We start from the raw sequence: 55,675 nt of genomic DNA, 5'->3' as shown, positions 1-55,675 counted from the left end.
CACGGGTCCGGCCAGTCCCGCCTCCCAGCCGAGGATCGCCCGCTTGCGGGTCAGGCCCCAGTGATAGCCGCAAAGGTCGCCGCTGCTTCCAAGCACCCGGTGGCAGGGTACGACGAAGGAAATCGGATTGCGGCCGACGGCGCGACCGACGGCACGCGCCGCCTTCGGCTTGCCCAGCTTCTCCGCGACCGCCGAGTAGGTCGTCGCCCGGCCGAGGGGAATGCCGAGCAGGGTTTCCCATACACGGATTTCGAAATCGGTGCCGATGAGAACGACACGCAGCGGCGTTTCCGGCGTCCAGGCACCGGGGTTGAAGATGCGGCGCGCCAGCGGCACGGTCACCGCCATGTCCTCGACATAGGTCGCCTTCGGCCAGCGTTCCATCATGTCGTCGAGCGCCGCGCGCTCCTCTCCCGGATCGGCGAAGGCAAGCCCGGCAAGCCCGTTTTCCGTCGCCATCACCAGCGCCTTGCCGAAAGGCGAGGGGTGGAAACCCCACCGGATCGTCACGCCTTCGCCCCGGGCGCGGTAGACGCCGGGCGTCATCGCCTCATGGGTGACGAAAAGATCGTGCAACCGGGCCGGGCCGGACAGGCCCAACTCGTAGGTTGTTTCCAGCACCGTCGCCGAGCGGCGCAGCAGGTCGCGGGCGTGGTCGAGGGTAATCGCCTGCAGAAACTGCTTCGGCGTGATGCCGGCCCAGCGCGAGAACACGCGCTGCAACTGGATCGGCTGCACGCCGGCCTCGCGGGCCAGCACGTCGAGACCGGGCTGCGACCGCCAGCTCTCCGTGATCGCCCTGAGTGTCCTGCGCACGATCTCATAATCGCGGCAGGCCTGTTCCGGCGCGAGATCGCTCACCTCGGCACTGTCGGGAAAGAGGGGGGAAAGGGTCTGCTCAAGGGTCATGGCACTACGCTCCTGTCGGCAGAACACTAGCGCCGGCGCGGGCGGGCAACCACCCGATTTGCGAGGTCCAACGGACATGCCGCGTCTTGCTTCGGTCAAAAAGAGGCGACACTCTGCCCCGGTTCCCCGCAAGGGTGCCGGCCGCCGACAGCGGCAGCAACGCCCGCCCCGCATTTCCGACGGATACGCCCATGTCTCTTTTTCCACGTTCGTTCACGCCGCGACGGTCGGGCCGGGCGCTTGCCCTTGGTCTTGCCACCGCCTCCCTGCTCGTTCCCGCGCTGGCGCAGGCGCAGGACAGCGGCCAGAAGCGGATCGAACGCAAGCTGGTGATGATCGAGACCAGCGACGAGGCACCGATCCGCGAGGTGTCCGTCGACGGTAGCCCGGTCCAGGTGCGCCGGCGCTCAAAGGCGCGCGTCTTCATCGAGGTGGACGGAAACCCCAAGAACGACGGCCAGATCGATTGCCGGCGCGACATGCGCCTGGTGCTTTCGGACGGGCGTATCCTGCAGGACAAGGTCGATATCTGCGGCGACTGGAAGGTGACCATGAACGCCGAGGCGACGCTGAAGCGTCAGGCCGACGCCGGGCGGTCGGTGCGTCAGGCGGTTCCCTCGACCGCCGCGCCCAGCGCACCGCCGCGCGCCGGAGGTGTGCGACGGCCGGCCGCCGGAGAGGGATCCGGCGACCTGCGCGGCAGCCGGGGGGACGAGGAAAAGACAACGGCACCAGCGACCACCGCCCCGGACCGGCAGGAGGCCGCCGGCAACCGCCCGCAAGCCGCCGATCAGCTGCAAGCAGATCGCAGGGCGGACGAGCGGGACCAAGGCACCTCGGCCGACACCTTCGTCGCCGGCCCGCGCGGCGGTCTTCCCAACGACAGTTCGCTTCCCTCCGACGGCCTCGCGCTGCCGGTTCAGTCGGGCAAGACCTGGTATGTGGAGGACGACGGCGCGGAGGGATGGCGCCTCGTCTACGGCGTTCGCGAGACCGATGATACCGCGCTTCTGGCCACCTGCCGCAGTCGCTCCAACGCGGTGTCGCTCCGGCTCGCGCCGAGCGGACAGCCGGCGGCGGACGGCGCTCCCCTTGGAGTGACCCTTGCGGCCCGCGACGTGACCCGCCGCTACGATGCCCGCGCGGTGATGGATGCGCAGGCCGGCGTTGCGGTTCCCGTGGTCCAGCTCGCCGCCAGCGACCCGATCTTCGAGGGGCTTGCCCGGGGCAACACGCTCACCGTCGGCATCGGCGGGCATTGGGCCTACCGGATCTCGCTGTCGGGCAGCGCCGGAGCGGTGCGCCGCTTCCAGCAGGCCTGCGCCCCGCAGGCCCCGCGCGAGCAGGACGTCGCCGGCGTCGACACCACCTATCGCCAACCCTCGCGGCCCGCACCCACCGACAGCTATCCCGACCCGTCCTGCGCCGAGGAAGGCTTCGTCGGTTCCGTGGCGAGCGACCGGCCGTCACGGCTCGTCATCCTCAACGAGCGCCGCCGTCCGGTCGTCGTCCATTGGCTCGATTTCGATGGATACCGGCGCAGCCAGGCCGAAGTGCCTCCCGGCGGTCGCATGGTGCAGGACACGCTGCAGGGGCATCGCTGGCTGGTGTCGAACCTCGGCGGACGCTGCCTCGGCATCTACATGGCGCGCGGCGCATCCCGCACGGTGACGCTGCGACCCGGCGGAGGTGGCGGAGGCGGACGCCTGCCCGAGGCGCCGCTGCCGCCAGAGCCCGTCGCGCCCCGCCTTTCCTATCCGGCCCCCGACGGCGACACGCTTCAGCTTTCCTATGATTGCGACAGCGGCAGCTATCTGGACGTCACCATCGACAACGCCCGCAATGTCGCCATCGTGCGCGAGCGCGGCCTGTCCCCGGTGACCCTGCCTGACCGCTCGCGCGACGTCGACTTCGACTATGCCGCGCGCGGCTACCGGTTGTCGGGCGGCGGCAACAGCGTCATGTGGGTGCGCCCGGGCGCGGCCCCGCAGTCCTGTCGGATTTTCTGAAGAGGAAACAGGCCTATCCGACCGGTTGCGGCCCACCCGTCGGCGGGCCGCCGGCCCGCGCGGTGGCGAGCGCCGCGCGCAGGGCGCCGGCGAAACTGGTGCGATCGTCAGGATTGAGAAAGCCGCCGATGTCGACCGCCTGTCCCCGGGCGACAAGCGTGATCCGCACGACGCCCTCGTCGGCGATTTCGTTCAACTGCAGCCGCGCCCAGAACGGATTGAAGCGGAAGAGCTGCTCGCGGCCGGCGCTGCTGACCTTGCGCACGATTACCTCGGTGCGCGAGACCGCCACCTCCTCGAAGGCCCGCGCGGCGCGGTAGTTCCAGCGAAAGGCGAGAAAGACAACGAGCACGTCTAGCCCGAGAAAGCCGAAGACCGGCCAGGCTCCCATCGACAGGAAGATCAGGCCGGAGACGAGCGATGTGCCGCCCAGGATCGCCATGAGCAGGCGGAAGCCGCCCTGGCCAAGCGACCGGTAGGGCGTCAGCAGCGCCGAGAAGAAGGGCGCGTCCGGATCGGTTTTCGGATTGCCGCTGGTCATGGGGCGACAGTATAGAGGGACGATGAGCGAGAACCAGACGGAAACCGGCAAAACCCGCCGGGCGGTAGCGCCGAAAAAACGTGCATCGGCCACCGCCGCGCCCGCTCGAAAGGCGGCTGCGAAGAGCCCGGCCGCGGCACGGCCGCGCGGCGCACCGCGCTACAGCAAGGACGAGATCCACGCGATCTTTGCCCGCTTCCGCGCCGCAAACCCCGAGCCGCAGGGCGAGTTGTTCCACACCAATCCCTACACGCTGCTCGTCGCCGTGGCGCTGTCCGCGCAGGCGACGGACGTTGGTGTCAACAAGGCGACGCGACCGCTTTTCGCCGAGGTCGACACCCCGGAAAAGATGGTCGCGCTCGGCGAGGAGCGACTGCGCGAGGCGATCAAGACCATCGGCCTCTACCGCAACAAGGCGAAGAACGTCATTGCCCTGTCGCAGATCCTGATCGAACGCTTCGACGGCGCCGTCCCGCAGGATCGCGAGGCGCTGGAGACGCTGCCGGGCGTCGGCCGCAAGACCGCGAATGTGGTGTTGAACATCGCCTTCGGCCAGCCGACGATCGCCGTCGACACCCACCTCTTCCGGCTGGGAAACCGCATCGGCCTCGCGCCCGGGAAAACACCGCTGGCCGTCGAACTGGCGCTGGAGAAGATCGTGCCGCCGGAGTTTCTCAGGCACGCCCACCACTGGCTCATCCTGCATGGCCGCTACATCTGCAAGGCGCGCCGGCCGGAGTGCGAGAAGTGCCTCATCTGGGATTTGTGCAAGAGCCCGGAGAACACCCGACGCGACGAGCAGAAAGCGCTCGCGCGCTGAAAACCCGGGCGTTTCCGGCAATTCGCGACACAGATTTTCGAAGAAATGTCGTTTTTTGGGAGAAACGTCGGCGGCTGCGTGACGGGCGACCGCCGTGCGTCAGTCCTTGCGACGCAGGCGCACAACCACGTCGACGCGGACGATTTCCATGCCCTCGGGCGCCTCGGGCAGCTTCGCCATGCTGACGCCGGAGCCGGGGATATCGACCACCTTGTTCTCTCCCTCGATGAAGAAGTGGTGGTGGTCGTCGGTGTTGGTGTCGAAATAGGTCTTGGTGCCCTCGACCGCGACCTCGCGCAGCAGGCCCGCCTCGGTGAACTGGTGCAGCGTGTTGTAGACGGTGGCAAGAGACACCGGGACGTTGGCGGCCTCCGCCTCCTCGTGCAAAAGCTCGGCGGAGACATGACGGTTGCCGCGCGAATAGAGAATTTCGGCAAGCGCGACCCGTTGCCGCGTCGGGCGAAGCCCCGCGATCCGCAACATGTCCTGAACCCTGCGCTGTTCCTGCCGTTCCTTCACGTCGCCTTGCCGCCTTTCGCCGTCGTTCCCGCGATGGCCGCGACCCCCTGTCGTCGCCACCGCACCGATTGTTCGTCTCCGCCGCCACATCCCGCGAAACCGCGGATGGGCCGGGCGCGGCGTTCGAAACCCCGCCGATGGCGGTTTTCTGCCACGAACCGCCTTGCTTGCGCAAGGGCAGGCGGAGCGCACGCTTCCCGGCGGTCAAATGGCACCTCCCCAGGGAGATCCCCGCCGCCCGTCGACAAGGCCGTTCCTTCCCCTGATATGGGGAGGCCTTCCCGCGCCGCCAGTCGTGTTTCACAGTACACGAAAGCATTTGCCCCGCGAAGTGCGGATTTCCCCGGCCCCGGAACGGGGAGCACGGGGCCGCCGGCGCTCACCCCGCCCGGAGCCGCTTGCGGCAATTTTCGCCGCCCCGGCGGGGTCCCACGGGCTTTCGGAGCGCGGGACCCTATGTTAGTAAGCGCGTCGGCAACAGACTTCGGCGTCATCTGTCAGGCACTGGCGGAGAGCGAACCGGAGCAACACGAACATGCGGGATTGGATCAACGTGCGGCAATCGAGCTATTCCTACGAAGACCTGCTGACCTGTGGACGCGGCGAGCTTTTCGGCGCCGGCAACGCGCAGCTGCCGCTGCCGCCGATGCTCATGTTCGACCGGATCACCGAGATCTCGGAAGACGGTGGCGAGCACGGCCTCGGCCATGTCCGCGCCGAACTCGATATCAAGTCGGACCTGTGGTTCTTTCCCTGCCATTTCCAGGGCGACCCGGTGATGCCGGGCTGCCTCGGTCTCGACGCCCTGTGGCAGATGACCGGCTTCTTCCTCGGCTGGCTCGGCGAGCCGGGCAAGGGCCGCGCCCTGTCGACCGGCGAGATCAAGTTTTCCAAGATGGTGACGCCGGACGTCAAGCTGGTCGAATACGGCGTCGACATCAAGAAGCTGCGGCGCGGACGGCTGGTGCTCGGCATCGCCGACGGCTGGCTGAAGGCGGACGGCGAAAAGATCTACCAGGCGACCGATCTGCGCGTCGGGCTTTTCCGCACCGCCTGATTACGCAGCGCCGGACGTTACTTGCTGCATCGCCGCAAGACGGACGATTGATCCGCGCCGCCATGCCGCCTATCTGGTTGTTCGGGAGACGACGCGCAGATGCGGGTCGCAAGCCCGGCGGACCGGACACTGGCGGCCGCGGCGCGGTACGCGCGCATGTCCTCACGCCCCGCTTGGCGTGAGCGATCCAGACAAGGCAGATTTCGAGGGCCGCACGCAGCGCGCACGGCCGGAAGATACGGGAGACCGCAATGAGGCGGGTGGTTATTACCGGGATGGGGATCGTGTCGTCGCTTGGCGGCAACACCCAGGAAGTCACGGCGAGCCTTCGCGAAGGCAAGTCGGGTATCGTCCCCGCGGAAGACTACGTTCGGCTGGGCTTCCGATGCCACGTCCATGGCGCGCCGACCGTCGACCCCTTCGAGGCGCTCGACCGCCGCACCACGCGCTTCATGGGTCCGGGCTCGGCCTGGGCCTATATGTCGATGCAGCAGGCAATCGCCGACGCGGGCCTTGAGGACAACGAGGTCTCGAACGAGCGCACCGGCATCATCGTCGGTTCGGGCGGTCCGTCCACCCGCACCATCGTCGAGGCCGCCGATATCACCCGCGAGAAGGGCCCGCGCCGCATCGGCCCGACGGCCGTCCCCAAGGCGATGAGCTCGACCAATTCCGCGACGCTCGCCACGCCGTTCAAGATCCACGGCGTCAACTATTCGATCTCCGCGGCCTGCGCGACCACCAACATCTGCATCGGCAACGCGGCCGAGCTGATCCAGTGGGGCAAGCAGGACGTGGTCTTCGCCGGCGGCGGCGAGGATCTCGACTGGACGCTGTCGAACCTGTTCGACGCCATGGGCGCCATGTCGAGCAAGTACAATGACACCGCCTTCAACGCCTCGCGCGCCTTCGACAAGAACCGCGACGGCTTCGTCATCGCCGGTGGCGGCGGCATCGTCGTGCTCGAGGAGCTGGAGCACGCTAAGGCGCGCGGCGCGAAGATCTACGCCGAGGTCGTCGGCTATGGCGCGACGTCGGACGGATACGACATGGTCGCTCCCTCGGGCGAGGGTTCGGCGCGCTGCATGAAGCTGGCGCTGCAGGACGTCAAGGACCCGATCGACTACGTCAATCCGCATGCGACCTCGACCCCGGTCGGCGACGAGCGCGAAGTCGAGGCGATGCGCACGGTGTTCGGCAAGAACATGCCGCGCATCTCCGCGACCAAGTCCCTGTCCGGTCATTCCCTCGGCGCGGCCGGCGTGCATGAGGCGATCTATTCGCTGCTGATGATGCAGGGCGATTTCATCGCCGCCTCGGCGCATATCGAAGAACTCGATCCCGTCTTCGAGGACGTGCCGATCGTGCGCGAACGCATCGACAACGCCGGCCTCACCACGATCATGTCCAACGGCTTCGGCTTTGGCGGCACCAACGCAACCGTTGTGCTTCGCCGATACGGCGCCTGACGGACAACACGATACCACCGGCGTGCGCGGGTCTTGCACCCGCCGGCCGGTTCTCTTGCAGGAGTAGGGAATGAGCGGGCTTATGAAGGGCAAACGCGGTCTCGTCATGGGCGTCGCGAACGATCACTCCATCGCATGGGGCATCGCACGCACGCTCGCCGAGCACGGCGCGGAACTTGCCTTCACCTATCAGGGCGAAGCATTCGGACGCCGTGTGAAGCCGCTCGCCGAAAGCGTCGGCGCGAAGCTACTGCTGCCGTGCGACGTCGAGGACGTCTCCACGGTCGACAGCGTCTTCGATACGCTGCGCGAAGAGTGGGGCTCCATCGATTTCCTCGTCCATGCCATCGCCTTTTCCGACAAGTCGGAACTGCGCGGCCGCTATGCCGACACGACGCGCGAGAATTTCGTGCGTACCATGGTGATTTCCTGCTTCTCCTTCACGGAAATCGCCAAGCGGGCGGCGGCGCTGATGACCGATGGCGGGTCGATGGTGACGCTGACCTACGGCGGATCGAACCGGGTGATGCCGAACTACAACGTCATGGGCGTGGCCAAGGCGGCGCTTGAATCCTCCGTGCGCTACCTGGCGATGGACTTCGGCGAGAAGAACGTGCGCGTCAACGCCGTCTCCGCCGGCCCCGTGCGCACGCTCGCCGGCTCCGGCGTGTCCGACGCGCGGGTGATGTTCAACTACCAGAAGCAGCATTCGCCGCTTGGCCGCACCGTCACCATCGACGAGGTCGGCGGCTCGGCGCTCTACCTGCTGTCCGACCTGTCATCCGGCGTCACCGGCGAGGTTCATTTCGTCGACAGCGGCTACAACACCGTGTCGATGCCGCGCCTCGGCGCACTGAAGACGCAGGAAGCCCAGGCTCTCGAGAGCGAGGAAGCCTGAACGGGCAACCGCTCGCGACACGCGCGAACGTTTCCACGGCCCCGCCGGCGCAAGCCCGCGGGGCCGTTTGCGTTTGACACCCGCCGGAGCGATCCGGCGAGACGGGTTCAGTTGAAGGTTTCGTCCGGGTAGACGCCGAAGAGCCGCGTCTGGTCAACCCAGCCGGAAAAGCCACGGCCGGAAATGCTGCACCAGCCTTTCGCGCAGCTTTCGACATTGGCAAGCACATTGGGCTCAAGCTCGGCGACAACGCCGGCGTCCGAACGCGGATCGGCGCGCAGGGGCGTCACCCCCGTCTGCTCCCAGGGGGTGACCAGCGCCGTGCGCCGGCCGGTCAGCAGCGAATGGAACACCCATCCCTCGTCGCCCTCCCAGTCGCGGATGCGACGCCAGTTCTCGAACTCCTGGACGATCTCCACCGGAAGACCGGAGCGCACGAAGGTCCAGCCGATGCGGTGCTCGCGGCTCGGGCCGACGCGCACGTTGACGCGGTCCGATTTGAGACTGACGAAGCGGGGCACCGGGAAGCCGCTCGGGCCGGTGGTGGTGGCCTGCGCCGCGGCCTCGCGCGCGGGCCAGCAGGCGAGGATGGCAAGCGCCAGGGCGAGCGTCACGGCGAGAACCGGGGTCGCGAACGCCTGGACACCGTTTCTGCCTGAGGGACGACGCAACATCTCTGGACAATCCTTCTTCTTCGCCGGGCAATCGGCGGGCGGACCCGCGCGGGGAGGGCGCGCATCCAGCCTTGCACTTTCGTCGGGAACGTGTCGCCACCCTGACCGCGCGAATCGCGCGATTTCAAGGCAGTTTCGCCGATCCCCCCCGGCATCCGGGAGGGGTGCGGGCGGAATCAATCGAAGCCGATCCCTTGTTTTGACCCGGTCATCTGGTAATGAGGACGGGTCTGTTGCATCGTCGGGATCAGGAGACGACGCAGTTTGGATCAGGCAGGGTTAACGAGCCCTCAATAGAGTGCGGAAGGCGAGGAGCATGCCGAAGAAGAAGCCGCTGGTCGTCGTGACCCGGAAACTGCCGGATGTCGTCGAAACGCGCATGCGCGAACTTTTCGAGACACGATTGAACGAGACCGACCATCCGCTGAGCCAGGCGGAACTCGTCGAGGCAGTGAAGACCGCCGATGTGGTGGTGCCGACCGTCACCGACCGTATCGATTCCGCCGTTCTTTCCCAGGCGGGGCCCAACCTCAAGCTGATCGCGAACTTCGGCAATGGCGTCGACAACATCGACGTCATCACCGCCAACAACCGCGGCATCACCGTCACCAACACGCCGGGGGTCCTGACCGAGGACACCGCCGACATGACCATGGCGCTGATCCTCAGCGTGCCGCGGCGCATGTCGGAAGGCATCAAGGTGCTGGAGCAGGGCGCGTGGACCGGCTGGTCCCCGACCTGGATGCTCGGTCACCGGATCTGGGGCAAGCGGCTCGGCATCATCGGCATGGGCCGCATCGGCCGCGCGGTGGCGCGCCGGGCCAAGGCCTTTGGCATGTCGATCCATTATCACAACCGCCGCCGCGTTCCGGACGCGGTGGAGGAGGAGCTCGAGGCGACCTACTGGGAAAGCCTCGACCAGATGCTCGCCCGCATGGACGTCGTCTCGGTGCACTGCCCGCACACGCCGGCGACCTATCACCTGCTCTCCGCACGCCGGCTGAAGCTGATGAAGCCCAATGCCTATCTGGTCAACACCGCGCGCGGCGAGGTGATCGACGAGGCGGCCCTGATCCGTCAGCTCGAAAGTGGCCATCTGGCCGGCGCCGGGCTCGACGTGTTCGAACACGAGCCGGCGGTCAACCCGAAGCTCGTCGCCTCCGACAAGGTGGTGCTGCTGCCGCACATGGGATCGGCCACCGTCGAGGGTCGCGTCGACATGGGCGAGAAGGTGATCATCAACATCAAGACCTTCATGGACGGCCACCGTCCGCCCGACCGGGTGCTGCCGTCGATGCTGTGAGGCACCGCCGCCTCCCTACTTTCATGAAAACGCCCCGGCCGAGACCGGGGCGTTTTTCGTTTCCGCCAGGAAATCGAGCGGCGCGCGCTCAGGTCTCGCCGTCGTAGGCCCGCCACAGGGCGTTGTCGCCCATGCCGGCGACAAACGCGCGGTGACGGGCAAGGGCCGCCTCGTCGAGGCGGGAGGGCAGCGGCACCGGGCGCTGGCGGGCGGGCTTGCGGGTGGCACCCAGGCCGCCGGCGTCGCGCAGGCTCTGCTCCTCCTCCTCGGCCGAGGCGAAGGACAGGCCGGCCTGCTTGCCGCCGATCAGCTCGATATAGACCTCGGCGAGGATCTCGCTGTCGAGAAGCGCGCCGTGCCGGGTGCGTCGCGAATTGTCGATGCCATAGCGCGAGCAGAGCGCATCGAGCGAGGCCGGGGAGCCTGGATGCTTGCGCCGGGCGATGGCGAGCGTGTCGAGCACCTGTTCGTTCGGGATGGGACCGCGGCCGATGCGGGCAAGCTCCATGTTGATGAAGCCCATGTCGAAGCTGGCGTTGTGGATGACCAGCAGACCGTCGCCGACGAACTCGAGGAACTCCTCCGCCACCTCGGCGAACTTCGGCTTGTCCGACAGGAACTCCTCGGACAGGCCGTGCACGTTGAACGCCTCGATCGGCATGTCCCGCTCGGGGTTCAGGTAGACGTGATAGGTGCGCCCGGTCGGCACGTGGTTGACAAGCTCGACCCCGCCGATTTCCACCAGCCGGTCGCCGTTTCGCGGATCAAGGCCGGTGGTCTCGGTGTCGAAGGCGATTTCGCGGCGCATGTCGGGGAAGCCTGTGCGGATGATGTGTTGCGGGATGGCGGGCCGGGGACCCGGCTCGGGGCGCGCGTTCCGGCACCTGTCTTAGGCAAGTCTCCGGGACCTGTCTCGCACGGACAAGAACACATCCGTTCTCAACAATCCGTCCAGGATTTGTGAGACGTGTTTTCCACCGTCTTCACACATGCCCCGCAGCTCAGCCAAGGGCTGCAACGGCGCGCAGAATTGAGGCAACCGCGCGGCCGGCGTGGTCGATCCCCTGGCCGGTATCCACAAGGAAATGGGCACGGCGGCGCTTTTCGGCATCGGGCATCTGCTTGGCGAGGATCGCCTCGAAGGTCGCCTCGTCCATGCCGGGACGCGCCAGCACGCGGGCGCGCTGGACCTCGGGACTGGCGGTGACAACGACGCGCGGACCGACGCGCCCCTGCGCCCCGGTCTCGAACAGCAGCGGAATATCGAGAACGGCGACACGGGCACCGGTGGCGCGCGCATCGTCCAGAAACGCCCGTTCGCGCGCGTGGACAAGCGGATGGACGATGGCCTCCAGCCGCTTCATCGCGTCGGCGTCGCCGATCACCAGCCGGCCGAGACGCTTGCGGTCGACGGCTCCCCCGCTTGTCGTGCCGGGAAAGGCGTCCTCGACCAGCGGCACCGCCTCGCCCCGGTAGAGCGCGTGGACGGCGGCGTCGGCGTCATAGACGGCGGCGCCCGCGTCGGCGAACATCCCGGCCGTCGTCGACTTGCCCATGCCGATCGACCCGGTGAGGCCGAGGACGATCATTCCGACATCCCGAGATCGGCGAGAAGAGCGGCGCGAAGATCCTCCGTCACCCGCGGACGGACGCCGAACCAGCGCTCGAAGCCGGGCACCGCCTGATGCAGCAGCATGCCGAGGCCATCGACCACGCGATTGCCCCGCGCCCTGGCGGCCGCGAGCAGCGGCGTCTCCAGCGGCACATAGACGATGTCGTTGACGATCGCGGTTTTCGACAGCGGGGAGAGGTCGATCTGCAGCGGCGGCTGGCCGTGCATGCCAAGCGAGGTGGTGTTCACGAGGAGATCCGTCTTCCCCAGGATCTCCCCAAGCTGATCCCATCCCATGGCGATGGAGTCGGCTCCGAAACGCTCGGCCAGGGCACTGGCCTTGTCGCGAGTTCGGTTGACGATGGCCACAGTTTTCACACCACGCGAGAGCAACGCCCAGATCACCGCGCGGGCAGCGCCGCCGGCGCCGAGCACGGTGGCGTGCGCGACCTCGCCATCCCAGCCCGGGACGATCTGGTCGAGATTGCCGAGGAAGCCGAGGCCATCGGTGTTGGCCCCCATGACACGGCCTTCGGCGTCGAGCCAGATGGTGTTGACCGCGCCCATGGCCCGCGCCGCATCGTCGAGCTCGTCGCAGGACGCCGCCGCCGCTTCCTTGTTGGGAACGGTGACATTGCAGCCGACGAGACCGCTTGCGGCGAAATCGCGGTAGAAATCCGCGGCCGTTTCCGGGGCAACCTCCAGCCTGTCGTAGGTGCCATCGATATCATGGGCGGCCAGCCAGTGGCGGTGAATGACCGGCGAGCGCGAATGGGCGACCGGCGATCCGGTGATGGCGACGCGGCGCGTCATGCCTCAATGGCTCCAAGCCGGCGAAGTTCGTCGAGCACGGGCAGAAGGGGCAGGCCGAGAACGGTGAAATAGTCGCCGTCGATCGCCTCGAAGAGCTGGATGCCGGGCCCCTCGAGCTGATAGGCGCCGACACTTGTCAACGCCGTCTCGCCAACACGCGCCAGATAGCGCCCGACAAATTCCGGCCCGAATTTCCGCATCTTGAGGCGTACCGTTCCAACATGCGTCCACAGGGTTTCCCCATCGCGCACCACCGCCGCGGCGGAGTGGAGCGCATGGGTCCTGCCCGACATGGCGAGGAGCTGGCGGCGGGCGGCTTCCATGTCCTCCGGCTTGACCAGACGCTCACCATCGAACTCGAGCACCTGGTCGGCGCCGATGACAAGCGCGCCCGGATGGCGGGCGCTGACGTCCTGGGCCTTCACCTCGGCGAGAACGCTGGCGATGTCCTCGGCCGACGACCCGCTCGCGAGCAGCGGGGCTTCGGCGGCACGTTCGTCCACCTGCGCGGGATCGACGGCAAAGGACAATCCCGCATTGGTCAGGAGTTCGGCGCGGATGCGGCTGCCGCTTGCGAGCACAAGATCGGTCATGAGGTCTCCCGGCATGGTCTTCTGGTCACGAAATCCGTGTCGCCAAAGGCGATATCAGGCGGAGAAAGCCTTGGCCAGCGCGCTCTTGTGGGCGCGATAGAGGCTCATGATCTCCGCCGCCGTCTCCTCGATGGACCGACGGGTGACATCGATCACCGGCCAGCCGCGCTCGGCGCAGAGCTTGCGGGTGATGGCAATCTCGCGGGCGATCGAGCGGCGGTCGACATAGCTCTCGTTGCCAAAGCTGGCCGCGTTGAGCGACAGGATGCGGTTCTGCCGGACCTGCTGGATGCGCTCGACCGAGGCAATCACGGCAACGACCATCGCCCGGCGCACATGGTTGATCTGCGGCGGCAGCGGAATGTCGGGAACGATGGGGATGTTCGCGGCCTTGATGCCCCGGTTGGCGAGATAGATGCAGGTTGGCGTCTTCGACGTGCGGCTGACGCCGAGAAGCACCACATCGGCCTCGTCGAGATCCTCGGGGATCTGGCCGTCGTCATGCAGCATGGTGAAGTTCAGCGCCTCGATGCGGTCGAAATACTCCGCGTCGAGCGCATGCTGGCCGCCGATGCGGCCTGTCACCCGCACGTTGAGATAGGACTGGAAAACGGAAAAGACGGGCGAGAGGATGTTGACGCAGGGCACGCCATGGGCCCGGCCGGCCCGTTCCAGCCGCTCGGCCAGTTCCGGGTCGACAAGCGTGTAGAGCACGATGCCCGGCGCATGCTCGATTTCGGCCAGCACGTCGTCTAGCTGCCGGGACGTGCGTACCAGCGGATAGACATGTTCGATGGCCTGCACGTCCTCATACTGGGCGGCGGCGGCACGGGCGACGGTCATCAGCGTCTCGCCGGTGGAGTCCGAAACCATGTGCAGGTGGAAGAAGTTACGACCTTTTCCCAAGCTGTTATCCCCGCCTCGCAGCCAACGTGTTCAAAAGACTCATAAATCGGGCCTTTTGGAGAGGGCCGCCGAAAAGCATGCCCGATGTCTCGAAACAATCAACAGCCCACAGCAGCGCGCGAGACGGATCCGAAAACGATCCGTGAAAGGTGGACAACCCGATTGTTCCTTCCCCGTCCCCAGGTTTTGCCACTCCGCCTTAAAAGTTAACAAAGCGTTAACGATCCGACAAGCGATTGAAGCTGCGAACATTTTCGTGTTATCAAGACTTCAGTCGGTTTTGCCGTCAACCGCACCGGCTCGACAAGCGCGATGCGAATGAGTCATGTGGACGGGTGTCGAGAACCGGTAATCCCGGATCATCACCGACTAACAAAAACAACAGAATCCTATTCAAGGATTCTTCTTTCTATTTTTATGGGGGTCTTCGTGACGGAAACCAGTTCGCGGCGCGTGATGCGGGTTCTTGCCGGAGAACGGCTCTGGCCCCCTCCCGTCTGGATGATGCGTCAGGCGGGCCGGTATCTCCCTGAGTACCGCCGTACACGTTTAAGTAAGGTTAATTTTCTGGAGTTCTGCTACGACACGGATCTCGCGGTGGAGGTCACCCTTCAGCCCATCCGGCGCTATGGCTTCGACGCGGCGATCCTGTTCTCTGATATTTTCGTCGTCCCGGACGCGCTAGGATACCCGGTTCGCTTCGAGGAAGGTCGCGGTCCGGTTCTCGAGCCGTTGAAGGCGAGCCTTGTCGAGGCGCTCGACCAGACCCGCGCCGAGGGCCATCTCGATCCGGTCATCGAGACCGTGCGGCGCCTGCGCGCCGAGCTCCCTGAGGAAACCACGCTCCTGGGCTTCTGCGGTGCCCCGTGGACGGTCGCCTGCTATTCGGTCGCCGGGCATACCACCCAGGACCAGACCGCCGCCCGGATCGGCGCCTATCGCGATCCTGCGCTGATGCAGTCGTTCATCGACGAACTGGTCACGGCCTCGATCCGCTATCTGGTGCGCCAGCTCCAGGCGGGGGCCGACGCGGTGCAGATCTTCGACACCTGGGCTGGCGTCCTCGACGATGCCGGTTTCGAGCGCTGGTCCGTGGCGCCCACGAGGGCCATCGTCGAGGGGGTTCGGGCACAGGTTCCGGACGCAAAGATCATCGGCTTTCCGAAGGCATCCGCGGCACGGATCAAACGCTTCATCGAAGGGACCGGCGTTGATGCTGTTGGCCTCGACTGGACGGTGCCGGGCGCGCTTGCCCGCGAGATCCAGGAGATCGTGCCGGTACAGGGCAATCTCGATCCCATGCGGCTGGTCGCCGGCGGCGAGGCGCTGACGGAAGGCGTGGCGCGGGTGCTGGAAACTCTGGGCGACGGACCGCTGGTCTTCAACCTTGGGCATGGCGTTACCCCCGAGGCGGACCCGGAAGAGGTCGGCCGCATGATCGAACTGGTGCGCTCCGCTCCGGATCCGAGGGGATAAGGCGATGCTCTATCTCTGGCTGAAGGCCTTCCACATCATGTCGGTCATCGCCTGGATGGCGGCGATGTTCTATCTGCCACGGCTTTTCGTCTACCACGCGCAGGTTCCCGCCGGCAGCGAGCGGAGCGAGATCTTCAAGGTGATGGAGCGTCGCCTGCTCAAGGCGATCATGAACCCGGCGATGATCGCGACCTGGATCTTCGGTCTGTGGGTGGCGATCGAGGCGGACGTGTTTCGCGACGGCTGGTTCCACGCAAAGCTTGCGCTCGTGCTGCTGATGAGCGGCCTGCACGGCTATCTGTCGAAATGCGTCAAGACTTTCGCCAAGGATGCCAATACGAAGTCCGACCGACACTATCGCATCGTCAACGAAATCCCGACGGTTCTGATGATCGGCATCGTCCTTCTGGTGGTACTCAAGCCGTTCTGATCGGAAAGGCCAGGTGACGCAGCGTTCCCTGTCGCCTTTCCTTTCGAATTTTGTTATACGTTCTTTGCCGGAGGCGCGAAAACGCGCTTGCTCGAGGCGCACGAAGAATGTAGGTTCGCCCAACCTCAATCCTGTGGGCATGGTTTCAGGTTCCAATTCACGGAACCGGTCGTCTCCAGACCGGACACTGGCCTGTCCGGTTCGCGACCCGCAGAAAATCCCTTCTTTCCTTCGATTCCCATGCCAGGCGGCACGTCTGGCAGGATCGACGCAAAATATCATCCCTCTAGCAGAAGACCGTCCCTTGCCCATGCGGGAAATGAAACTCTCCGATCTCAAGATCAAAACGCCGACCGAGCTCCTTGCCTTCGCCGAGGAGCATGAGGTCGAAAACGCGAGCACGATGCGCAAGCAAGAGCTCATGTTCGCGATCCTCAAGCAGCTCGCTGCGCAGGATATCGACATCATCGGCGAGGGCGTCGTTGAGGTTCTGCAAGACGGGTTCGGGTTCCTTCGCTCCCCGGACGCAAACTATCTCCCCGGCCCGGACGACATCTATATTTCACCGTCGCAGATCCGCCGGTTTTCCCTGCGCACCGGCGATACGGTCGAGGGCGAGATCCGAAGCCCGAAAGAAGGCGAGCGCTATTTCGCCCTTCTCAAGGTCAACAAGATCAATTTCGAGGACCCGGAAAACGCCCGCCACAAGGTCCACTTCGACAATCTGACGCCGCTCTATCCGGACGACCGGTTCAAGATGGAAGTCGAAGGCCAGCCGACGAAAGACTACTCGTCGCGCATCATCGATCTCGTTGCGCCGCTCGGCAAAGGCCAGCGCGCCCTGATCACCGCGCCGCCGCGCACCGGCAAGACGGTGTTCCTGCAGAACATCGCCAAGGCCATCACAACCAATCATCCCGAGTGCTACCTGATCGTCCTGCTGATCGATGAGCGTCCGGAAGAAGTCACGGACATGCAGCGTACGGTGAATGGCGAGGTCGTCTCCTCGACCTTCGACGAGCCGGCGGTGCGTCACGTACAGGTCGCGGAGATGGTCATCGAAAAGGCCAAGCGCCTGGTCGAACACGGCCGCGACGTTGTCATTCTTCTCGATTCCATCACCCGTCTCGGCCGCGCCTACAACACTGTCGTGCCGTCCTCGGGCAAGGTGCTGACCGGTGGTGTCGACGCCAACGCCCTGCAGCGCCCGAAGCGCTTCTTCGGCGCGGCGCGTAACATCGAGGAGGGCGGCTCGCTGACGATCATCGCGACCGCGCTGATCGATACCGGCAGCCGCATGGACGAAGTGATCTTCGAGGAGTTCAAGGGCACGGGCAATTCCGAGATCATCCTCGACCGCAAGATCTCCGACAAGCGCGTGTTCCCGGCCATCGACATCCAGCGCTCCGGTACCCGTAAGGAAGAGCTGCTGGTCGATCCGGTCAAGCTCAAGAAGACCTTTGTCCTTCGCCGCATCCTCAATCCGATGGGCACCGTGGACGCGATCGAGTTCCTGCTCGACAAGCTGCGCCAGACCAAGTCCAACGACGATTTCTTCGACAGCATGAACACCTGATAATTCCTGTTGGCTCCGACGCGCCTGGGGCGCGCCGGCAGGTATCGGGATTCACGTGAAACACCCGCATCGGTCCTCCGGTGCGGGTGTTTTGCGTCAAGGGTGGATTCGGTACCGGAACGGGTGTGAGACTGTTTCACGTGAATCATATGGATTCGGGTCTGAAACAGATCCGGCGCAGGCCCGCAGGAGAATGCCAATGCAAGCAGATGACAACGGGACCATCCTTGCCACGCAGCGGCTGGTGCTTCGACCCTGGCGTGAAGCCGACCGCTCCGATCTGGCCGCGATGAACGCCGATCCGCACGTGATGCGTCATTTCCCCGAGCCGCTGTCGCCGAGCCAGAACGACACGTTCTTCGCGCGGCTGATGGAGAAGCAGGCGGCGGGGGATATTACTTTTCAGCCGGTGGAGGAGAAGGCGACCGGGCGATTTCTGGGTTTTGTCGGATTGAACCGGCCGGGCTATGTGGTGCCCGGCGCAGAAGGGACGATGGAGATCGGCTGGCGCCTGGTCCGCGATGCCTGGGGGCGTGGCATCGCCACCGAGGCAGCCCAGGCCTGGCTTCGATTCGGCTTCGAAACCCTTGGGCTCGATGAGATCGTGGCGTTCACCGCCGAAGGCAATCTGCCGTCCCAGGCCGTGATGCGTCGCATCGCAATGACACGCGACGAACACGGCGACTTCGCCCATCCGCTGCTGTCGCCGGATCATCGCCTGTCACGCCATGTGCTCTACCGGCTGGCGCGCCCTGCCACTTAGGGCTTGCAACCTCAGTCGCGGGAGCGAAGGCCGGCGAGAGCCTCGGCAATGGCGGAAGGATCGGTCAGGGGGGCGGCGCAAGCGCCTTCGCGACACAGATAGAGGGTCGGCCGACCGGCCTGGGCGATCTTGCCATGGCGAGGGTCTTCTGCCGGATAGTCGGCGCCGTCCCGGGCGAGGAAGGTTACCAGGGCCGGATCGGCGAGACCGCGGAGCGCGGCGTCGAATGTCGTCGAGCGGCGCCCATCCGCAGTCACGATAAGCGCCAGCACCGCGTTGTCGCGGGTGTCGAGGGCTGAGAGCAGACCCGCGGTGCCAAAGACATTTTCCGCGATTTCGCCTGCGAAGGCATTGAAAGTGGCTTCCGCGCGGCTGCGGAATATCGGCCTGCCGCTGATCGTCCAGAGCCGAAGCAGCGCCTCGGCGGCAACAGCGTTGGCGTTCGGCACCGCCTCGTCAAGCGGGGAGTAGGGTCGCACGATCACGTCCGAGGCTGCGGACGAAGTCAGGCAGTAGCCACCGTTTTCATGCGCATAGCCGGCCTCAAGACGTTCCGCATGGTCCATGGCGCGAGACACCCAGGCCTCCGCCTCCTCGCTGTCCTTCGCGGTTTCGGCAAGCGAGAGGGCGGCACGCATCAGCGCCGCGTGGTCGGTCGCGAAGGCCGGACGTGTGGCGCGGGCGTCCCGCCAGGCATGCGCAAGGCCCTGGCTGCCGTCCATCTCACGCTCGATGAAGTGCCAGGCATCGACGGCGACGTCGCGCCACGATTCACGTGAAACAAGCAGGGCAGCCTCCGCGAGAGCCGATATCATGTGGCCGTTCCAGTCCGCCAGAACCTTGTCGTCACGTTCCGGAGGGACCCGTTCGGAGCGGACCGCGAGCAGGCGGTCGCGCCAGACCTTCAGATCTTCCTCGGAAACATCGCCGATGATGTCGTCGTCGCCGGCCAGGCGGTTGGGGATGTTGGCGCCCTCGAAGTTGCCGCCGTTGGAAATATCGTAGGTGCGGTTGAAGAGGGTGGCATCGTCGGGGCCGAGAATGTCGACCACCTCATCCGCCTGCCAGACATAGTATTTGCCCTCGACGCCCTCGCTGTCGGCATCAAGGCTCGAAGCGAAGGCGTCGCCGTTGCGCATGTCGCGCAGAAGCCAGGCGACGGTTTCATCGAGTCGCCTGCGGAACAAACCCACGGTCTCCGCGTCGGTCGCGGCGGCGATGGCCAGTGACAGATGGCGCATGTACTGGGCGTTGTCGTAGAGCATCTTCTCGAAGTGGGGGACGAGCCAGCGTTCATCGACCGAGTAGCGGGACAGGCCGCCGCCGAGGTGATCGTAGATGCCGCCGTTGCTCATCTCTCGCAGGGCTTTGAGTACTTCATCGCGCAGACCCAGGTCGCTGCGCAGGCCAGCCCGCCACAGAAGCTCCATAACGGGTGCTTGCGGAAACTTCGGGGCACCGCGAAGGCCGCCGTGTACCGGGTCGAGCAGGGAGCCGAGGCGCGAGCCGGCGGCGGCGACGATCGCCCCGGAGACGATGGCGTTCCTGGCGCCGATGTCGCGGGGCATCTGCCGCAGGCGGGCCATCAGCCCGGCGCGGTTCTGCTCGATTCGCTCCCGATCCGACCTGTAGGCCGTGGCCACCGCGTGCAGCACGTCGATGAAGCCGGGACGGCCCCAGCGCGCGGTCTTGGGAAAATAGGTGCCGCCCCAGAACGGCTCGGCGTCACTGGTCAGGAACATGGTGAGCGGCCAGCCGCCCTGTTCGCCAAGCGCATGCAGCGCGCTCATGTAGATCTGGTCGATGTCCGGGCGTTCCTCCCGGTCGACCTTGATGCTGACGAACAGCTCGTTCATCACGGCGGCGACCTCGTCGTCCTCGAAGCTCTCGTGGGCCATGACGTGGCACCAGTGGCAGGCGGCGTAGCCGACCGACAGGAGGATCGGCTTGCCGGCCTCGCGCGCCTCGGCAAGCGCCTCCGGCCCCCATTGCCGCCAGGCAACGGGATTGTCCTTGTGCTGAAGAAGATAGGGGCTGGTGGCCCCTGCGAGGCGGTTGTCGGTCATGTCTGTTCCCGGCTATGAGATGACGGTCCCGGCGCGGGTCCCTATGGAGAGAGTTAAGGCAGTGACCGACGAACACAAGGCAAAGGGCTGCATTGTCGCACGGGCGAGGGTGCCCGCCCTTGGCGCCCGCCTCGATTCGGAGACGCAACGGTGAGCGACGACACCATTCATGCCCTGTCGAGCGGTGCACTTCCCGCCGGCGTCGCCGTTGTCCGGGTCTCCGGCCCGAAAAGCGGATTCGTTCTCGAAACGATGTGTGGGGGACTGCCGGCGCCGCGTCGCGCGACGATGCGACGGGTGCGTCATCCGCACTCGGGCACGCTTCTCGACATGGCGCTGGTGCTGTGGCTTCCCGGCCCCGCGAGCTTCACCGGCGAGGATGTCGCCGAGATCCACTGCCATGGCGGGCGCGCGGTTGTCGCCTCGGTGCTCGAGGCGCTGGCGGCCATCGACGGCTGCCGGCCGGCGGAGCCCGGCGAGTTCACCCGGCGCGCCTTCGACAACGACCGGCTCGACCTTCTCGAGGTGGAGGGACTGGCCGACCTGATCGCCGCCGACACGCAGGCGCAGCAGCGCATGGCACTGGCCCAGGCCGGGGGCGCGCTTGGCGCGCTCTATGACGGCTGGCGATCACGGATCGTACGGGCGCGGGCGTTGATCGAGGCGGAGTTCGATTTCGCCGACGAGGAGGATGTGCCCGACGATGTTTCGGCGGGCATGTGGGCGGATGTGGCCCGGCTGGCGCGGGACATCGGTGAACACCTCGACCGCTCAAAGGGCGCTGAGCGCATCCGCGACGGGCTGCAGGTGGTGCTGCTCGGAAAGCCGAACGCTGGCAAGTCGAGCCTGCTCAACGCGCTGGCGCGGCGGGATGTCGCCATCGTCGCCGAGGAGGCGGGCACGACCCGCGATGTTATCGAGGTGCATCTCGATCTCGGAGGCTATCCGCTGACGCTGGTCGACACCGCCGGCCTGCGCGAGGCGGGTGGGGCGGTCGAGCGCGAGGGCATCCGTCGGGCGCTGGCGCGGGCGGCCTCGGCCGACCTCGCGTTGTGGCTGGTGGCCGGGGACACAGACGGGGCGACCGCATCGGAGAGCCCGCCGGAGGATCTTGCCGCCGAGCTGTGGCGGATCGCGTCAAAGGCCGATCTGGCGGAGGCAAGCGATGCCGGCGGTGCTCCACGGCACCGGATCTCGGTGCGCACAGGGTCAGGGGTCGACGCGCTGATTGCCGATCTTGCCCGGTTCGCGGAGGACCGCATGGGGCGCATCGGCGAGGCGGTAGCAACCCGCGAGCGCCACAAGGTGCATCTGCACACCGCCGTGGCGGCGCTCGAAGCGGCTCTCCACAGCTCGCGTCCGCTCGAACTGAGGGCGGAAGACCTGAGGTTGGCGGGCGAGGCACTTGGCAGGATTGCCGGCCGTTTCGGCGTCGAAGATCTGCTGGACGTGATTTTCGGCGAGTTTTGTATCGGCAAGTAAACGGTCGTTTCACGTGAAACAGCGGAATCCCGGGATCGATTCCATACCGATATGAAGACTCCTCCGTAATGACAGACGCAAAGGCCGGATCTTGCGCGCTTTGCCGGTCCCGAGCCTTCCGGCATTCTGCCTGTTCGCGGAAATGGGGCGACCGACTCGGATGCGTTCCGGTCTAGGATGGTCGTCGTCTTCACCGGCGGGATGGTGTAAGACACGCAGATTACGCGGGACGCCCGGCGCGGGCGGGCTCGAGGGCTTGAGCATCTGGACGAGATCGACGGAATGACGGAGACGGGATCAACGCGCGGACCGAAGGTCCCGACAGCGGGCGGCGCGCGTTTCGACGTGGTGGTGATCGGCGGCGGGCACGCCGGCTGCGAGGCGGCCGCGGCGGCCGCGCGGACGGGTGCGCGCACGGCGCTGGTTACCCACCGGTTCGACACCGTCGGCGTGATGTCATGCAATCCGGCGATCGGTGGGCTTGGCAAGGGCCACCTTGTGCGTGAGGTGGATGCGCTCGACGGTCTGATGGGGCGGGTCGCGGATATCGCCGGCATTCAGTTTCGCTTGCTCAACCGGCGCAAGGGACCCGCGGTGCGCGGACCGCGCGCCCAGGCCGACCGCAAGCTCTACCGTGCCGCCATGCAGGCGGCGATCCTGGACACGGCCGGACTTGAGGTCGTCGAGGGGGAGGCGGCGGAGCTGCTCGTCTCCGGTGGCGCGGTCTCGGGTCTCAGGCTTGCCGACGGGCGGGAGCTTGCCGCGCCTGCCGTGGTGCTGACGACAGGCACCTTCCTGCGTGGCGTCATCCATATCGGCGACGAGCGCATTGCCGCAGGACGGGCCGACGAGGCGCCGGCGGTGCGGCTGGCGGAGTCGCTGCTTGCTCATGGCTTCCAGCTCGGCCGGCTCAAGACCGGCACGCCGGCGCGGCTCGACGGCCGCACCATCGACTGGAGTGGGCTGGACGAGCAGAAGGGCGATTCGGACCCGGAACCATTTTCCGCGCTGACGGATGCAATCACGACGCCGCAGATCTCCTGCCACATCACCCGCACGACGGCCGAGACGCACGCGATCATCCGCGAGAACCTGCATCGCTCGGCGATGTATTCCGGCAATATCACCGGTCAGGGGCCGCGCTACTGCCCTTCGATCGAGGACAAGGTGGTCCGCTTCGGCGACCGGGACGGGCACCAGATTTTCCTGGAGCCCGAGGGCCTGGACGACGACACCGTCTATCCGAACGGCATTTCCACCTCGCTTCCGCAGGACGTGCAGATGGCGTTTCTGCGCAGCATCCCTGGGCTGGAACATGTCGAGGTGCGGCGCATCGGCTATGCCATCGAATATGATCATGTCGATCCGCGCGAGCTGTCGCGGACGCTGGAGACGCGCCGCCTGCCGGGGCTCTACCTTGCCGGGCAGATCAACGGCACGACCGGCTACGAGGAGGCCGCGGCCCAGGGGCTTGTCGCCGGGCTCAACGCGGCGCTCAAGGTCGGCGGATCGGCGCCGGCGGTCTTCGGCCGGGACCAGGCCTATCTCGGCGTGATGATCGATGATCTCGTCACCTGCGGCGTTTCGGAGCCCTATCGCATGTTCACCTCGCGCGCCGAGTATCGGCTGTCGCTTCGCGCGGACAATGCAGACCAGCGTCTGACACCGCTCGGCACCGCGCTTGGCTGCGTTGGCGCGCGGCGGCGCGAGGCCTTTGGCGCCAAACAGCGGATGCTCACCGACATCACCGAACGGCTGCATGGCCTGACGGCGACGCCCGAGGACGGACGCCGCGCCGGCCTGCATATCAATCAGGACGGCGTTCGGCGCTCGGCCTATGATCTCCTTTCCTATCCAGACATCGACCTTGCCGCGCTTGCGCGGTTGTGGCCGGAGGAAATCGCGGCGCTCGATCCGGCCTGTGCGCAACAGGTGGCGATCGATGCGCTCTATGCGGTCTATCTGAAGCGCCAGTCGGCCGACGTCGAGGCGCTGCGCCGCGACGAGGCCCTGAGGCTTCCCGCCGATCTCGACTACCAGCTTGTGAGAGGGCTTTCGAACGAGGCGCGCCAGAAGCTGGAGACGGTGCGTCCGGAGACCCTCGGACAGGCCGGGCGTATCGACGGGGTGACACCGGCGGCGCTGACGCTGCTGCTGTCCTATGTGAAAAAGAGCGCGCGACCGGTCGAGGGACGCGCGGCCCAGGCGGCTGGCGGGGAGAACGCGGCATGAGCAGACCGGCGGTTCTCAGCCCCACGGATGGCCCGGAAGTGCTTCACGGACGGTTCTCCGTTTCACGTGAAACAGTCGAGCGCTTGACGCTTTATGTGAATTTGCTGCTGCACTGGCAGAAGGCGCAGAATCTCGTCGCGCCGTCGACGCTGTCCGAGGTGTGGCTGCGCCATGTGGCCGACAGTCTGCAGGTCGCGGATTGCGCGCCGGATGCCCGCGTGTGGGCCGATTTTGGCAGCGGCGCCGGCTTCCCCGGTCTTGTCACCGCGATTGTGATGATGGAGCGGGGAGGGGGGCATGTGCATCTCATTGAGAGCAACCAGCGCAAGGTCGCCTTCCTCCGGGCGGTGATCCGGGAGACCGGCTGTCCGGCGAGCGTTCACGCGGATCGGGTGGAGAAGGTCGGTGCACGGCTTGTTGCGGAGCCTGGCGATGCCGGCCCGGTGACGGCGGTCTCGGCGCGCGCGCTCGCCGATCTTTCGCAACTTTGCGCCTACGCCGAACCGTTTTCGGCGACGGGCGCCCTTTCCATTTTCCACAAGGGAAGAAATTTCCGCGAGGAGGTCGCGCAAGCGTCTCACCAATGGGATTTCGATCTGGTAGAAAGAGAAAGTCTCATCGATCCCGACAGCCGGATCCTGACGCTTGCGCGGATCCGGCCCCGTCGTGCGACAGGGAAAGGCTAGATCCGGATGAGCATGCTTCCTCAATCGCCGCGTGTCCTGGCACTTGCCAATCAAAAGGGCGGGGTCGGCAAGACCACCACGGCAATCAATCTCGGCACCGCGCTGGCCGCCATCGGCGAACGCGTGCTGGTCATCGACCTCGATCCGCAGGGCAATGCCTCCACGGGCCTGGGCATCGACCGGCGTAACCGCGACCTCTCGACCTATGACGTGCTGACCGGCGACTGTTCCCTGGCCGAAACGCTTCAGGACACGGATGTTCCGCGTCTCTGGGTCGCGCCGTCGACGATGGACCTGCTCGGCGTCGAGCTGGAGATCGCCGGCAGCTCCGACAGGGCGCACCGGCTGCGCAAGGCGATCTCGGAGCTGGCCGAGCACGGGCGGACCGAGGGCGCGCCGGACTTCACCTATGTGCTGATCGACTGTCCGCCGTCGCTGAACCTTCTGACGATCAACGCGCTTTCGGCCTCGCACTCGATCCTGGTGCCGCTGCAGTGCGAGTTCTTCGCGCTGGAGGGCCTCAGCCAGTTGCTGTCGACCGTCCAGCAGGTCAAGACGGCGCTCAATCCCGAGCTTTCGATCCATGGCATCGTGCTGACCATGTACGACAGCCGCAACAATCTCTCCGCGCAGGTCGTGGCGGATGTCCGCGAGACCATGGGCGATGCGGTTTACGACACGGTGATCCCGCGCAATGTGCGGGTGTCGGAGGCGCCGTCCTACGGCAAGCCGGCACTTCTCTATGATCTCAAGTGCTCGGGCAGCCAGGCCTATCTGCGGCTTGCCTCGGAGATCATTCAGCGTGAGCGCACGCTGCGAGGCGTCGCGGCCTGAGGGCCGAGAGCCGGCGCGGCAATCGATTCGCCTCCGCAACGTCGGCAATGACGGACGGGGCAGGGCATTTGAACGACAAGAAAGGACGGCCCCGGCAGGCGCGACAAAGCGCCGCGCGGGTCGTCGAAACGGCAAGCGGGTGACGGTCGATGGCTGAAGAAGAGGGTAGCAAGAAGAAGCGGCTGGGACGGGGCCTTGCGGCGCTCATCGGCGAGGTTGGCACCGAACCGCCGGCCGATCCGCGCCCGCCGCGCGACACGCGGAAGGTGCCGATCGAGTTTCTCACGGCGAACCCGCGCAACCCGCGCAAGAGCTTCGCCGAGGCGGATCTCGAGGATCTGACCAACTCGATCCGCGAGAAGGGCGTGGTGCAGCCGCTGCTGGTGCGTCCCGTGCAGGGGCGGGACAACGCCTATGAGATCATCGCCGGCGAGCGCCGCTGGCGGTCCGCGCAGCGCGCCGGTCTGCACCTGGTGCCCGTCGTCGTGCGCGACGTCACGGATCAGGAGGCGCTCGAGCTGGCGATCATCGAGAACGTCCAGCGCGCCGATCTCAATCCGATCGAGGAAGGCCTCGGCTACGATCAGCTTGTGCAGGAATTCAGTTATAGCCAGAGCGAGCTTGCCCGGGTGATCGGCAAGAGCCGCAGCCATGTGGCCAACACGCTGCGGCTGCTGAAGCTGCCGAACTCGGTGAAGGACTATCTGGCGGAAGGGCTGCTGACGGCGGGCCATGCGCGCGCATTGATCACGGCCGAGGACCCGGCCGCGCTGGCGGAGCTGATCGTCGAAAGGGGGCTCAACGTGCGCGAGGCGGAGCGTCTCGCGCAGGACCCGGATGCGCTCAAGAAGGGCGGCAAGACGGCGGCAAGACCGGAGAAGGACGCCGACACCAAGGCGCTGGAAAAGCGGCTTGCCGACAGTCTCGGGCTCAAGATCGCGATTGCCCACAAGGCCAACAAGGGCACCGGCGAGCTGAAGATCAAATATGCCTCGGTCGAGCAACTCGACGAGATCTGCCGGCTGCTTGGGGTTAGCAACTGATTTAATCTAGCTGGCTAATTATCCTTTTGAACCGGGCGCTTGCATCAAGTTGATGCGGGCGCCCGTTCTCGTTTGGTGGGCAGCTTCGCGGGGAGGCGATGGCAAGGGGGATCAGTCGGTGTCGACCGCGGCATCGTCCTCGAAGCGCTTGCGCAGCTTGGCGAAGGCGAGGCGGATGCGCGACTTGACCGTGCCGAGCGGCACGCCGGTTTCCTCGGCGATCTGGCTGTGCGAGCGGCCCAGGAAGAAAGCGCGGCGCACCAGGTCGGCCTGGTCGTCGGGCAGGGCGGCGAGGGCGGCGCGCACGCGCTCCTCGCGGGTGCGCGCGTCTATGAGGTCGTCGGCGTCGTCAGGGGCTGCCGGGCGCAGGCCCGGGTCGTCGATGTCGATCTCGCTGCTGCGGTCACGGCGCAGCGCGTCGATGCGCCGGTTGCGGGCGATGCGGAAGAGCCAGGTCGAGGGGCTGGCGCGGCCCGGGTCGAAGAGATGCGCCTTGCGCCAGAGGGTGATCATCACCTCCTGGGCCAGTTCCTCCGCTTCGGTCGCGTCGGTGCCCAGGCGCACCAGATAGGATTTCAGCCGGGGTGCGAAATGGTCGAAGAGCGTGGCAAAAGCGGTCTGGTCGCGTGCTTCGGCCACGCGCCGGATCAGGCTCGAGAAATGCTCCGCCGCCGAAGACATCACGCCGCCCCGCCATGTTCGGGCGGGCGGAAAAAGAACCGTGTCATTCGACCCCGTCGTCTCCCGACCGGACAACAGCCGGTCGCTTTCCTTCCCGGTCGCCGTCGCGCGCGGCGCGCCCCCCGTTTCCAAAAGGCCGGTCCTGCACGTTTACAAGAAACGACCGCCTGGTCCACCGCGAGGCTTGCCGGCCGGGCGAAAAGGGCGCGAACGGCGCGCATATCGGCCATTCCGGCCACTGTCACACTCTCGCCCGATTTTTATCGCCAGCGTGGCCCGCGAACAATCATAGCGGGTTTTTGCCGCGACACCATGTGGGAGTGGCGTCATCAACCCTTTCGTAACTTGCGATGCGGTAACCTTAAAGCAAGGTGACGGAAGCGCATCGAATTCGTCCAAAATCCGAATGTCAGCAGTAGCGGTTTAGGAAATGATGCAGGCACGAACGCTCATCCCGGCCCTTTTGGCAGTCGCCCTCACGGGCGCGTCGGCGCAGGCTCAGACGCCGACTCTTATCGGCCAGAACAATGACTGGGACACATATTCCTACGGCGGAGCCAAGGGGAAGGTTTGCTACGCACTGTCGAAGCCGACCAAACTCGCACCGTCCGATCGTAATCACGGCGATGTCTTCTTCTTCATCTCCAATCGTCCGGGTGAAAACGTCAACAACGAACCGAGCGTGATCGTCGGCTATTCCTTCAAGGAGCAGTCCTCGGTGTCGGTCGACATTGACGGCAACAAGTTCACCATGTTCACGAAGAACGACGGCGCTTGGATGGCCAATCCGACAGAAGAGCGTCAGCTCGTTGGGGCGATGAAGGCAGGGCGGTCGATGGTGGTGAGCGGCGTCTCGTCGCGCGGCACCCAGACCACCTATACGTTCTCGCTCTCGGGCGTGACCGCGTCGATCAGCGCGGCCGACAAGGCCTGCCAGTAGGAAAGACGGACCGCAGCGCCGCCGACACCGGTGGAGCCGCGGCAAAGACCGATGTGAAAAGGGCGCGCGGCGCCCTTTTCGCGTTGCTGTGGAACCAAAGGCCAACCCCTTGAGCGACAGGGGGGTCACAAGCCCGGCATAATCGGGTATAAGCGCGCACGACGAAGATGAGGTGGTGCCGTCCTGACACCGCCTTTTGGCGTTTGCCACAAGGCGCTCCGACGGGCGCCGCCCGCTGCGGATGACCCTGGCGGGAGCTGTTTCCTGGATCGCGACATGACTGTGACCTTGCTTGATGCCACTGGTGCGGCCGCCGTGAAGCCGTCCGCCGCCGGATCCGCCGAAAAGCCGAGCCTCATCGGCCTCGACCGCCAGGCGCTTGGCGAGGCGCTCGCCGGCATCGGCGTGCCCGACCGTCAGATCCGCATGCGCGTCGGCCAGCTCTGGCACTGGCTCTATGTCCGCGGTGCGTCCGACTTCTCCGAAATGACAAATGTCTCCAAGGACATGCGCGCCTTGCTCGAGACCGCCTTCACGATCGCACGTCCGGAAATGGTGTCCGAGCAGGTGTCCAGCGACGGTACCCGCAAGTGGTTGTTCCGCTTTCCGCCGCGCGGCGCCGGCCGACCGGTCGAGATCGAGACGGTCTATATTCCCGAGGAGGGGCGCGGCACGCTTTGCGTCTCGTCACAGGTCGGCTGCACGCTGACTTGCAGCTTCTGCCATACGGGCACGCAGCGGCTGGTGCGCAACCTGACGGCGGAAGAAATTCTGGCCCAGGTGCTGGTCGCGCGCGACCGGCTCGGCGATTTCCCCAAGGGGGAGACGCTGGCCGGCGCTGCGGTGCCAAGCGAGGGCCGTCTCGTCACCAATATCGTGATGATGGGCATGGGCGAGCCCCTGTACAATTTCGACGCGGTGAAGACGGCGCTACTGATCGCCTCCGATGGCGACGGGTTGTCGCTGTCGAAGCGGCGCATCACGCTGTCGACCTCCGGCGTTGTGCCGATGATCGAGCGCACGGGCGCGGAAATCGGCTGCATGCTGGCGATCTCTCTGCATGCGGTGCGCGACGAACTGCGCGACGAACTGGTGCCGATCAACAAGAAGTGGAACCTGGCGGCGCTGCTCGAGGCCTGCCGCAACTACCCCGGCCTCAACAACGCCCGCCGCATCACCTTCGAATATGTGATGCTGAAGGGCATCAACGACAGCCTTGCCGATGCCCGCGAGCTGGTGCGGCTGCTCAAGGGCATCCCGGCGAAGATCAACCTGATCCCGTTCAACCCCTGGCCGGGCTCGCCCTATGCCTGTTCCGACTGGGAGCAGATCGAGGCGTTCGCCGAGGTGGTGAACCGCGCCGGCTATGCGTCGCCGATCCGCACCCCACGCGGGCGCGACATTTTCGCCGCCTGCGGCCAGCTCAAGTCCGAGACCGAACGCCTCAGGGCGCGTGAGCGGGCGGCGCTGGAAGCCTCCGCCGGCAACGCCTGAGGCGGGGCCGGCATGGTTGACGGCGGGCGGCTTCTCGCCCAGTCCATTCGCATCGTCTTCGCGCTGGTGCTGGCCATCGTCGCGGCGGGGTTTTTCATCGCCTTCGGCCTGTTCCGAGCCCTCGATCCGGCGACCGATCCGGTTGGCGCAGGCGCTGCGTTCGGCTTTGCCATCGTCGGGACCAGCGTGATTGGCGGGCTTGCGTTCACGCCGGCGTTTGTCGGAATTCTCGTTTCCGAGCTCTTCCGCCTGCGCGGCATCGTGTTTCACCTCGCCGTGGGCGGAGCGATCGGAGCGGTCATGTGGACGATGGGAGATGGCGCGCGCGCGGGTGAAGCAGCGGCGCGCGGCATGTTGGTGCCGGCCGCTGCCGGCTTTGTGGCTGGCTTCGTCTACTGGCTTGTCGCCGGGAGACAGGCGGGCTGCTGGCGCGTAAACGCGCCGCCTTCAACGGATTCGGATCCGGAACGCTCCGATCCAGGCAAGCGACCGCGTTAACACCGCCGCTTGCGCCAGGCTTCAGGCCGCTTTTTTCTTCAAGCCGTTCAAGGAGCTGCGCGCGGCTTCGATGTGCTCGTCGCGCACGTGGGCGCGCACCAGCGCCATCACGCCCATCAGCACGCTGGCGTCGTCCGTGTAGCCGATGCCGACCAGCATGTCGGGAATGGCATCCATCGGCATCACGAAATAGGCGAGGGCCGCCAGGATGCCGCCGCGCACGCGCACCGGCGTCGCCGGGTCGAGGGCGCAGTAGTAGCTGGCAATCACGTCCTGCATGAAGGGGATCTGGCCGGCGGCCTTGCGGGCGGCATCGAAGATGCGCGCCGAGACCCTGGCCTTTTGCTCTTCCTGCTCGGGGCCGAGATAGTCCGCATCGAAGCCCGGATTTTCGGAACCGTTGCCCATGTCACGTCCTCCCTGTCGAGCCCGTCATTTCGCCTCCAGGAACCCTTTTTGGTTCCCCAAGGGCGCTTGCGACCTCTTCTTATTTGGGAAGTCTAGACGTCAATTGCAAAGGCGGCGCGACAGTCCCGCGCCGCGACACAAGCGCGCTGGACAGTTCTGACAGGAGGTTTTCGCGCAGAACCCGGGAAGAAAATCGAAGGGCCGCCCAGAAGGGGCGGCCCTTTGTCTTGTCACAAGGCCTGATGCTCAGTGGCGGAAATGGCGCATGCCGGTGAAGACCATGGCAAGGCCGGCCTCATCGGCGGCATCGATGACTTCCTGGTCACGCATGGAGCCACCCGGCTGGATCACCGCTGTCGCGCCCGCGTCCGCTGCCGCCAGAAGGCCGTCGGCGAAGGGGAAGAAGGCGTCGGAGGCGACCACCGATCCGATGATCGCCGGCGTCTCCTGACCGGCCGCCTCGGCGGCGTCCTGGGCCTTGCGGGCGGCGATGCGGGCGCTGTCGACACGGCTCATCTGTCCGGCACCGACGCCCACTGTCGCGCCTCCGCGAACATAGACGATGGCGTTCGACTTGACGTGCTTGGCGACGCGGAAGGCGAACTTGAGATCCGCCAGTTCCTGAGCGCTCGGCTGGCGCTTGGTCACCACCTTGAGGTCGAGATCGTCGACATTGCCGGTGTCGCGGTCCTGAACGAGCAGGCCGCCGGCGACGGACTTGACGACCTTGGCCTCGGCACGGGTGTCGGCGAGACCGCCTGTCAGCAGCAGGCGCAGGTTCTTTTTGGCGGCGACAATCTCGATTGCCTCGGGGCTGGCGTCGGGCGCGATGATCACCTCGGTGAAGATCTTGACGATCTCGGCGGCGGCCTCGGCATCGAGCGGCCGGTTGAGGGCGACGATGCCGCCAAAGGCGGAGACCGGGTCGCAGGCCAGCGCCTTCTCGTAGGCGGCCTTCAGGGTCTTGCCGGTGGCAACGCCGCAGGGATTGGCGTGCTTGATGATGGCGACGGCGGGCGAAACGGCGGGATCGAACTCCGAGACCAGCTCGAAGGCGGCGTCCGTGTCGTTGATGTTGTTGTAGGACAGCGCCTTGCCCTGCACCTGGCGGGCGGTGGCGACGCCATAGCGGGTTTCCGGGGTCTTGTAGAAGGCGGCTTGCTGATGCGGGTTCTCGCCGTAGCGCATGAGGCTGGCGAGCGTGCCGCCAAAGGCGACATGGGCGGGCGCATCCTCGCCGATCTCGCCGGCGAACCAATTGGAGACGGCCGCATCATAGGCGGCGGTGCGGGCAAAGGCCTTCTGGGCGAGCTTGCGGCGCAGCTCCAGCGGCACCTTCCCGTCGTTGGCGTCCAGCGCCTCGACCACCGACGCATAGTCCGCCGGATCGCTGACCATGGTCACATAGGCGTGGTTCTTGGCCGCGGCGCGGGTCATCGCCGGACCGCCGATGTCGACATTCTCGATCGCCAGCGCGAAGTCGGCGCCCGAGGCGACGGTTTCCTCGAACGGATAGAGATTGACGCAGACGAGATCGATGCCCTGGATGCCGTGGGCCTCCATCGCGGCGCGGTGCTCGGCGTCGTCGCGAATGGCCAGAAGCCCGCCATGGACGGAGGGATGCAGCGTCTTGACGCGGCCGTCCATGATCTCCGGAAAACCGGTGACCTCGGAAATGTCCGTGACCTCAAGGCCCGCGTCGGCCAGCGCCTTACGGGTGCCGCCGGTCGAAACCAGCGCGACGCCGCGTGACGAGAGCGCCTTGGCGAAGTCGATCAGGCCGGTCTTGTCGGAAACCGACAGGAGGGCGCGTTTGACGGGAACGAGATCGGGAACGGGGATGCGCTTGGACGCAACGGCCATGGTACGGATCCTTCGGCTTTCGGCGGGGGAGACGATGGCAGCGCCGTAGCACGAAGCAGCGCCAACCGGAAGCCGGAAGCGCCTGAAAAGCCGAAATGCCGTTACGGAAACCGTTGATGGCTAAAGGTCGAGTTCCTCGCCGGGCTGACCGTCGCTGACGCGCCGGCGCGCGGTGCGGGCCGAGGCCGTGCGTCGAAGCTGCCAGGCCGCCTCGCGGCGATGGGCGAAACGGCCGTAGATGACGATCTGCTCGGTGCGGCGATGGCCGAACGTGTCGGAGAGATAGATGGATTCCTCGATCGCCATCTCGCAGCCCGGCGCGACGAACTCCCATGCCTCGCCATCGGCGGCGAGCAGAACGATGGCGGTGCCGCCGCGCAGTGTCGAGGCCTTGATCGCCGGATGCAGGTGGAAGCGGATGGCGAATTCGTCGCGCGCCGGCACCTTGCCCGTCGCCTTGAACCGGTCGATGCCGTCGAGCACGGTGCCATCCTCCGACAGGGTCAGATCACGCTGGTGCACCATGTGATGGCTGTCCTGGTAGCCATTGTGGCTGGCCACGACGCGGATGCCGGCCGGGCCTTCCTCGCGCTCGACCGGCACGCTGGTCGGGCCGGAGAGGATCGGCGAGCCGAGCCAGCCGCCGTAACGGGTGTCGGAGAGGAAGCGGGCGGAGGACATGTCGCCGAGGGTCGCGGTCGAATGGGCGGCGGTGGCGCGCGCCACCTCGCGCCAGGCGCCGCGCTCGGTGTTGGAGACGCCGCAATTGACGATGATCCGCGTGCGCCGCGACGACAGCTCGAAGGAGAGGCAGCCGGCATGGGCATTGTGGCTGAGCGGCAGCGGCGGCGGCCGGCCCGTTTCCACAAGCACCACGGTGTCGCCGGCTGTCATGCGTTGGTAGCCGGAATGCGGCGCGTTGACGGGGGGCTGGCCGCGCGCATCGTCATAGGCAAGGATCGTGGCGACGAGATCGGCCGGTGTCGAGCCCATGCCGTTGAAATGAGCGAAGGCGCCGTCGCCATGGCGGAAGAAACGAACCATCGGCATCATCCGGTCGATGGCCTGCATGACGGTCTGTGACGAGGGCATGCCCTGCACGGTCAGAGCCTGGCGCACCGGCAGCAGGTCGACGAGAATGTCGAGAAGAGCGGCCGGGTTGCGTGAGACATGGCCGCCGTCGGGCAGAACCTGGCGGGCCAGCTCCTGGTCGAGACGGCGCATGCTCTGGCGCACGTAGCGCCCCTGGCCGGACATGGAGACGGTGGCGGCGGCGACGGCGATCGTCGCCTGCAGCCGCGGCACGCCGTCGGGCGTCTCGTTGATGGTGCGGCGCAGGTAGCGGACCTGGCGCGCGAGCGAGCGCAGGAAGCGGCGGTAGAACTCCCGGTCGCACCCGTCGAGAATGAGCGGCGATTGCGACAGCCAGGCGAGCACCCGGCGGGTGACCACCGTCTGTTCCCAGCCGATGTCGTGCCAGTAGCCGCAGTGGCGCATCCAGTCGTCGACGAGCGCGCGGGCGTTCTGGCGGGCGACGATGGTTTCGGCCGCCTTCAGGTGGCGCAGCCAGCCAAAGCCATGGAGCGCCCGCGCCCAGTCGGCCGAGGGCGGCTCGATCTCGAACGGCGTACGGCCGAGTGTCTCGCCGATCTGGCCGGCGAAGAGGAAGCGCCCCGCGTAGATGTCGGCGGCATTGGTGCCGTCGGCCGTGCGCAGGTCCTGCGGTGCGATGAGCAGGCGCTGTGGCGACCCGGAAAACGGCCGCCAGCGGAACAACGGGCCGCCATGGACCCACCGCAAGAGGTTAACCCAGGCCGTCTGCGCGAGAAGACGCCAGACCCGTGCCCGTTCGGCGAAGGATGAAAGCGTCATCTGCGTCAAGATCCCTCCCGAACGTTTGAATCAATGGCCACCGTCGCCGGGCCAGTTTCACGGAACAGGGTTAGCGATCCGTTACGCTTGAGCCGACAATTCGTGCGGATGTCTTCAGGGGGCGGTTACCGGGGCGTTTCGCGGCACGCGACGGAGGCGGGCGGCGAAGAAGCCGTCGAGGCCGCCCTCGGCCGCCTCGGGGCGGGAGAGCTGCGCCGGCTGCGTCCTGAGGTCGCCGGCCGGCGTGATCGCGGCTTCGAGCCCGTCGATGCCGGTTTCCTCCGCGCTGGCGGGATCTCGGACGAAATCCGGGTTGGCGGCGAGGAAGGCATCGACCACCGCCTCGCCCTCCTGCGGCTCCAGCGAACAGGTGCAAAAGACCAGCCGTCCGCCCGGCTTCAGCCAGCCGGAGGCGCGCTGCAGAAGCACGGCCTGCCGCTCGGCAAGGGCGGCGACATCCTCCTTGCCCCGGGTCCAGGCGACTTCCGGGTGGCGTCGGATGGTGCCGGTCGCCGAGCAGGGCGCGTCGAGCAGGATGGCGTCGAAACGCTCGGCCGGCTCGAAGACGGAAAGATCGGAGGTGACGGTTCGGGCGTCGAGGCCGAGGCGCTTCAGGTTTTCCGACAGGCGGCGCAGCCGGCGCTGCGAGATGTCGACGGCGGTGACCCGGGCGCCGGCGGCCGCGAGCTGGGCGGTCTTGCCGCCGGGCGCGGCGCAGAGATCGGCGACCTCGAGCCCTTCGACCGGACCGAGAAGCCGGGCCGGGATCGAGGCGGCGGCGTCCTGCACCCACCAGGCGCCCTCGTCATAGCCGGCGAGCTGGTCGACGCGGCCGCTGCCGTGGAAGAGCCTGAGCGTCTGGGGACCGAGCTTTACCGCACCGAGCTTTTCCGCCCAGCCGTCGATATCGCTGCGCACCGTGAGATCCAGGTTGGGCTCGTGGCGGTGCATCAGCGCGATGGCGCGGGCGGCTTCCTCGCCGTGGGCGCGCTGCCAGTTGGCGTAGAGCCACACCGGCGCGGTGCGCCAGGGCTCGCTGGTCGCCTCGAGCAGCGCCTCGCGCTCCCGCGACAGGCGGCGCAGCACCGCGTTGACCAGCCCCTTGTAGGGGCGCGCGCGCTCGTCGCGCTCTGCCGCCCGCACGGCAAGGTCGACGGCGGCGCGGTCGGCGACGTCGAGAAACAGGATCTGCGCTGCCGCAACATGAAGGATATCGTGAACGATGCCGCTCTTTTCCGGGACCGGCTTCGCGACGAGGCGGGTCAGCATTGCCGCGATCTGGCCACGCCGGCGGAGCGCGGCGCCAAGAATCGCGCGCACCAGGCCGCGGTCGCGCGCGTCGAGCGCACCGTAGCCCGCATGGCCGCGCGTCTCGTCGAGATCCTCGTCGAGGGTGCGCCGGCCAGCGATCACACGGCCAAGAATATCGATCGCCGCCAGCCGCGCGGCGAGGCCTTCGACCGTGACGTCGCTCCGGCGTGGCGTCCTGTCGCGATCCTGCGTCCGCTCGGCCGGCCCGCGGGGCTTGCCGGTGCCACCACGACCAGCGGGCGCCCCTGAACGGTGCGGCGGTTTCGAGCCGGTGCGGCCCTTGGCGGAATTTCGGTCGGAAGTGGTCACGTTCGTCGGCTTTCGGGGGGTTGGCGCCCGCGTGGTCTGGCGCGTCGCGCTTGACGCGCGCCTGCGGGGCGAAGAGCGCTTATGCACGCTTTGCGTGGCGCTTCACAAGGAAAAAGGCCGAAACGGGCCGCCGCCCCCGGTCGTTCGGGGGCGCGGCCCGCGCATGGTGCTTGGTTATCCCCAGGGCCCGCGACGGGGCTCGCTGGAGGCGCGTGCGCGGCGACCCCAGGGGCCGGGCGGATCGGTGCGCGGCGCGCCGCCGGTCATCGGCGCGGGGCTTCCGCCGCCGCCGGCGAGTTTCATCAGCGCGCGGATGCGGTTTTCCGTGTTCGGGTGGGTGGAGAAGAGGCCGTCCATCTTCTCGCCCGACAGCGGGTTGATGATGAACATATGCGCGGTCGCGGGATTGTGTTCCGCATCCGGATTGCGGATCTGCGCGGCCCCGCCGGCAATCTTTTGCAGGGCCGAGGCGAGCCACATCGGGTTGCCGCAGATCGCGGCACCCTCGCGGTCGGCGGCATATTCGCGCGTGCGGCTGATCGCCATCTGCACCAGCATCGCGGCTAGCGGGGCGACGATCATCGCCAGCAGCACGCCGACGAAGCCGAAGGGGTTGTTGTTGTCGCGGTTGCCGCCGAAGAAAAAGGCGAAGTTGGCGAGCATCGAGATGGCACCGGCGATGGTCGCGGTGATCGTCATGATCAGCGTGTCGTGGTGCTTCACGTGGGCAAGCTCATGCGCCATGACGGCGGCCACTTCCTCGCGCGTCAGGCTCTGCAGCAGGCCCGTTGTCGCGGCGACGGCGGCGTTCTGCGGGTTGCGGCCGGTGGCGAAGGCGTTCGGCTGCGGGTTGTCGATCAGATAGACCTTCGGCATCGGCAGGCCGGCGTTCGCGGCAAGCTGGCGCACGATGTGGAAGAGCTCCGGCGCCTGGCGTTCGTCGGCCTCCACGGCATGGTGCATCCTCAGCACCATCTTGTCGGAGTTCCAGTAGCTGAAGAGATTCATGGCACCGGCCACGACCAGCGCGATGATCATGCCGCCCTGACCGCCGATCATGTAGCCGATGCCCATGAACAGCGCCGTCATCGCGGCAAGAAGAAGTGCCGTGCGAAAATAGTTCATAGGGGTCTCTGCCCTCCAGCAACACGCGGACGCCGTTTCACAGGCGCGCCTTTCATCCTATATGTTGGCGGCGAGCGGCGGCTTCGCAAGAGCGAACAGCCGGACGGATTGCGCACTAGGAGGCATCAGATGGACACATCGACCAAGAAAACCGACCCTGCTTCCGGGTTTTCGCAGACCGAGATCGCGGTTTCCGGCGGCGATGCGGCCGAGGCACCGCGTCGGCGGTTCGAGGATCTCCCGCCGGCGGCGCAGCGCGCGCTGCGCGAAGCCGACGCCAGACGCCAGGCCATCGATGCGCGCGCCGAAACATTGCCGCGCGAGGTCGACGGGCGCGGCGGGCTGGAGCCGACCCGCTACGAGGACTGGGAAGTCAAGGGCATCGCCTGCGACTTCTGAGCGGTGTCGCACCCGCCTCCGGCCGGGCTGATTGCATTTCCCTGCGCGGAATGCGGCTTGGTTAATGAGCGATTTACCACCCATCGATAGGCTTGCGGCAAAGACGGGCAGATCCGTCGCGCGGTCGCAGGCCGTGCGGCGCGGTGCCCGCCGCATGGTCGCAGTCGGACAACGGGCCCTTTTGCTTCGGCGCAAGGCCCCCGGTCCGATCGATGGAGTCTGTCGAATAGCATGTCCGCACCCGCCGCAATGTCTCCGTCCGCCCCGTCCGCGCGCCAGGCTCTGCCCTCGTCCAATCCGTTCGAGCGGCTGGCCGCGCTGATCGCGGGCGTTGAACCCGGGCTCGATCCGCTTGTTATGACGATCGGCGAGCCGCGCCATGCCATGCCCGCCTTCCTCGGCAAGGTGATCGCCGACAATCTGGCCGACTTCAGCCGCTACCCCAACATTCGCGGCACCGATGCGTTTCGCGCGGCCGTGTCCGGCTGGCTTGACCGGCGCTACGGCCTTGCAGGATCGCTCGACGCGGCGCGCGGCATCCTGCCGCTCAACGGCTCGCGCGAGGGGTTGACGTTCGCCGCCGTTGGCGTGCGCGACTATCTCGCGGCGAAAGGTCGCGTTGCGCCGGCCGGCCGCGCGGCGGTGCTGATGCCCAATCCGTTCTACCAGACCTATGCCGCCGCCGCCCATCTGGCGGACGCCGAGTTCGTCGGCCTCGACGCCACACGGGCGACCGGCTTCCTGCCCGACCTTGACGCGCTCTCGCCCGACCTGCTCGACCGCACGCTCGCCTTCTACTACGCCTCGCCGGCCAACCCTCAGGGCGCGGTTGCCGATCTGGCGACCTGGCGCAAGCTCATCGAACTGGCCCGTCGCCACGGCTTCTTCATCGTCGCCGACGAGTGCTACTCGGAGATCTACCGGAGCACGCCGCCGGCGGGCGTGCTCGAGGCCGCCCACGCCATGGGCGCTGGCTATGCCAACATCGTGACGGTCAACTCGCTGTCGAAACGCTCGAACCTCGCCGGCCTGCGCTGCGGCTTTGCCGCCGGCGACCCGGACTTTCTCGCCGCCTGGTCGGGGTTCCGCGGGCTTGCCGCGCCGCAGGTGCCGCTGCCGCTGCAGGCTGTCGCTGCCGCGGCCTTCGCCGACGAGGCGCATGTGGCGGAAAACCGGCGTCTCTACAACGAGAAATACGCGGTCGCCGAACGCATCCTCTCGCCGCTCTTCGGCGCGGTCGTGCCCGAGGGCGGTTTCTTCCTGTGGCTCGATGTCGCCCGCTTCGGCGGCGGCGTCGAGGTGACGCGGAAGCTGTGGGCGCAGGCCGGGGTGAAAGTGCTGCCGGGCGCCTATCTGGCGCTCGACGGAGCCGCCGGAAATCCGGGCGCGGACTACATCCGTCTCGCGCTCGTCGACGACGCGAAAACCATCGAGACGGCGCTTTCGCGCGTCGTCGCCGTGCTCGGAGGCTGAACCATGCGCCGCGCCACATCCGTCCGCCCCGGCCGCGCCGCGGCTCTCGGCCTGGAAGACACGCAGGGACCGTTCAAGCGCTTCATGAAGCGCAACATGATCGGTGCCATGGGCCTTTCGCTGATCGCGCTCTGCGCGGCGCTGGCGGCCGCGCTTGCCACGTGGTCGACCGCCGACCCGAGCCTCAGCCACGCCACATCGGCTCCGGTGCGCAACGCGCTTGGCCCGGTCGGCGCGGTCATCGCCGATGTCTTCATACAGTCCATCGGCCTTGCCTCGGCGGTGTTCCTCGTGCCCGTGGTGTTGTGGGGCTGGCGTCTGCTGACGGCGCGCCAGACGCGCATCGCAACGCGCCGCATCGGCTTCTGGATCGCGGGAACCCTGCTTTCCGCCGGTGCGCTGGCGGCGCTGCCGGTGCCGGGGAGCTGGCCGCTGCCGACCGGTCTCGGCGGGTTCCTCGGCGATTTCGTGCATCTTCTGCCGGGCAAGCTGACTTCCGGCATGACCGCCGGCATGGCGGTCATCCTTGGCGTCTTCGGCCTCGGCATTCCCGCCGTGCTGTTCATGCTGCGGGCGGCCGGCTGGCTCGGCCGCGACCCTGAGCCCTTCCTTGCGCCGCTGCCCGAGCCGTCGCGTCATGCCCGCTCCGTCGGAACGGTTCCCGACTTTGACGAGGATGACGACGACGAAGACGAGCGCGGCGGCCGGCTTTCCGCCCTCATGGGGGCGGCCACCCATGCCGCGCTGCTGGCGCGGACAACGCTCCGGCGCATGGTCTCCGGCCGCAAGGCGGCACGCCGCCCCGCGCGCGCGTCCGCCGGTGCGGACGACTATGACGACGCGGATTGGGACGGCGGCTGGGAGGACGAGGCGGATGCGCCCCGCGAGACCGAGGACGATGATCCCGTCACCCGTCACGGCGGCTTCGCGCGGCTTCGCCGCACGCTGGCCAAGCGGTTGATGCCGGAGGAGGACGACGGTCTCGACGCCTTCTATCCCGCCGAGGCGGAAGAGCTGGACGACGACGTCCCGGACGCTCCCGCCGGCACCATCGACGACCTGCCCGATCTCGACGACGATCCGCTCGACGAGATGCCGTTGCCGCGCGCCATCGCCGGTCCCGCCAGCCGTGCCGAAACCGCGCCGGCGCCGGGACGCGTCGTGCCACCGGCCGGCCGGCCGAAGCCCGGGCGCCGCGTGCGTGAGGAAGCGCAACCCTCCTTCCTGCGCAATCCGGGAACCTATGAGCTGCCGGCGCTGCATCTGCTCGCCGAGGCGAAGGCCGGCACGCGCCAGTCCGCCGTCAACACCGACGCACTGGAGCAGAACGCGCGCATTCTGGAGGGCGTTCTGGAGGACTTCGGCGTGCGCGGTGAGATCATCGAGGTGCGCCCGGGTCCGGTCGTCACCCTTTATGAGCTGGAGCCGGCACCGGGCATCAAGTCGAGCCGCGTCATCGGCCTGGCCGACGACATCGCCCGTTCGATGAGCGCGATCTCGGCCCGTGTGGCCGTCATCCCGGGCAAGAACGCCATCGGCATCGAGCTGCCGAACCAGCGCCGCGAGACGGTGTTCCTGCGCGAGCTTCTCGCCTCTTCCGACTATGAGAAGAGCAAGGCCAAGCTGGCGCTGACGCTCGGCAAGACCATCGGCGGCGAGCCCGTGATCGCCGATCTGGCGCGCATGCCGCATCTGCTCGTCGCCGGCACCACCGGCTCGGGCAAGTCGGTGGCGATCAACACCATGATCCTGTCGATCCTGTACCGGCTGACGCCGGAGCAGTGCAAACTGATCATGATCGACCCGAAGATGCTGGAACTGTCGATCTACGACGGCATTCCGCATCTTCTGACCCCGGTCGTCACCGACCCGAAGAAGGCCGTCGTCGCGCTCAAGTGGACCGTCCGCGAGATGGAAGAGCGCTACAAGAAGATGTCGAAGATGGGTGTGCGCAACATCGACGGCTTCAACACCCGCGCCGCCCAGGCGGCGGAAAAGGGCGAGGTCTTCACGCGCACGGTGCAGACCGGCTTCGACCGCAACACCGGCGAGCCGATCTTCGAGGACGAGGAGCTGAGCCTCGAGCAGATGCCCTATATCGTCGTCATCGTCGACGAAATGGCCGACCTTATGATGGTTGCCGGCAAGGACATCGAGGGCGCGATCCAGCGTCTGGCGCAGATGGCGCGTGCCGCCGGCATCCATCTGATCATGGCGACCCAGCGTCCCTCTGTCGACGTCATCACCGGCACGATCAAGGCGAACTTCCCGACGCGCATCTCCTTCCAGGTGACCTCGAAGATCGACAGCCGCACGATCCTTGGAGAGCAGGGTGCCGAACAGCTGCTTGGCCAGGGCGACATGCTCTACATGGCCGGCGGCGGCCGCATCCAGCGTGTCCACGGCCCCTTCGTTGCCGACGAGGAGGTGGAGGACGTGGTGAGCCACCTGAAGCGCCAGGGCACACCGCAGTATCTCGAGGCTGTGACGGAAGAGGACGAGGGCGGCGACAGCCCCTACGATGCGCTTGCCAGCGGTTCCGACGGCGAGGGCAACGACCTGTACGACAAGGCGGTGGCCATCGTCCTGCGCGACAAGAAGGCCTCGACCTCCTATATCCAGAGACGCCTGTCGATCGGCTACAATCGCGCCGCCTCTCTCATCGAGCGGATGGAGAACGAGGGCCTCGTGGGCGCGGCGAACCACGCCGGAAAGCGCGAGATCCTGGTGCAGAACGGCGTCGAGGAGGATTTCTGAGGGGGCTGGCCGGCAACGGACCCGTGCCGTCCCCCTGGGCAGGATGCCCGGCGGGCGCGGCCCGCACCCCGCCATTCATTCTTCCCGACGGCTTGAAACCGGCGGCGGGAAGCCGCAACTTCGCCACAGCCGCCTGATAGCGCCAGTGCACGAGACATCGACGGAGCCTGACAGAATGACAATCGCCCGCCGCTCATTCCTGCTGCGCATTGCCGTGCTTTGCGCGGCGTTCGCCCTGCCGATCAGTGGGACCGCCCGCGCCGCGGCCCTGTCGTCGGAACAGAAGCAGACGCTTGCCGAGGTCAACGCCTATTTCAACAGCGTCAAGACGATGCACGGCGACTTCATCCAGTTCGGCCCCAACGGCGAGCGCGCCGAGGGCAAGTTCTACCTCGCCCGGCCTGGCAAGATCCGCTTCTACTACAACCCGCCCTCCAAGGTGGACATCATCGCCGACGGCAAGTCTGTGTCGGTGAAGGACCGCAAGCTCGCGACCCAGGACATCTGGCCGCTCAGCGAGACGCCGCTGCGGTTCCTGCTGGCCAGCCAGATCAACCTGGAAAAGGACGCCGAGGTTGCCTCCGTCTCGGTCGAGCCGGACCTGGTCACCGTGGTGCTTTCCGATACGTCGACCTTCGGCACGGGCAAGCTGACGCTGATCTTTGATGCCAAGTCGACCGAGCTGAAGCAGTGGACCGTGACGGACGCGCAGGGCTACGACACCTCGGTCGCGATCTACAACACCAAGGTCAACGGGCCGACCAACCCCAAGCTCTTCACCATCGACTACAACGCCAACCTGATGCAGCGTCGCGGCAACAACTGATCGAAAACGGGAAGTCGTGCCGGTGGGCAGCGTTCAGGGCTCCGCCTCCTCTTCCGTGACCGGCGCGCGCTTTCCGGTCTGGGTGTCGATCCTGGCGCGCGCCTGCGCAAAGCGCGGGGCGCGCATCGAGATCGAGCCGATCTATGGCTATGCCGGTTCGATCGTCGGGGCCGACGGTCGCCGGCATTTCTTCAAGGGCACCAATTTCGACATCAATGGCGCGGGCGCTGCGGCGCTGGCCAAGGACAAGGACTACGCCGCCCGCTTCCTGGCCGAGGCGGGCCTGCGCGTGCCGCGCGGGCTGCTGCTTCATTCGCCGGCCCGCCGGGCCGCGCTTCGTCTCAAGAACCCGGATGTGGCGCGCCGTCTTCCCGACAACGCAGATGCCCTGGCCTTCGCCGAGGCAGCCGGATATCCCGTCTTCGTCAAGCCGAACGAGGGGTCTGAGGGCGACGGCGTGATGCGCGTCGGCGCGCCCGACGGGCTCGACGGCGCCCTTGCGACACTCTTCGCGCGGCATGAGCGGGTGCTCGTGCAGGAGACGGTCGCTGGTCGGGATTTCCGGGTCGTCGTGCTCGACGGGAAGGTGCTTGCCGCCTTCGAACGACGGCCGCTTTCGGTGACCGGCGATGGCTCCAGTCCGCTGTCGGTTCTGATCGCCCATGCGCTGGAGGGGTTCTCGGCTGGTGGCCGCGGCACGCGCATTGCCGCCGACGATCCGCGCATTCTCTCCCATCTCGCCTCCGGCGGGCGCGGGCCGGAGACGGTGCCGGCGCTTGGCGAGAAGATCGCGCTTCTCGCCAACGCCAACCTCTCGACCGGCGGCGCAGCGGTCGAGGTGAGCGACGCGCTCTCGCCGGAGTTCGCGGAGGCGGCGGTGCGGGCAGCGGCGGCGCTGGGCCTGCGCTTTTCCGGCGTCGACCTGATGGCGAGCGGTCCCGGGGACCCGGCGCCGGCGGTGCTGGAGGTCAATGCCGCGCCCGGGCTTTCCTATTTCCACCGCCTTGGCGGGGATGCGGCTGAAACCGTCGAGCGCATCTACGAGGCGCTGCTCGATGCGCTGCTCGGCCGCTAGAGGGCAACGGCCGTCCATCCCGAGGGGGCTTCCTGGGGACCAAAGAAAAAGGCCGGCGAAACGCCGGCCTTTTCCGTTTGCGGTGCTGGTTGCGTTGCTTAGCTGGAAACGAGGTTGCGCAGCACGTACTGGAGGATGCCGCCGGCGCGGACGTATTCGAGCTCGTCCTCGGTGTCGATGCGGCAGAGCACCTCGATGGTCTTCGCGGTGCCATCGGCGAAGACGACCTCGATGTCGACCATCTGGCGCGGCTTGAGGTCGGTGACGCCCTTGATCGTCACCCGCTCGGTGCCGGTGATGCCGTGCGACTGCCAGCTCTCGCCTTCCTTGAAGGTGAAGGGCAGAACGCCCATGCCGACCAGGTTGGAACGGTGGATACGCTCGAAGGACTGGGCGATGACGGCGCGCACGCCGAGCAGGGTCGTGCCCTTGGCCGCCCAGTCACGCGAGGAACCGGTGCCGTATTCCTTGCCGGCGAAGATCACCAGAGGCGTGCCCGCCTCCTTGTATTCCATCGCCGCGTCGTAGATCCACTTCTCCGCGCCGTCCTTCATGGTGACGCCGCCCTCGACGCCGGGAACCATCTGGTTCTTGATGCGGATGTTGGCGAAGGTGCCACGCATCATGATCTCGTGGTTGCCGCGGCGCGAGCCGTAGGAGTTGAAGTCCTTCTTGGCGACCTGGTGCTCCTGCAGGTAGACGCCCGCCGGGGACTCCGCCTTGATCGAACCGGCCGGGGAAATGTGGTCGGTGGTGATCGAATCGAGGAACAGACCCAGGACCGCGGCGCTCTCGATGTCCTCGAGTGGCTTCGGCTCCATGGTCATGCCCTCGAAATAGGGCGGGTTCTGCACGTAGGTCGAACCGGTCGGCCAGGAGTAGGTCATGCCACCCTCGACCTTGATCCCCTGCCAGTGCTCGTCGCCCTTGAAGACGTCCGAATAGCGGGTGCGGAACATCTCCTCGGTGATCGAGGAGCGGATCAGGTCGGTGATCTCCTGCGTGGTCGGCCAGATGTCCTTGAGGTAGACTGGATTGCCGTCGGCGTCCTCGCCGAGCGGGTCGCTCGTCAGGTCGACGTTGAGGCTGCCGGCGATGGCGTAGGCGACGACGAGCGGCGGCGAGGCCAGGTAGTTGGCGCGCACGTCCGGATTGACGCGGCCCTCGAAGTTTCGGTTGCCCGAGAGCACCGAACAGGCGACGAGGTCGTTGTCGTTGATCGCCTTCGAGATCTCCTCGGCCAGCGGGCCGGAGTTGCCGATACAGGTCGTGCAGCCGTAGCCGGTCAGGTTGAAGCCGAGCGCGTCGAGATCTTCCTGGAGGCCGGCCTTGGCGAGATAGTCGGTCACGACCTGGGAGCCCGGCGCCAGCGAGGTCTTCACCCACGGCTTGACCTTGAGGCCCTTGTTGCGGGCGTTGCGGGCGACGAGGCCGGCACCGATCAGCACGCTCGGGTTCGAGGTGTTGGTGCAGGAGGTGATGGCGGCGATCACGACGTCGCCATCGGCGAGACCGTGGTCGCGGCCGTCGACGGCGTGGCGCTGGCCGGCACGGTCGAGGACGCCGGTGGCGCCTTCGTCGACGAAGCGGGATTCACCGTTGGCGGCCGGGACCGAGTCCTGGTTCTTGCGCCCGCCCTTGATGTCGTCGAGGGCGACGGAGAACTTCTGAGCGGCCTCGGTGAGCGCGACGCGGTCCTGCGGACGCTTCGGGCCGGCGATCGACGGCACGACGCTCGACAGGTCGAGCTCCAGCGTGTCGGTGAAGGTCGGGTCAGCGGTCTCGGAGGTGCGGAACATGCCCTGCGCCTTCGAGTAGGCCTCGACCAGGGCAACGCGGTCGGCGTCGCGGCCGGTGGCGCGCAGGTAGCCCATCGTGTCGTCGTCAACCGGGAAGAAGCCGCAGGTGGCGCCGTATTCCGGCGCCATGTTGGCGATGGTTGCCGCGTCCTCGAGGGAGAGATTGTCGAGACCAGGGCCGTAGAACTCGACGAACTTGCCGACAACGCCCTTCTTGCGCAGCATCTCGACGACGGTCAGCACCAGATCGGTCGCGGTGATGCCCTCGTTGAGCTTGCCGCTCAGCTTGAAGCCGACGACTTCCGGAATGAGCATGGAGATCGGCTGGCCGAGCATGGCCGCCTCGGCCTCGATGCCGCCGACGCCCCAGCCCAGAACGGCGAGTCCGTTGACCATCGTCGTGTGGCTGTCGGTGCCCACCAGCGTGTCCGGATAGGCGACGGTCTCGCCATCCTCGTCGCGGGTCCACACGGTCTGGGCCAGATACTCGAGGTTGACCTGGTGGCAGATGCCGGTGCCCGGGGGAACGGCGCGGAAGTTGTCGAAGGCCGACTGGCCCCAGCGCAGGAACTCGTAGCGCTCGCCGTTGCGCTCGTACTCGAGCTCGACGTTGCGGCGGAAGGAGTCCTTGGTGCCGAAGTAATCGATCATCACCGAGTGGTCGATGACGAGGTCGACCGGCACCAGCGGGTTGACCTTCTTCGGGTCGCCGCCGAGCTTCACGGCGGCGTCGCGCATCGCGGCCAGATCGACCACGGCGGGAACGCCGGTGAAGTCCTGCATCAGCACGCGGGCCGGGCGGTAGGAGATCTCGTGCTCGGAGGTGCGGCTGACGAGCCACTTGGCGACGGCGCGGATGTCGTCGGCGGTGACAGTGCGGTTGTCCTCGAAGCGCAGCAGGTTCTCAAGAACCACCTTGAGCGAGTAGGGCAGTCGCGAGACGCCTTCCAGCCCGTTCTTCTCGGCCTCGGGGATCGAGAAGTAGGTGTAGGTCTTGTCACCCACCTTGAGGGTTTTCCTGGCCTTGAAACTGTCGAGCGATTTGGTCACGGCTGGCGGTCCCTTTTGTCTGTCGGGCGCGCGGGGCCCCCTTGGCCACCCGCGCCACGCTTGCACCGTCCGGTATCGAGGCGCCGTCTTGGGGAGCGCCGGGACCGGAGGAATGACGTTCCGCGGGCGTGCGATCACGAACGCGCGCGTTTCGGCGCCCGTATAGCGAATTTCAGCGCCCGGGGCCAGCGGATAGAGCCTCCTTCTTCCTAGGCCAATCGGTTAGGGCAGGGGCCGCGGCATGCCATCCGGGCGATTGCGTCTTGATCGGTGCCCCCGGCTCGGGCAAACCCTTCGGTCATGGATGCGGTCTTGCGCCGCCTCGCCAAGGCGTTTTCGCCCCCCTGTCGCCCCAACGGATCCGGTCCATGCGCCTCATTGTCGAAAACCTGGCCTGCGAGCGCGGCGGTCGTCGTGTGCTCTCCGGCGTGGAGTTTTCCCTCGAGAGCGGGCAGGCGCTGGTGGTCACCGGTGCCAACGGCGTCGGCAAGTCGAGCCTCATCCGGGTGATCGCCGGCCTCGTTGCGCCGGCCGCCGGGCACATCCGCCTGGAAGGTGGTATGGCCGAGCGGACGCCGCCCGAGCACTGCCACTATTTCGGCCATCTCGATGCGCTGAAGCCGGCGCTCAGCGTGCGCGAGAACCTCGATTTCTGGACTGCCTTCCTTGCCCCCGCCGAGGGCGGCGGGCTGAGGCGGGCGGCGAGCCTCGTCGACGCGCTGGAGACGCTCGGCATCGCCCATACGCTGGACCTTCCGGCCGCCTATCTGTCCGCCGGGCAGAGGCGGCGGCTGGCGCTGGCGCGGTTGCTGGTCGTGCCACGGCCGATCTGGCTCCTCGACGAACCGAGTTCGGCACTCGACGCCGCCTCCGAAGCGACGCTGGCAGAGCTGATGACCGCGCATCTTGCTGCCGGCGGCATGATCGTCGCCGCAACCCATCAGGAACTGGCGTTGCCGAGTGTCCTCGATCTCAGGCTGGAGGCGGCATGAGCGGGGAGGCTTCCTTCAGGCCGGCTCCGGCCGCGCCGCGCGGCTGGGCGAGTGCCCTCTTCCTGCGCGAACTGAAACTGTCGCTCAGGGTCGGCGGCGGTGCGCTGATCGGCGTGCTGTTCTTCCTTGCGGTGATCACGGTTGTTCCCTTCGGCGTCGGCCCCGACCTGAAGCTGCTTGCGCTGATCGGGCCGGCGATCCTGTGGATCGGCGCCTTGCTGGCGACGCTGCTCGGCCTTGACCGCCTGTTCCAGGCCGACCGGGATGACGGCTCTCTCGACCTCATGCTGATGGCCGGACGGCCGCTGGAGCTGCTGGTTCTGGTCAAGTGTCTTGCGCACTGGCTTGGAACCGGCCTGCCGCTGGTGGCGGCCGCGCCGTTCCTGTCGATCTTTCTCAACCTGGAGCCGGTTTCGACCGGCGCGGTGACGCTGACGCTTCTGGTCGGCACGCCGGCGCTGACGCTGATCGGCGCGGTGGGCGCCGCGCTCACCGTCTCGCTGCGGCGCGGCGGTCTGCTGCTTGCGGTGCTGGTGGTGCCATTCAGCATCCCCGTGCTGATCTTCGGCGTCAGCGCGGCGGGGGCTGCTGCGGGCGGGCCCACGCCCTTCCAGACGCCGTTCCTGTTCCTGTCGGCGCTGACACTGGTCGCCGCGGTCGTCGGGCCGGTCGCGGCCGGGGCGGCGCTGCGCTTCTCCAGCGACTGACCTGGCGCCTGCCGTCGGACGGCATGTCGCGCACGCCTCCATTGAAAGCCGGACCAACCCACACTAGAAACGTTCCATGGCCCTTCTCGACCTTGCCAATCCGACCCGCTTCCTGACCCTTTCGGGGCGGGTCCTGCCGTGGCTTTCCGCGTTCTGCGCGATTGCCTTCGCGGTCGGCCTCTACCTGACCTTCGCCGTTGCCCCGGACGACTACCAGCAGGGCGCGACGGTCAAGATCATGTTCCTGCACGTGCCCGCGGCCTGGCTGGCGATGATGTGCTATGCCGTCATGGCGATGGCCTCGCTCGGAACGCTTGTCTGGAAGCACCCGCTCGCCGACGTGTCGGCGCGCGCGGCGGCGCCGATCGGGGCGGCCTTCACCTTCGTGGCGCTGGTCACCGGAGCCTTGTGGGGCAAGCCCATGTGGGGCACCTACTGGGTCTGGGACGCGCGCCTGACCTCGTTTCTGGTGCTCTTCATCATGTATCTCGGGCTCATCGCGCTGTGGCGCACGGTCGAGGACCCGATCCGCGCCGGCAAGGCGGTGGCGGTGCTGACGCTCGTGGGTGCGATCAACCTGCCGATCATCAAGTTCTCGGTCGACTGGTGGAATACGCTGCACCAGCCGGCGAGCGTGTTGCGCGTCGGCGGGCCGGCGATCCACCCGACGATTTTATGGCCGCTCATCGTCATGGCCGTGGCCTTCACCCTGCTTTTTCTGATCATGCACCTGATGGCGATCCGCAACGGCATCCTGGCGCGCCGGTTGCGGACCATGCGCCTGCAGGCGGCAAGCCGGCATACGGCGACTGCCCGTCCGGCGACGACCAGGGCCCAGCCCGGCATGGGAGCCGCGAAATGATGCTTGTCGAGCTGCTCGGTCCGCACGCGGGCTTCATCCTCGCCTGCTACGGGATCACCGCCGGCGTCGTCGCCGCGCTTTTCGTCTGGCTCTTTGCCGCGCGGGCGCGGATCACGCGCGAGATCGCGGCGCTGGAGGCCGAGGGCGTGAACCGTCGGTCCAGGCCCGCCTCCGCGGAGACCGGATCATGAGCAGCAACGAGCCGGCAAACCCGGAGACCCCGACGCGCGAGCGACGCCGCCTGCCGTTGATGGCGCTGCTGCCGCTCGTCGTCTTCGGGCTGCTCGCCGCCCTGTTCCTGGCCCAGTTGCTGAGCGGCAAGGATGCGTCCGAGGTGCCCTCGGCGCTGATCGGCAAGCCGGCGCCCGAGTTCACACTGCCCGCCGTCCCGGGTCTCGTTGCCAAGGGGGACCCGGTGCCGGGCTTTGCCCGGGCCGACCTGCTTGGCAAGGTCAGCGTCGTCAACATCTTCGCCTCGTGGTGCGCACCCTGCCGGCAGGAACATCCGCTGCTGGAGGAACTGGCGGCGACGGGAAAGGCCCAGCTTCTCGGCGTCAACTACAAGGACAAGCCGGAGAATGCCCGCCGTTTCCTCGGAGCGCTCGGCAACCCCTACGACAGGGTCGGAGCCGACGACAAGGGCCGGGCGGCGATCGACTGGGGCGTTTACGGCGTGCCGGAGACCTTCATCGTCGATGCGGCCGGGATGATCCGCTACAAGTTCATCGGCCCGCTCTCCGAGGCGAGTTACCGGCAGGTGTTCCTGCCCGAGCTCGAAAAGGTCCTGGCCGACCCGCGCGGTTGACGGCCGGTGGCCGGAGGTCTCAAGTCCTCGTGAATGGCCTTTGATCCCGACGCGGCCTATCTTGCTTTCGACAAGAGGGGGGAGCCGCCCGGTTCCCGCCGCCACATCCGACGCCGCGGTTTCCAGATGCCTGCACCTGCGCAGTTTTCGCGCGCGGCCCTTGCCGCGCTTCTGACGACGCTGATCGCGTTGTCGTTCGCCGCCGCTCCGGCGCGCGCCGAGCCGCCGCGCGCGGTTGTCGAACTCTTCACGAGCCAGGGCTGCTCCTCCTGCCCGCCGGCGGACAGGCTGATGGGAGAACTGGTGCGGCGCGGCGATCTGGTGACGCTGACCTATCCCGTCGACTACTGGGACTATCTCGGCTGGCACGACACGCTCGCCTCGCCGGAAAACAGCCGCCGCCAGCGCGACTATGCCGAGGCGCGCGGCGACCGCGCGGTCTACACGCCGCAGGTCGTCGTCAACGGCGCAACCCATGTCGTCGGCAGCGACAGGAAGGCGCTGGGCCAGGCGCTCGAGACAAGCCCGGCTCTTCCCGTTACGGTGTCGCTGCGCCGGATCGACGAGCGCATCGAGATCAGCGTCGAGGGGCGGCTGCCGGCGGGCACGGGCATGGCGACGGTCATGGTCGCCTTCGTCGCGCCTCCGGTGGATGTGGCGATCCCGCGCGGGGAAAACCGCGGGCGCAACATTACCTATCACCATGTGGTCAAGGCGATGCGGGCGGTGGGCGTTTGGGAAGGCGGCAAGGCCGTGTTCCAGATTCCGGCCAGCGAGATCCGCAAGCTCAATGCCGGCGGCTGCGCCGCTCTCGTCCAGATCGAGAAAGCCGGCCGGCCGGGCCGCATCCTGGGGGCGGGAACGCTCTGAGGCGAAAGCCTTGCGTCGTACCCTGTGAGAAGCGGGCACGGCGGTTTGTCACGGACGGTAAAACCGGCTAGGCCTTTGCCGCGCCCCCCGGCACCCGGCCGCTGCGGCGCGAGACACGTCGCAAAGGTCGCCGTTCATGAGCCTTCGCCTGCGCATCGCGCTTGCAAGCATCGTCGTCGGGGTCGTCGTGCTCGCCCTCAAGACGCTGGCCTACTGGTGGACCGGCTCCGTCGCGCTCTATTCGGATGCGCTTGAATCGGTTGTCAACGTCGCCTCGGCGGCGGCCGCCTTCGTCGCGGTGTGGTTCGCCTCCAAGCCGCCCGACACCAATCATCCCTACGGTCACCACAAGGCGGAATACCTTGCGGCCGTCATCGTCGGCGTGATGATCGTGCTTGCCGCCCTGTCGATCGCCCGCGAGGCCTGGATCGCGTTCAACAATCCGCGCGAGATCGCCTTCACGGTCGAGGGGCTTGGCGTCAATGCGCTCGCCAGCGTGCTCAACGGCGCCTGGGCGTGGGTGTTGATCCGCGTCGGACGCAGCCATCGCTCGATGGCGCTTGCCGCCGATGGCAAGCATCTGGTGACCGACGTGGTTTCCTCCGTCGGCGTTCTTGTCGGCGTCGGGCTGGTCTATCTCACCGGCATCCGCTCGCTCGACTCCCTGCTTGCGGGCCTTGTGGCGCTCAACATCCTGTGGTCGGGCTGGGGCTTGATGAAGGAGTCCGTCGGCGGGCTGATGGACGAGGCGGTCGCCCCCTCGCTGCAGGACCGGATCCGCGAGGTCATCTCGAACTCCGGGGCAGGCGCCCTGGAGGCCCACGACCTGCGCACGCGCTCGGCCGGGCATGTCATCTTCGTCGATTTCCATCTGGTGGTGCCGGCGGGAATGACGGTCGAACAGGCCCACGAGATCTGCGACCGGATCGAGGATGCAATCTCCCGGGACGTGCCGGGCGCGCGCACCACGATCCATGTGGAGCCCGAGCAGAAAGCCAAGCACACCGGCATCGTCGTCATCTGAACCGCGCCTGCGCGGCGCGGCGGCTCAGTCCTGCCGGTCGCGGGGGCCGGTCAACGCCCGGTCGATCGCGTTCAACAGATGCGCCGGCGGCACGGGCCGGGTCAGCACGCTCGAGAAACCGGCGCGGGCCAGGTCGGCCCGGTTCGGGGCCATCGCGGCGGTGATGCCGACGACGGGGAGCGTTCGCGTCTCGGCTTGCGCGCGGATGCGGGCCAGCGTCTCGACGCCGTCCATGCCCGGCATTGTGAGATCGAGCAGCATTCCGTCGGGCACGGCGTCGGCGAGCCGTTCCAGTGCTTCCTCGCCGCTTTCGGCAAGTGTCACGTCGAAGCCGACCGCTTCGAGCATCGCCCGCATCATCCGGCGGTTCGCGGCATTGTCGTCGACGACGAGAAGCCGCCTTCGCCGGCTGTCGGCCGCCGCCTCGTCCGCGGCGACGGCGCGCGCTGCCTGCTCTGAGGTCGCGGCGGCGGATCCTGGTGCGGGAGCCGGCGCGAGCAGTGGCAGGCGAAGACCGAAGGTGCTGCCCATCGGCGAGGTCGCGACAAGCTCCAGCCGGCCGCCTTCGGCGGCGGCGAGCCGGGCGGCGCTCCACAGGCCAAGGCCCGATCCACCCGCGCGGCCTTCCGCGCGGCGGCCGCGACCGCCGGGGCGGAACAGGCGCTGGCGCTCGTCCGTCTCGATGCCGATCCCGGTGTCGGCAAGCGTCAGCGAGAGCTCGGGGTGGGGGCCTCCGCGACGCACGCTGGCCGTCAGCCGCAGGCCGCCCTCGCCGGTGTATTTCAGCGCGTTGTCGAACAGCACGGAGAGCACCCGCCTGAGGCCGAGCGGGTCGGTGAGCCCGTAGCTCGCGAGTTCGTCGGAGATGTCGCGCGACAGCGACAGGCCGCGGGAGCGGGCATGCGGCTCAAACAGGTCGGCGACCGCCTCGATGGTGTCTCGGGCGGTGTCGCGGGTTTCCGCGCGGGCCGGCAGGTCGTCGCCGGGCAGGGCGGCGCGGGTGATCGCCAGCAGCGAATCGATCGCCATTTCCAGCGTCTTCAAGGCGTCGGCCTGGCGCGGTGTCGTGGGGTCGGTGCAAACGATCTCCACCGCCGTGCGCATCGCCGAAAGCGGTGTGCGCAGGTCGTGCAGCAGAACGGCAAGCTCGTCCGGCGCCGCTTCGCGAGGCGTTGCGCCGTCATCCGGTCCGTCAGTCATCCTCGGCCTTTCCGCTCCGGCCGGTAGCCCGTCGCGACATGGCCGCCGCACGGGATTCGACCCTTGCTCACTTTGCCGAGGCCGCCGGCCAAATCAAGCCTTGCGACCGCCTTGGGAGAGATCGCCGCCTGAGCCCGGAGCCTGCGTGCTTGTCGGCGTGCGCGGGGCATGCGAAACAGCGGCATGATCGATCAGATCCTCACCATTGTCCTGCCGCTTTTCGTGTTGATCGGCCTTGGCTATGCGGCGGCGCGTACCGGTGTGCTCGACGCGGGCATCGGCGACGCGCTCGGGCGCTTCGTCTATGTCATCGCCATCCCGGTGCTGATCTTCCGCACGCTGGCGACGAGCTCGCTCGACGGGGTTTCGCCGTGGGGGTTCTGGTTCGCCTATTTCACCGGCGTCGCCGTCGTGTGGACGCTGGGAACGCTGGTGGTGCGCAAGGTGTTCAGGCGCGACGCGCGCGCCGGCGTCATCGCCGGCATCAACGCCGGCTTCGCCAATACCGTGCTCGTCGGCGTGCCGCTGATCACCGCCGTCCACGGTGAGGCCGGCCTGGTGCCGCTCTTCGTGCTGATCTCGATCCATCTGCCGGTGCTGACGGTCGTCTGCGCTCTGCTGATGGAGCGCGCCGCCGTCCTCGACGGCACGCAGCAGCCCAAGCCGCTGCCGCAGCTGATGGCGGGCGTTGCGATGAACCTCGCCACCAGCCCGATCATCATCGGCATCGTCTGCGGCGGCCTCTGGCGGCTTACGGGCTGGCCCGTCACCGGCATCTTCGCCGATGTGCTCGGCCGTATCGCCAGCGCGACGATCCCGGTGGCGCTGTTTTCGCTGGGCATGAGCATGGTTGCCTACGGCATCCGCGGCAATCTCGCGCCCGGACTGGTGCTGTCCGTCCTCAAGATCGGCGCGATGCCTGCGATCGTCTGGGCAATGGCGACCTATGTGGTGCACCTGCCGCCGTTGTGGATCTCGGTGGCGACGCTCACGGCGGCCTGTCCGACCGGCATCAATGCCTTCCTTTTCGCCAACCGCTTCGGCACCGGCCACGCCATGTCGGCGAACTCGATCACGCTGACGACGGCGCTTGCGGTGGTGACGACCGGTCTGTGGCTGGTCTTCCTCGGCAGCTGAAGCGGCTTACGCCAGGCGCTCTGCGGTCATGCCGACCATCGCGCGGATCCCCTCGGGCGTCGCGCCTTGCGCGCGCAGGGCGGCAAGTGCTGTGGCTCCGTGCGATTTGGAGAGCTTGCGCCCGTCCGGTCCGGTGATCAGCCGATGATGGCGGTAGACCGGCGCGGGCAGGCCCAGCAGTTCCTGCAAGAGCCGGTGGACCGAGGTCGCCTCGAAGAGATCCGCGCCGCGTACGACGTGGGTGATCCCCTGCAGCGCGTCGTCCAGCGTCACCGACAGGTGATAGCTCGTCGGCGTGTCCTTTCGTGCCAGCACCACGTCGCCCCAGCCCGACGGATCGGCGACGATTTCACGCGTCGCGCCGTCGTCGTCTTCCTCGCGCCAGACAAGCGGGTGGGCAAGGCGCTCGAGCGCCAGCTCCATGCGTAGGCGCAGGGCGAAGGGGGCGCCGGAGCCGTCGCGCGCGGCGATTTCCTCTGGCTGCAGCAGCGCCCGGTCGCCCGGGTAGAGCGGCGCGCCGTCGGGATCGCGGGGAAAGGGCGCGCCGGTTTCCGCCTCGCGCGCGGCGACGGCGGCGCGGACCTCGGCACGGGTCAGAAAGGCGCGATAGACCAGCCCCTCGCTCTCAAGCCGTGACAGTGCGGCGGCGTAGTCGTCGAAATGCTCCGACTGCCGTCGCGGCGGCGCGTCCCAGTCGACGCCGAGCCAGCGGAGATCCTCGAGCACGCCTGCCTCCAGCTCCGGCGTGCAGCGGGTTGTGTCGATGTCCTCGATGCGCAGCAGGAACTGTCCGCCGCGCTCCCGCGCCAGATCGTGGTTGAGCAGCGCGGAGAGCGCGTGGCCGAGGTGGAGCCGGCCGTTCGGCGAGGGGGCGAAGCGGAAGACGGGAGGGCGCGTCATCCTGCCTCAATCGGGGAAAAGCCGGGCGTGGTCAATGACCGCTTTCGCGCTGGCGGCTTGACCGCCGTCACCGGCTCGGGCAGGCAGGCATGCGAACAAGGGCGGGGTGCGTCATGCTTTCGGGAATTCATGAGGAGGCGGATCTCGCCGCCGGGCTGGCGCGCCTCGTCGCCGCCCACCCCGATCTCGCGGCCATCGCCGATGTCGCAGGGCCGCTGCCGCTGCGCCGGCAGCAGGCGGATCTCGCCGGGCTCGCCCGCATCGTCACCGCGCAGCAGGTGTCGGTGGCGAGCGCCGCGGCGATCTTTGCCCGGCTCGAGGCGCTGGTCGCGCCCTTCACGGCGGACACTCTCGACGGTCTTGCCGACGCGGATCTGGCCGGCGCCGGATTGTCGCGGCCGAAGATCGCCACCTTGCGGGCGATTGCCAACGCCATCGGCGCAGGGCTCGATCTCGCCGGCCTCGCCATGATGCCGGGGGAGGAGGCCCATCGCAGGCTCGTCGCCATCCGGGGCATCGGTCCGTGGACCGCAGACATCTTCCTGCTGTTCTGCGCCGGGCACCCGGATGTCTTTCCCGCTGGCGAC

At 67.3% G+C, this 55,675-nt stretch carries 51 protein-coding genes (2 of these 51 cut by a window edge); 32 read left to right on the top strand and 19 right to left on the bottom strand.

Translation table 11 applies throughout. The features are described from left to right. Positions 1-909: the 5' portion of a methylated-DNA--[protein]-cysteine S-methyltransferase gene (locus ACSLUQ_RS16845; RefSeq protein WP_417771352.1), read on the bottom strand. The gene continues 15 nt to the left of window position 1, outside the view; only the first 909 of its 924 coding nucleotides appear in the window; the start codon lies at positions 907-909; its stop codon lies beyond the left edge, outside the window. Positions 910-1,100: 191 nt separating this feature from the next. On the opposite strand from ACSLUQ_RS16845, the gene ACSLUQ_RS16840 reads away from it, so the two are divergent. After that, on the top strand, positions 1,101-2,918 hold the full coding sequence (locus tag ACSLUQ_RS16840) for a hypothetical protein (protein WP_461809178.1): 1,818 nt from the start codon (positions 1,101-1,103) through the stop codon (positions 2,916-2,918). Positions 2,919-2,931: 13 nt separating this feature from the next. Here ACSLUQ_RS16840 and ACSLUQ_RS16835 read toward each other — a convergent pair whose 3' ends face one another. Next, a complete protein-coding gene (locus tag ACSLUQ_RS16835) occupies positions 2,932-3,459 on the bottom strand; it encodes a DUF2244 domain-containing protein (RefSeq protein WP_461809177.1) in 528 nt (175 codons plus the stop codon). A 22-nt stretch (positions 3,460-3,481) separates the two neighbouring features. Between ACSLUQ_RS16835 and nth the strand changes: the two genes are divergently transcribed. Next, positions 3,482-4,279, top strand: coding sequence for an endonuclease III (nth, locus tag ACSLUQ_RS16830; RefSeq protein ID WP_461809176.1), 798 nt, complete (start codon positions 3,482-3,484; stop codon positions 4,277-4,279). Between the two features lie 99 nt (positions 4,280-4,378). Here nth and irrA read toward each other — a convergent pair whose 3' ends face one another. Further along, positions 4,379-4,798, bottom strand: coding sequence for an iron response transcriptional regulator IrrA (gene irrA, locus ACSLUQ_RS16825; RefSeq protein WP_417771356.1), 420 nt, complete (start codon positions 4,796-4,798; stop codon positions 4,379-4,381). Positions 4,799-5,345: 547 nt separating this feature from the next. On the opposite strand from irrA, the gene fabA reads away from it, so the two are divergent. From fabA to fabI, 3 genes are all read left to right on the top strand, one after another. Beyond that, positions 5,346-5,855 carry a 3-hydroxyacyl-[acyl-carrier-protein] dehydratase FabA gene (gene fabA, locus ACSLUQ_RS16820; RefSeq protein WP_417771707.1) on the top strand — a complete coding sequence of 170 codons (510 nt, stop codon included), beginning with the start codon at positions 5,346-5,348 and terminating at the stop codon, positions 5,853-5,855. A 251-nt stretch (positions 5,856-6,106) separates the two neighbouring features. Further along, a complete protein-coding gene (gene fabB, locus ACSLUQ_RS16815) occupies positions 6,107-7,324 on the top strand; it encodes a beta-ketoacyl-ACP synthase I (RefSeq protein WP_417771357.1) in 1,218 nt (405 codons plus the stop codon). Positions 7,325-7,394: 70 nt separating this feature from the next. Continuing rightward, positions 7,395-8,222, top strand: a complete 828-nt coding sequence (fabI, locus tag ACSLUQ_RS16810) for an enoyl-ACP reductase FabI (protein ID WP_417771358.1) — start codon at positions 7,395-7,397, stop codon at positions 8,220-8,222. 107 nt (positions 8,223-8,329) lie between these two features. Here the strand turns inward: fabI and ACSLUQ_RS16805 are convergent, their stop codons facing one another. After that, a complete protein-coding gene (locus ACSLUQ_RS16805) occupies positions 8,330-8,896 on the bottom strand; it encodes an SH3 domain-containing protein (RefSeq protein WP_417771359.1) in 567 nt (188 codons plus the stop codon). Positions 8,897-9,212: 316 nt separating this feature from the next. On the opposite strand from ACSLUQ_RS16805, the gene ACSLUQ_RS16800 reads away from it, so the two are divergent. Then, complete coding sequence (locus ACSLUQ_RS16800) at positions 9,213-10,199, top strand: 2-hydroxyacid dehydrogenase (protein ID WP_417771360.1); 987 nt, start codon at positions 9,213-9,215, stop codon at positions 10,197-10,199. An 88-nt stretch (positions 10,200-10,287) separates the two neighbouring features. Here ACSLUQ_RS16800 and dnaQ read toward each other — a convergent pair whose 3' ends face one another. The 5 genes from dnaQ to ACSLUQ_RS16775 form a co-directional block, all read right to left on the bottom strand. Then, entirely contained in the window at positions 10,288-11,007 is a 720-nt protein-coding gene (gene dnaQ, locus ACSLUQ_RS16795; RefSeq protein WP_417771361.1) for a DNA polymerase III subunit epsilon, read from the bottom strand. 193 nt (positions 11,008-11,200) lie between these two features. After that, entirely contained in the window at positions 11,201-11,788 is a 588-nt protein-coding gene (coaE, locus tag ACSLUQ_RS16790) for a dephospho-CoA kinase (protein ID WP_417771362.1), read from the bottom strand. After that, positions 11,785-12,624 carry a shikimate dehydrogenase gene (locus ACSLUQ_RS16785; RefSeq protein ID WP_417771363.1) on the bottom strand — a complete coding sequence of 280 codons (840 nt, stop codon included), beginning with the start codon at positions 12,622-12,624 and terminating at the stop codon, positions 11,785-11,787. The genes coaE and ACSLUQ_RS16785 overlap by 4 nt, the downstream gene beginning before the upstream one ends. After that, complete coding sequence (locus ACSLUQ_RS16780) at positions 12,621-13,217, bottom strand: Maf-like protein (RefSeq protein ID WP_417771364.1); 597 nt, start codon at positions 13,215-13,217, stop codon at positions 12,621-12,623. Before ACSLUQ_RS16780 ends, ACSLUQ_RS16785 begins: the two co-directional genes overlap by 4 nt. A gap of 54 nt (positions 13,218-13,271) precedes the next feature. Then, positions 13,272-14,090, bottom strand: a complete 819-nt coding sequence (locus ACSLUQ_RS16775; RefSeq protein WP_417771708.1) for a pyruvate, water dikinase regulatory protein — start codon at positions 14,088-14,090, stop codon at positions 13,272-13,274. Positions 14,091-14,552: 462 nt separating this feature from the next. On the opposite strand from ACSLUQ_RS16775, the gene hemE reads away from it, so the two are divergent. The 4 genes from hemE to ACSLUQ_RS16755 all read left to right on the top strand — a co-directional run bounded on the left by hemE (position 14,553) and on the right by ACSLUQ_RS16755 (position 18,368). Beyond that, positions 14,553-15,599: a uroporphyrinogen decarboxylase gene (gene hemE / locus ACSLUQ_RS16770; protein ID WP_417771365.1), complete on the top strand. Its 1,047-nt coding sequence runs from the start codon at positions 14,553-14,555 to the stop codon at positions 15,597-15,599. 4 nt (positions 15,600-15,603) lie between these two features. Next, on the top strand, positions 15,604-16,029 hold the full coding sequence (gene hemJ, locus ACSLUQ_RS16765; RefSeq protein ID WP_417771366.1) for a protoporphyrinogen oxidase HemJ: 426 nt from the start codon (positions 15,604-15,606) through the stop codon (positions 16,027-16,029). 310 nt (positions 16,030-16,339) lie between these two features. Then, positions 16,340-17,605, top strand: coding sequence for a transcription termination factor Rho (gene rho, locus ACSLUQ_RS16760; protein WP_417771367.1), 1,266 nt, complete (start codon positions 16,340-16,342; stop codon positions 17,603-17,605). Positions 17,606-17,804: 199 nt separating this feature from the next. Further along, a complete protein-coding gene (locus ACSLUQ_RS16755; RefSeq protein WP_461809175.1) occupies positions 17,805-18,368 on the top strand; it encodes a GNAT family N-acetyltransferase in 564 nt (187 codons plus the stop codon). Between the two features lie 11 nt (positions 18,369-18,379). On the opposite strand, the gene ACSLUQ_RS16750 is transcribed toward ACSLUQ_RS16755, so the two are convergent. Beyond that, entirely contained in the window at positions 18,380-20,434 is a 2,055-nt protein-coding gene (locus ACSLUQ_RS16750) for a thioredoxin domain-containing protein (RefSeq protein ID WP_461809174.1), read from the bottom strand. A gap of 150 nt (positions 20,435-20,584) precedes the next feature. On the opposite strand from ACSLUQ_RS16750, the gene mnmE reads away from it, so the two are divergent. From mnmE to ACSLUQ_RS16725, 5 genes are all read left to right on the top strand, one after another. Further along, positions 20,585-21,916 carry a tRNA uridine-5-carboxymethylaminomethyl(34) synthesis GTPase MnmE gene (gene mnmE / locus ACSLUQ_RS16745; RefSeq protein ID WP_461809173.1) on the top strand — a complete coding sequence of 444 codons (1,332 nt, stop codon included), beginning with the start codon at positions 20,585-20,587 and terminating at the stop codon, positions 21,914-21,916. Between the two features lie 282 nt (positions 21,917-22,198). Continuing rightward, positions 22,199-24,148 (top strand): tRNA uridine-5-carboxymethylaminomethyl(34) synthesis enzyme MnmG, encoded by a 1,950-nt coding sequence (gene mnmG, locus ACSLUQ_RS16740; RefSeq protein WP_461809172.1) that lies wholly within the window; start codon positions 22,199-22,201, stop codon positions 24,146-24,148. Further along, complete coding sequence (rsmG, locus tag ACSLUQ_RS16735; protein ID WP_417771372.1) at positions 24,145-24,834, top strand: 16S rRNA (guanine(527)-N(7))-methyltransferase RsmG; 690 nt, start codon at positions 24,145-24,147, stop codon at positions 24,832-24,834. The genes mnmG and rsmG overlap by 4 nt, the downstream gene beginning before the upstream one ends. Before the next feature lie 6 nt (positions 24,835-24,840). After that, positions 24,841-25,668: a ParA family protein gene (locus ACSLUQ_RS16730; protein ID WP_417771373.1), complete on the top strand. Its 828-nt coding sequence runs from the start codon at positions 24,841-24,843 to the stop codon at positions 25,666-25,668. Between the two features lie 149 nt (positions 25,669-25,817). Further along, complete coding sequence (locus tag ACSLUQ_RS16725; RefSeq protein ID WP_417771374.1) at positions 25,818-26,711, top strand: ParB/RepB/Spo0J family partition protein; 894 nt, start codon at positions 25,818-25,820, stop codon at positions 26,709-26,711. Between the two features lie 111 nt (positions 26,712-26,822). On the opposite strand, the gene ACSLUQ_RS16720 is transcribed toward ACSLUQ_RS16725, so the two are convergent. Next, entirely contained in the window at positions 26,823-27,392 is a 570-nt protein-coding gene (locus ACSLUQ_RS16720; protein ID WP_461809171.1) for a sigma-70 family RNA polymerase sigma factor, read from the bottom strand. 430 nt (positions 27,393-27,822) lie between these two features. On the opposite strand from ACSLUQ_RS16720, the gene ACSLUQ_RS16715 reads away from it, so the two are divergent. The 3 genes from ACSLUQ_RS16715 (at position 27,823) to ACSLUQ_RS16705 (ending at position 30,324) form a co-directional block, all read left to right on the top strand. Beyond that, positions 27,823-28,332, top strand: coding sequence for an invasion associated locus B family protein (locus ACSLUQ_RS16715; RefSeq protein WP_417771376.1), 510 nt, complete (start codon positions 27,823-27,825; stop codon positions 28,330-28,332). 276 nt (positions 28,333-28,608) lie between these two features. Then, on the top strand, positions 28,609-29,826 hold the full coding sequence (gene rlmN / locus ACSLUQ_RS16710; protein ID WP_417771377.1) for a dual-specificity RNA methyltransferase RlmN: 1,218 nt from the start codon (positions 28,609-28,611) through the stop codon (positions 29,824-29,826). Positions 29,827-29,838: 12 nt separating this feature from the next. Continuing rightward, positions 29,839-30,324: a translation initiation factor IF-3 gene (locus ACSLUQ_RS16705; RefSeq protein WP_461809170.1), complete on the top strand. Its 486-nt coding sequence runs from the start codon at positions 29,839-29,841 to the stop codon at positions 30,322-30,324. A 21-nt stretch (positions 30,325-30,345) separates the two neighbouring features. On the opposite strand, the gene ACSLUQ_RS16700 is transcribed toward ACSLUQ_RS16705, so the two are convergent. From ACSLUQ_RS16700 to htpX, 5 genes are all read right to left on the bottom strand, one after another. Further along, positions 30,346-30,732 (bottom strand): YkvA family protein, encoded by a 387-nt coding sequence (locus ACSLUQ_RS16700; RefSeq protein WP_417771379.1) that lies wholly within the window; start codon positions 30,730-30,732, stop codon positions 30,346-30,348. A gap of 246 nt (positions 30,733-30,978) precedes the next feature. Further along, a complete protein-coding gene (gene purH, locus ACSLUQ_RS16695; RefSeq protein WP_417771380.1) occupies positions 30,979-32,595 on the bottom strand; it encodes a bifunctional phosphoribosylaminoimidazolecarboxamide formyltransferase/IMP cyclohydrolase in 1,617 nt (538 codons plus the stop codon). Between the two features lie 120 nt (positions 32,596-32,715). After that, complete coding sequence (locus ACSLUQ_RS16690; RefSeq protein WP_461809169.1) at positions 32,716-34,467, bottom strand: heparinase II/III family protein; 1,752 nt, start codon at positions 34,465-34,467, stop codon at positions 32,716-32,718. Between the two features lie 114 nt (positions 34,468-34,581). Further along, positions 34,582-36,087 carry an RsmB/NOP family class I SAM-dependent RNA methyltransferase gene (locus ACSLUQ_RS16685; RefSeq protein ID WP_461809168.1) on the bottom strand — a complete coding sequence of 502 codons (1,506 nt, stop codon included), beginning with the start codon at positions 36,085-36,087 and terminating at the stop codon, positions 34,582-34,584. A gap of 174 nt (positions 36,088-36,261) precedes the next feature. Further along, positions 36,262-37,212, bottom strand: coding sequence for a zinc metalloprotease HtpX (htpX, locus tag ACSLUQ_RS16680; protein ID WP_461809167.1), 951 nt, complete (start codon positions 37,210-37,212; stop codon positions 36,262-36,264). Positions 37,213-37,341: 129 nt separating this feature from the next. Here htpX and ACSLUQ_RS16675 point away from each other — a divergent pair, with 129 nt between their 5' ends. The 5 genes from ACSLUQ_RS16675 (at position 37,342) to ACSLUQ_RS16655 (ending at position 43,742) form a co-directional block, all read left to right on the top strand. Next, positions 37,342-37,611 carry a DUF1674 domain-containing protein gene (locus tag ACSLUQ_RS16675; protein WP_461809166.1) on the top strand — a complete coding sequence of 90 codons (270 nt, stop codon included), beginning with the start codon at positions 37,342-37,344 and terminating at the stop codon, positions 37,609-37,611. Positions 37,612-37,842: 231 nt separating this feature from the next. Beyond that, a complete protein-coding gene (locus ACSLUQ_RS16670) occupies positions 37,843-39,084 on the top strand; it encodes an aminotransferase class I/II-fold pyridoxal phosphate-dependent enzyme (protein WP_461809165.1) in 1,242 nt (413 codons plus the stop codon). 3 nt (positions 39,085-39,087) lie between these two features. Further along, the gene (locus tag ACSLUQ_RS16665; protein ID WP_461809164.1) at positions 39,088-41,841 is read left to right on the top strand and encodes an FtsK/SpoIIIE family DNA translocase; all 2,754 of its coding nucleotides are present in this window, start codon (positions 39,088-39,090) and stop codon (positions 41,839-41,841) included. Positions 41,842-42,016: 175 nt separating this feature from the next. Then, positions 42,017-42,667 carry an outer membrane lipoprotein carrier protein LolA gene (locus ACSLUQ_RS16660; protein ID WP_417771387.1) on the top strand — a complete coding sequence of 217 codons (651 nt, stop codon included), beginning with the start codon at positions 42,017-42,019 and terminating at the stop codon, positions 42,665-42,667. Between the two features lie 22 nt (positions 42,668-42,689). After that, entirely contained in the window at positions 42,690-43,742 is a 1,053-nt protein-coding gene (locus ACSLUQ_RS16655) for an ATP-dependent carboxylate-amine ligase (RefSeq protein WP_461809163.1), read from the top strand. A 98-nt stretch (positions 43,743-43,840) separates the two neighbouring features. Here the strand turns inward: ACSLUQ_RS16655 and acnA are convergent, their stop codons facing one another. Beyond that, on the bottom strand, positions 43,841-46,591 hold the full coding sequence (gene acnA, locus ACSLUQ_RS16650) for an aconitate hydratase AcnA (protein WP_461809162.1): 2,751 nt from the start codon (positions 46,589-46,591) through the stop codon (positions 43,841-43,843). Positions 46,592-46,959: 368 nt separating this feature from the next. Here acnA and ccmA point away from each other — a divergent pair, with 368 nt between their 5' ends. From ccmA to ACSLUQ_RS16615, 7 genes are all read left to right on the top strand, one after another. After that, entirely contained in the window at positions 46,960-47,583 is a 624-nt protein-coding gene (ccmA, locus tag ACSLUQ_RS16645; RefSeq protein ID WP_461809161.1) for a heme ABC exporter ATP-binding protein CcmA, read from the top strand. Then, positions 47,580-48,290 (top strand): heme exporter protein CcmB, encoded by a 711-nt coding sequence (gene ccmB, locus ACSLUQ_RS16640; RefSeq protein ID WP_461809160.1) that lies wholly within the window; start codon positions 47,580-47,582, stop codon positions 48,288-48,290. The genes ccmA and ccmB overlap by 4 nt, the downstream gene beginning before the upstream one ends. A 76-nt stretch (positions 48,291-48,366) precedes the next feature. Next, a complete protein-coding gene (locus tag ACSLUQ_RS16635; protein ID WP_461809159.1) occupies positions 48,367-49,152 on the top strand; it encodes a heme ABC transporter permease in 786 nt (261 codons plus the stop codon). Then, positions 49,149-49,343, top strand: coding sequence for a heme exporter protein CcmD (gene ccmD / locus ACSLUQ_RS16630; protein ID WP_461809158.1), 195 nt, complete (start codon positions 49,149-49,151; stop codon positions 49,341-49,343). Before ACSLUQ_RS16635 ends, ccmD begins: the two co-directional genes overlap by 4 nt. Continuing rightward, positions 49,340-49,957 (top strand): DsbE family thiol:disulfide interchange protein, encoded by a 618-nt coding sequence (locus ACSLUQ_RS16625; RefSeq protein WP_461809157.1) that lies wholly within the window; start codon positions 49,340-49,342, stop codon positions 49,955-49,957. The genes ccmD and ACSLUQ_RS16625 overlap by 4 nt, the downstream gene beginning before the upstream one ends. A gap of 126 nt (positions 49,958-50,083) precedes the next feature. Further along, a complete protein-coding gene (locus ACSLUQ_RS16620; protein ID WP_461809156.1) occupies positions 50,084-50,827 on the top strand; it encodes a DUF1223 domain-containing protein in 744 nt (247 codons plus the stop codon). Between the two features lie 136 nt (positions 50,828-50,963). Beyond that, positions 50,964-51,851 (top strand): cation diffusion facilitator family transporter, encoded by an 888-nt coding sequence (locus tag ACSLUQ_RS16615; RefSeq protein WP_417771396.1) that lies wholly within the window; start codon positions 50,964-50,966, stop codon positions 51,849-51,851. Between the two features lie 24 nt (positions 51,852-51,875). Here ACSLUQ_RS16615 and ACSLUQ_RS16610 read toward each other — a convergent pair whose 3' ends face one another. Then, a complete protein-coding gene (locus ACSLUQ_RS16610) occupies positions 51,876-53,051 on the bottom strand; it encodes a response regulator (protein WP_461809155.1) in 1,176 nt (391 codons plus the stop codon). Positions 53,052-53,234: 183 nt separating this feature from the next. Between ACSLUQ_RS16610 and ACSLUQ_RS16605 the strand changes: the two genes are divergently transcribed. Continuing rightward, on the top strand, positions 53,235-54,188 hold the full coding sequence (locus ACSLUQ_RS16605; RefSeq protein ID WP_417771398.1) for an AEC family transporter: 954 nt from the start codon (positions 53,235-53,237) through the stop codon (positions 54,186-54,188). Positions 54,189-54,194: 6 nt separating this feature from the next. On the opposite strand, the gene gluQRS is transcribed toward ACSLUQ_RS16605, so the two are convergent. Further along, a complete protein-coding gene (gene gluQRS / locus ACSLUQ_RS16600) occupies positions 54,195-55,088 on the bottom strand; it encodes a tRNA glutamyl-Q(34) synthetase GluQRS (RefSeq protein ID WP_461809154.1) in 894 nt (297 codons plus the stop codon). Positions 55,089-55,201: 113 nt separating this feature from the next. Here gluQRS and ACSLUQ_RS16595 point away from each other — a divergent pair, with 113 nt between their 5' ends. Next, a protein-coding gene (locus ACSLUQ_RS16595) for a DNA-3-methyladenine glycosylase family protein (protein WP_461809153.1) crosses the window boundary here: on the top strand, positions 55,202-55,675 show its 5' portion. Its footprint extends 171 nt past the window's final position; the window shows 474 of its 645 coding nt (coding positions 1-474); the start codon lies at positions 55,202-55,204; its stop codon lies beyond the right edge, outside the window.

It is taken from the genome of Stappia sp. ICDLI1TA098, from assembly GCF_054880955.1.
The sequence above is the reverse complement of the archived record's forward strand: the minus strand, read 5'-3'. Positions and strand labels throughout refer to the sequence as shown.

What these genes read in the sequence shown, in the direction of transcription:
- ACSLUQ_RS16625 (WP_461809157.1), top strand. Translation starts at nt 49,340, where the DNA reads ATGAGCAGCAACGAGCCGGCAAACCCGGAGACCCCGACGCGCGAGCGA.
- ccmD (WP_461809158.1), top strand. Translation starts at nt 49,149, where the DNA reads ATGATGCTTGTCGAGCTGCTCGGTCCGCACGCGGGCTTCATCCTCGCC.
- ACSLUQ_RS16800 (WP_417771360.1), top strand. Translation starts at nt 9,213, where the DNA reads ATGCCGAAGAAGAAGCCGCTGGTCGTCGTGACCCGGAAACTGCCGGAT.
- ACSLUQ_RS16730 (WP_417771373.1), top strand. Translation starts at nt 24,841, where the DNA reads ATGAGCATGCTTCCTCAATCGCCGCGTGTCCTGGCACTTGCCAATCAA.
- ACSLUQ_RS16835 (WP_461809177.1), bottom strand. Translation starts at nt 3,459, where the DNA reads ATGACCAGCGGCAATCCGAAAACCGATCCGGACGCGCCCTTCTTCTCG.
- fabI (WP_417771358.1), top strand. Translation starts at nt 7,395, where the DNA reads ATGAGCGGGCTTATGAAGGGCAAACGCGGTCTCGTCATGGGCGTCGCG.
- gluQRS (WP_461809154.1), bottom strand. Translation starts at nt 55,088, where the DNA reads ATGACGCGCCCTCCCGTCTTCCGCTTCGCCCCCTCGCCGAACGGCCGG.
- mnmG (WP_461809172.1), top strand. Translation starts at nt 22,199, where the DNA reads ATGACGGAGACGGGATCAACGCGCGGACCGAAGGTCCCGACAGCGGGC.
- ACSLUQ_RS16780 (WP_417771364.1), bottom strand. Translation starts at nt 13,217, where the DNA reads ATGACCGATCTTGTGCTCGCAAGCGGCAGCCGCATCCGCGCCGAACTC.
- ACSLUQ_RS16700 (WP_417771379.1), bottom strand. Translation starts at nt 30,732, where the DNA reads ATGGGCAACGGTTCCGAAAATCCGGGCTTCGATGCGGACTATCTCGGC.
- ACSLUQ_RS16785 (WP_417771363.1), bottom strand. Translation starts at nt 12,624, where the DNA reads ATGACGCGCCGCGTCGCCATCACCGGATCGCCGGTCGCCCATTCGCGC.
- dnaQ (WP_417771361.1), bottom strand. Translation starts at nt 11,007, where the DNA reads ATGCGCCGCGAAATCGCCTTCGACACCGAGACCACCGGCCTTGATCCG.
- ACSLUQ_RS16690 (WP_461809169.1), bottom strand. Translation starts at nt 34,467, where the DNA reads ATGACGCTTTCATCCTTCGCCGAACGGGCACGGGTCTGGCGTCTTCTC.
- ACSLUQ_RS16665 (WP_461809164.1), top strand. Translation starts at nt 39,088, where the DNA reads ATGCGCCGCGCCACATCCGTCCGCCCCGGCCGCGCCGCGGCTCTCGGC.
- ACSLUQ_RS16675 (WP_461809166.1), top strand. Translation starts at nt 37,342, where the DNA reads ATGGACACATCGACCAAGAAAACCGACCCTGCTTCCGGGTTTTCGCAG.
- hemJ (WP_417771366.1), top strand. Translation starts at nt 15,604, where the DNA reads ATGCTCTATCTCTGGCTGAAGGCCTTCCACATCATGTCGGTCATCGCC.
- ACSLUQ_RS16605 (WP_417771398.1), top strand. Translation starts at nt 53,235, where the DNA reads ATGATCGATCAGATCCTCACCATTGTCCTGCCGCTTTTCGTGTTGATC.
- ACSLUQ_RS16620 (WP_461809156.1), top strand. Translation starts at nt 50,084, where the DNA reads ATGCCTGCACCTGCGCAGTTTTCGCGCGCGGCCCTTGCCGCGCTTCTG.
- ACSLUQ_RS16755 (WP_461809175.1), top strand. Translation starts at nt 17,805, where the DNA reads ATGCAAGCAGATGACAACGGGACCATCCTTGCCACGCAGCGGCTGGTG.
- ACSLUQ_RS16775 (WP_417771708.1), bottom strand. Translation starts at nt 14,090, where the DNA reads ATGGTTTCGGACTCCACCGGCGAGACGCTGATGACCGTCGCCCGTGCC.
- rsmG (WP_417771372.1), top strand. Translation starts at nt 24,145, where the DNA reads ATGAGCAGACCGGCGGTTCTCAGCCCCACGGATGGCCCGGAAGTGCTT.
- nth (WP_461809176.1), top strand. Translation starts at nt 3,482, where the DNA reads ATGAGCGAGAACCAGACGGAAACCGGCAAAACCCGCCGGGCGGTAGCG.
- ACSLUQ_RS16705 (WP_461809170.1), top strand. Translation starts at nt 29,839, where the DNA reads ATGGTTGACGGCGGGCGGCTTCTCGCCCAGTCCATTCGCATCGTCTTC.
- ACSLUQ_RS16660 (WP_417771387.1), top strand. Translation starts at nt 42,017, where the DNA reads ATGACAATCGCCCGCCGCTCATTCCTGCTGCGCATTGCCGTGCTTTGC.
- ACSLUQ_RS16720 (WP_461809171.1), bottom strand. Translation starts at nt 27,392, where the DNA reads ATGTCTTCGGCGGCGGAGCATTTCTCGAGCCTGATCCGGCGCGTGGCC.
- ACSLUQ_RS16615 (WP_417771396.1), top strand. Translation starts at nt 50,964, where the DNA reads ATGAGCCTTCGCCTGCGCATCGCGCTTGCAAGCATCGTCGTCGGGGTC.
- coaE (WP_417771362.1), bottom strand. Translation starts at nt 11,788, where the DNA reads ATGATCGTCCTCGGCCTCACCGGGTCGATCGGCATGGGCAAGTCGACG.
- ACSLUQ_RS16715 (WP_417771376.1), top strand. Translation starts at nt 27,823, where the DNA reads ATGATGCAGGCACGAACGCTCATCCCGGCCCTTTTGGCAGTCGCCCTC.
- ACSLUQ_RS16750 (WP_461809174.1), bottom strand. Translation starts at nt 20,434, where the DNA reads ATGACCGACAACCGCCTCGCAGGGGCCACCAGCCCCTATCTTCTTCAG.
- ACSLUQ_RS16840 (WP_461809178.1), top strand. Translation starts at nt 1,101, where the DNA reads ATGTCTCTTTTTCCACGTTCGTTCACGCCGCGACGGTCGGGCCGGGCG.
- ccmA (WP_461809161.1), top strand. Translation starts at nt 46,960, where the DNA reads ATGCGCCTCATTGTCGAAAACCTGGCCTGCGAGCGCGGCGGTCGTCGT.
- htpX (WP_461809167.1), bottom strand. Translation starts at nt 37,212, where the DNA reads ATGAACTATTTTCGCACGGCACTTCTTCTTGCCGCGATGACGGCGCTG.
- ACSLUQ_RS16805 (WP_417771359.1), bottom strand. Translation starts at nt 8,896, where the DNA reads ATGTTGCGTCGTCCCTCAGGCAGAAACGGTGTCCAGGCGTTCGCGACC.
- fabB (WP_417771357.1), top strand. Translation starts at nt 6,107, where the DNA reads ATGAGGCGGGTGGTTATTACCGGGATGGGGATCGTGTCGTCGCTTGGC.
- ACSLUQ_RS16725 (WP_417771374.1), top strand. Translation starts at nt 25,818, where the DNA reads ATGGCTGAAGAAGAGGGTAGCAAGAAGAAGCGGCTGGGACGGGGCCTT.
- ccmB (WP_461809160.1), top strand. Translation starts at nt 47,580, where the DNA reads ATGAGCGGGGAGGCTTCCTTCAGGCCGGCTCCGGCCGCGCCGCGCGGC.
- ACSLUQ_RS16635 (WP_461809159.1), top strand. Translation starts at nt 48,367, where the DNA reads ATGGCCCTTCTCGACCTTGCCAATCCGACCCGCTTCCTGACCCTTTCG.
- rlmN (WP_417771377.1), top strand. Translation starts at nt 28,609, where the DNA reads ATGACTGTGACCTTGCTTGATGCCACTGGTGCGGCCGCCGTGAAGCCG.
- purH (WP_417771380.1), bottom strand. Translation starts at nt 32,595, where the DNA reads ATGGCCGTTGCGTCCAAGCGCATCCCCGTTCCCGATCTCGTTCCCGTC.
- ACSLUQ_RS16670 (WP_461809165.1), top strand. Translation starts at nt 37,843, where the DNA reads ATGTCCGCACCCGCCGCAATGTCTCCGTCCGCCCCGTCCGCGCGCCAG.
- rho (WP_417771367.1), top strand. Translation starts at nt 16,340, where the DNA reads ATGCGGGAAATGAAACTCTCCGATCTCAAGATCAAAACGCCGACCGAG.
- ACSLUQ_RS16610 (WP_461809155.1), bottom strand. Translation starts at nt 53,051, where the DNA reads ATGACTGACGGACCGGATGACGGCGCAACGCCTCGCGAAGCGGCGCCG.